Here is a 57,475-nt window from a genome sequence, read left to right as displayed (position 1 = left end):
GTTAATCGACAGCTGTTGGAACCAGAAAAGCGGCTTCCAGCAGCTGCTGTGTATATGGATGTTGCGGATTGGCGAAGACAGTTTGCGCCGCACCTTGTTCGACAACCCTGCCTTGCTTGACCACCATCAACTGGTGGCTCAGCGCCTTGACCACAGCCAGGTCATGGCTGATGAACAAGTAGGTCAGGTTGTACTTTTTCTGCAGTGAACGCAGTAGCTCCACCACTTGGCGCTGCACTGTGCGGTCGAGCGCCGATGTGGGCTCGTCCAACAGTATCAGCGCCGGTTTCAGCACCAATGCCCGGGCAATGGCGATCCTCTGCCGTTGCCCTCCGGAAAACTCATGAGGGTAGCGATGCCGGGTTTCCGGATCCAGGCCTACCTCCTTGAGCGCCGCGATAATGGCCTGTTCCTGCTCGGCCTCCGTGCCGATGCGATGGATACGCAAGCCTTCGCCGACAATCTCGCTCACACACATGCGCGGGCTGAGACTGCCGTAGGGATCCTGGAAAACCACCTGCATCTGCCGGCGCAACGGTCGAACCTGTTGTTGCGTCAGGCAGTCTAGCGTTTTTCCTTGAAAGCGGATGGCGCCCTGGCTGCCCAGCAGCCGCAGGATCGCCAACCCCAGGGTGGACTTGCCCGAACCACTCTCGCCGACAATGCCCAGGGTCTGGCCCTGGGGCAGGCTGAAGTTGATGCCGTCCACCGCTTTCACATAATCGACCGTCCGGCGCAGCAACCCCTTTTTGATCGGGAACCACACTCGCAGGTCCTCGACTTCCAGCACTGGCGGGCCAACGACGTTGTCGGCCGGCTTGCCGCTGGGTTCGGCCCCGAGCAGGATCTGGGTGTACGGATGCTGCGGCGCACGGAACAGTTCTTCGCAAGACGCTTGTTCGACGATGCGACCGCGCTGCATGACACATACTCGGTGTGCAATTCTTTTGACCAGGTTCAAATCGTGACTGATCAGTAGCAGTGCCATGCCCAGGCGGGCCTGCAATTGCTTGAGCAGCTCGAGGATTTTCAACTGCACGGTGACATCGAGGGCCGTCGTTGGCTCGTCGGCGATCAACAGCTCCGGCTCGTTGGCCAGCGCCATGGCGATCATCACCCGTTGCCGTTGCCCGCCGGACAGCTCGTGGGGCAGGGCCTTGAGGCGCTTGTGCGGCTCGGGAATACCGACCAGTTCGAGCAATTCCAGGGTGCGCCGGGTCGCCGCCTTGCCACGCAGCCCCTTGTGCAGGGTGAGAATTTCGTTGATCTGCTTTTCGATATTGTGCAGCGGGTTCAGCGACGTCATCGGCTCCTGGAAAATCATGGCGATGCGATTGCCACGGATGTGGCGCATCTGCCTTTCGCCCAGGGTCAGCATGTCGCGGTTGCCGTAGCTGATGGTGCCGGAGGGGTGCCGTGCCAGCGGGTAGGGCAGCAGGCGCAGTATCGAGTGGGCGGTCACCGACTTGCCCGAGCCGCTTTCGCCGACCAGGGCCAGGGTCTCGCCGCGACGGATATCGAAACTGACCCCTTCGACCACACGCTGTATTTGCTCGCCGCTGGTGAATTCGACGGCGAGGTCACGAACTTCGATCAAATTTTCGTGATTCATGTTATTTCCTCGGGTCGAAGGCGTCGCGGGCGGACTCGCCGATAAACACCAGCAGGCTCAGCATCAAGGCCAGCACGGCAAAGGCGCTGATGCCAAGCCAGGGGGCCTGCAGGTTGGATTTGCCCTGTGCCACCAGTTCGCCCAGCGATGGCGCGCCCGGCGGCAGGCCGAAGCCCAGGAAGTCCAGCGCGGTCAGGGTGCCGATCGCGCCGGTGAGGATAAACGGCATGAACGTCATGGTCGAGACCATGGCGTTGGGCAGTATATGCCGGAACATGATCGCACCATTCTGCATGCCCAGCGCACGCGCGGCGCGGACATATTCCAGATTGCGCCCCCGCAGGAACTCGGCGCGCACCACATCGACCAGGCTCATCCAGGAAAACAGCAGCATGATCCCCAGCAGCCACCAGAAGTTCGGCTGCACGAAGCTGGCCAGAATGATCAGCAGGTACAGCACCGGCAGACCCGACCAGACCTCCAGGAAGCGTTGCCCGGCCAGATCCACCCAGCCGCCGTAGTAACCCTGCAGGGCCCCGGCGATCACGCCAATGATGGAGCTGAGCGCGGTCAGGGTCAGGGCGAACAATACCGAGATGCGAAAGCCATAGATGACCCGGGCCAGTACATCCCGGCCCTGGTCATCGGTGCCCAGCCAGTTTTGCGCCGAGGGTGGCCCGGGGGCGGGGACTTTCAGGTCGTAGTTGATGCTCTGGTAACTGAACGGGATCGGCGCCCACAGGGTCCAGCTGTCCTTGGCCGCCAGCAGCTCGCGGATGTACGGGCTCTTGTAATTGGCTTCGAGGGGGAACTCGCCACCGAAGGTGGTTTCCGGATAGCGCTTGAGCGCCGGGAAATACCATTGGCCGTCGTAGCGCACGGCCAGGGGCTTGTCGTTGGCGATCAGTTCGGCGCCCAGGCTCAGACCGAACAGGATCAGGAACAGCCACAGCGACCACCAGCCGCGCTTGTTGGCCTTGAACAGTTCGAAGCGGCGGCGATTGAGAGGGGACAGGTTCATCTCAATGCTCCCGGCTTGCAAAGTCGATACGTGGATCGACCAGGGTGTAGGTCAGGTCGCCGATCAGTTTCACCACCAGGCCCAACAGGGTAAAGATGAACAGTGTACCGAACACCACCGGATAGTCGCGGTTGATGGCGGCTTCAAAGCTCATCAGGCCCAGCCCGTCGAGGGAGAAGATGACTTCCACCAGCAGCGAGCCGGTAAAGAAAATGCCCATGAGCGCCGACGGAAAACCGGCGATGACCAGCAGCATGGCGTTACGGAAAACGTGGCCGTAGAGCACGCCGTTCTTGCCGAGGCCCTTGGCCCGTGCGGTGATCACGTACTGTTTGTTGATTTCGTCGAGGAAGCTGTTTTTGGTCAGCAGGGTCATGGTCGCGAAGTTGCCGATCACCAGCGCCGTGACCGGCAGGGCCAGGTGCCAGAAGTAGTCGAGGATCTTGCCGCCCAGGGTCAGTTCGTCGAAATTGTTGGACGTCAGCCCGCGCAAAGGGAACCAGTCGAAGTAGCTGCCGCCGGCAAACACCACGATCAACAGGATGGCGAACAGGAAGGCCGGGATGGCGTAGCCGACGATGATCGCCGAACTGGTCCAGACGTCGAAATGGCTGCCATGCCGGGTGGCCTTGGCGATTCCCAGGGGGATCGACACCAGGTACATGATCAGGGTGCTCCACAACCCCAGGGAAATCGACACCGGCATTTTCTCGATGATCAGGTCGATGACCTTGGCATCGCGAAAGAAACTGTCGCCGAAATCCAGGCTGGCGTAGTTCTTGATCATGATCCACAAGCGCTCGGGGGCCGACTTGTCGAAACCGTACATGCGTTCGATTTCCTTGACCAGGGCCGGGTCCAGGCCTTGGGCACCGCGATAGGCGGAACCGGCTACCGAGACTTCGGCACCGCCGCCGGCGATCCGGCTGGTGGCGCCTTCGAAGCCCTCAAGCTTGGCGATCGCCTGTTCCACGGGGCCGCCGGGCGCGGCCTGGATGATCAGGAAGTTGATGATCAGGATGCCGAACAGCGTCGGTATGATCAGCAGCAGTCGCCGGAGTATGTATGCCAGCATCTTATTGCTCCATGCTCGCGGACTCGGCTTGTTCTGCAGGTGCAGATTCGGGTATCACGGCAGGCTTGGCATCGGGCTTTATCCACCAGGTATTGATACCTACGTCGTATTTGGGCGCGACCTTTGGATGGCCGATATGGTCCCAGAAGGCCACGCGCCAGGTCTTGATGTGCCAGTTGGGGATCAGGTAATAGCCCGAGAGCAGAACGCGATCCAGGGCACGCGCATGGGCTATCAGGTCCTGCCGCGAATCGGCATTGATCAGGCTCTCGACCAGGCTGTCGATGGCTGGATCGCGCAGGCCGATGTAATTGCGGCTGCCGGGGTTGTCGGCGCTGGACGATTGCCAGAATTCGCGTTGTTCGTTACCTGGGGAGTTGGACTGCGGGAAGCTGCCGACGATCATGTCGAAATCCCGGGAACGCAGGCGGTTGATGTACTGGGAGACGTCCACGCGGCGAATCACCAGGTCGATGCCGAGGTCCGAAAGGTTGCGCTTGAACGGCAGCAGTACCCGCTCGAACTCGGGCTGGGCCAGCAGAAACTCGATCGAAACAGGTTTGCCCTGGGCGTCGACCATCTTGTCGTCGACGATGCGCCAACCGGCTTCCTGCAGCAACTGATAGGCCTTGCGTTGCTGGGCGCGGATCATGCCGCTGCCATCGGTGACCGGGTTCTCGAAGGGCTTTTCGAACACTTGCGCCGGAATCTTGCCGCGCAAGGGCTCGAGAATCTTCAATTCATCCTTGTCCGGCAACCCGCTGGCCGCCATCTCCGAGTTCTCGAAATAGCTGCTGGTACGGGTATAGGCGCCGCTGAACAGCTGCTTGTTGGTCCATTCGAAATCCAGCAGCAGGCTCAAGGCCTCGCGCACCCGCACATCCTGGAACACCGGGCGGCGCAGGTTGAAGACGAAGCCTTGCATGCCGGTCGGGTTGCCATTGGCGATCTGCTCGCGTATCAGCCGGCCTTCGCGTACGGCCGGGGTGTCATAGGCGTTCGCCCAGTTCTTCGCGCTCATTTCCAGCCAGTAATCGAACTGCCCGGCCTTGAGCGCTTCCAGGGCCACGGTATTGTCGCGAAAGTAATCGGTGGTCATGACATCGAAGTTGTAGAAGCCGCGATTGATCGGCAGGTCCTTGCCCCAATAGTCCTTGACCCGCTCATAGCGGACCGAGCGACCGGCCTTGACCGAGGTGACCTTGTAGGGGCCGCTGCCCAGCGGAATTTCCAGGTTGCCCTTGCTGAAATCACGGCTTTCCCACCAGTGCTTGGGCAGGACCGGCAGCTGCCCCAGGATCAACGGCAGCTCACGGTTGTTGCTGTGCTTGAACTTGAACAGCACCCGCAACGGGTCCTCGGCCACCACTTCGTCGACGTCAGCGTAGTAGCCGCGGTACAGCGGTGCGCCGTTTTTCATCAGGGTCTGGAAGCTGAATACCACATCATCGGCGCGTATGGGGTGGCCGTCGTGAAAGCTCGCCTCGGGACGCAGGTAGAAACGCACCCAGCTGTTGTCCGGGGCTTTTTCGATCCCGGCGGCCACCAGGCCGTATTCGGTGAAGGGCTCATCCAGGCTCTGGCGGGTCAGGGTGTCGTAGATCAGGCCGATGTCGTCGGCCGGCACGCCCTTGTTGATGAACGGGTTGAGGCTGTCGAAGCCGCCGAATCCGGCCTGGCGGAAGGTGCCGCCCTTCGGTGCGTCGGGATTGACGTAGTCGAAGTGCGTGAAGTCGGCGGGATACTTCGGGGCTTCGTTGTACAGGGTGACGGCGTGTTGCGGTGCGGCATGGGCCAGACCGGCCAGGCAGGCCAGCAGCAAACCACAGGCTGACAGGCGCAGGTCGCGCAAGAGCATCATTGAGCTTTCTCCGAAGGCTTCATCCACCATGCGCTCAAACCCAGGGTATAGGGAGGCGTGGTCACGAAGGCGAACCGGTTGCGGTACGCCAGGCGGTGAGAATTGAGGTACCAGTTGGGAATCATGTAGTGCTGTGACAGCAGCACGCGGTCCAGCGCGCGCGTGGCCGCGACTTGCTCGTCGCGGCTCTGGGCGCCGAGCAATTGTTCGAGCAGATGATCGACCACAGGGTTGGCGACGCCCGCATAGTTTTTGCTGCCCTTGGTCGTTGCCTGGCTGGAATGGAAATATTGCCATTGTTCCAGGCCGGGGCTGAGCGTCTGATTGAGCGTCATCAGAATCATGTCAAAATCGAATTGATCGAGTCGTTGTTTGTACTGGGCCCGGTCGACAGTGCGCAAGCGTGCATCAATGCCAATAGTGGCGAGATTTTCGACATAAGGTTGCAGAATCCGCTCCAGATTCGGATTGACCAGCAGGATTTCCATGCGCAGGGGTTGGCCCTTGCTGTTGAGCAGGCGTTGCCCGGACAGTTTCCAGCCAGCCTCGGCGAGCAGCCCGAGGGCGCGGCGCAGGGTTTCGCGCGGTATGCCACGGCCTTCGGTCTGGCTGACACTGAACGGCTGGGTGAGCAGGCTGGCCGGCAACTGATTGCGCTCGCTCGACAGGAGCAACCATTCGCGTCCTGTCGGCAGCCCGGTAGCGGCGAACTCGCTATTGGGGTAATAGCTCATGGCGCGCTGGTAAGCGCCGCTGAACAGGGTGCGATTGGTCCACTCGAAGTCGAACATGAGCCCCAGCGCCTGGCGCACCCGCGGGTCGCTGAAGGTCGCCCTGCGGCTGTTCATGAACAGGCCCTGGGTCTGGGTCGGGATCTTGTGCGGGATCTGCGCCTTGATCACCTCGCCGCGCCGTACCCCAGGGAAGTCATAGCCATTGGCCCAGTTCTTGGCCTGATGCTCGATGTAGATATCGAATTCGCCGGCCTTGAAGGCTTCGAAGGCCACATCACTGTCGCGATAGAACTCCACTTCGACCCGGTCGAAGTTGTATTTGCCGCGGTTCACCGCCAGGTCCTTGCCCCACCAGTCCTTGACGCGCTCGAACACCAGGCGCCGGCCCGGCTGGACTTCGCTGATGCGGTAGGGGCCACTGCCCAGAGGGGGCACGAAGGTGGTGGCCTTGAAGTCGCGGTCTTTCCAGTAATGGCGGGGCAGAACCGGCAGTTCACCCAGGCGCAGGATAAGCAATGGATTACCGGTGCGCTTGAAGACGAAGCGGATCCGGTGGGCATTGAGGACGTCGACCCGCTGCACCTCCTGCAGGTTGGTGCGGTAAAGCGGGTGGCCTTCCTTGAGCAGTGTGCGATAGGAAAACGCCACATCGGCAGCGGTAATGGGCACGCCATCGTGAAAACGCGCCTGGGGCCGCAGATTGAAGACGACCCAGCTGCGATCTTCGCTGTATTCCACGGATTGGGCGATCAACCCATAACTGGAAGCCGGTTCATCGCCGGAAGGATCGTATTGGCCGGTGCCGACCATCAGGGTTTCGTTGAGCTCAGTGGCGCCGTATTGCAGGAAGTTCGGCGTCTGTACCGGGCTGGTGCCCTTGAAGGTGTAAGGGTTGAGCGTGTCGAAGGTGCCGAATGCCATCGCCCTCAAGGTGCCGCCCTTGGGCGCCTCGGGATTGACCCAGTCGAAATGGGTGAACCTGGCCGGATACTTGAGCGTGCCGAACTGCGCGTAACCATGGCTTTCGATGATTGTTGCGTTCGCATCAAAGCTCAAGGCCAGGCTGAGTGACAGCAGGAGGAGGGGACGCATCAAGTCAGAGATCCGATCCAGGCGGCTTGGGCTTTATTGCGGCTACAGTAACAGCTTGTATCCGCAGGAAAAAGAGCGCTCTGAAGCGTGGGGTGCAGGGTAATCAACGCCCTGGCCGGGGGTGATGCGCAATGGCCAGGGTATCCGATCAATGCGGCAGGTAGACGGTCAGTGTCTGGCCGGGCTTGAGTGCGTGTCCGCTGCGAGGGTTCCAGCGCTTGAGATGCTGCATTTCGACGTTGAAGCGTTTGGCGACCAGGAACAGCGTATCGCCTTTTTGTACCTTGTACTGGGTGGTCTTCTTGTCGCTGTCGCTGTCGCTGTTGCTGGCGCTGGTGTCCTGCATGACCAGGGTCTGGCCGGTCTTGAGGCTTTTGCCGGACAGGTTGTTCCAGTGTTGCAGGTCCTTGACGTCGACCTTGTTGGCCCGGGCAATCGAGGTCAGGTTGTCACCCGGTCTGACCCGGTAGCTGCGCTTGACGGTGATGGCCGCTGGAGCCTGGCTGGCCACTTCCTCGAACACCCGTTGCTTGGGCTTGAGGCTCAACAGTTCCTCAGGTTTCATGTTCGAGAGGCTATTGGTCAGCAATTGCGCCTTGGCGGTGGGTACCAGCAGTTGCTGGGGACCATCGACCGTCACGCGCTTCTTGTAGGCCGGGTTGAGCTGGACCAGCTCGTCCTCGTCGATCTGGGCCAGTTCCGCTACCCGCGAAAGGTCCAGGCGGTCGTTGATCTCGACCACTTCGAAGTAGGGTTCGTTGGCAATCGGGTTGAGGTTGACACCGTAGGCTTCCGGCGTCAGGACCACCTGGGACAGGGCCAGCAACTTGGGCACGTAGTCGCGGGTTTCCTGTGGCAGGGGCAGGTTCCAGTAGTCGGTCGGCAGGCCGAGCCTTTCATTGCGTTCGATGGCCCGGCTGACAGTGCCTTCGCCGGCATTGTAGGCCGCCAGGGCCAGCAGCCAGTCGCCGTTGAACATGTCGTGCAGGCGCGTCAGGTAATCGAGTGCAGCGTTGGTCGAGGCGGTGATGTCGCGACGGCCGTCATACATATTGGTCTGACGCAGGTTGTAATAACGTCCGGTGGCGGGGACGAACTGCCACAGGCCCACGGCGTGGCTGCGCGAATACGCCATCGGGTTGTAGGCGCTTTCGATGGCTGGCAGCAGGGCCAGTTCCAGCGGCATGTCGCGCTCTTCGAGACGCTCGACGATGTAGTGGATGTACAGGCTGCCGCGATCGCCGGCGCCTTCGAGAAAGGACGGGTTGCTGGCGAACCACAGGCGCTGCTGCTCGATGCGCGGATTGACGCCCAGCCCTTCCTGCAACTTGTAGCCCTGGCGTATGCGCTCCCAGACATCCTGCGGAGGCTGGGCAGGCTTTTGCGTTAGAATGATGGGCTTCTGCTTGTTTCGCGCCGCAAGGTTATGCGCCCGAATACTCTCCGAATCCGGGACATGACTGGTGCTCTGACAGCCGACCAGAGTGGCCGTCAGGGCGAGCGCGGTGACTTGTGCCAAGCGCGCCAGTGCGACTGGATTGAAGGTTTTGCGTATAGGGGACGACATTGGCTGGAAAAAAGTTCCGGGCGAAAATGTCGGCCGATTCTAGAAAGCGGCCCTCTTACGGTCAACCATTCAGAACTTTCAGGAACCAGCAGAAGCTGTTTAGAACGTATCTTTCCAAGCCCGCAACCCAGCAAAAACAGAGGTCGGATCGGGGTTTGACCGGTCAGTCCGTTCGTCTACTTTTTCTTTAACAGATGTTTCACCGGTGCGCAGAAACGGATTCGTCGCCTTTTCCAGGGCTAAATTGGAAGGTAACGTGATGCGATTATCATTCCGCAAACGTGTAACGTCGGCGAAGCGTTGGGTAACTTGCGGATTGTGGGGTTCCACTGCCTGGGCAAAGCGCAGATTGCTCAGGGTGTACTCATGGGTGCAGTAGATCAGCGTGGTGTCCGGCAGTGCGGCCAGGCGACTCAGGGAGGCGTGCATCTGCGCCGGCGTCCCTTCGAACAGGCGGCCACAACCGGCGGCGAACAGGGTGTCGCCGCAGAACAGCAAAGGCGCTGGTGTCCGCTCATGGTAGTAGGCGATGTGGCCCAGGGTGTGACCGGGCACGGCAATGATCCGGAATTCCAGATCCAGCACGCTGACGCGGTCGTTGTCGTTCAAGGCGACATCGCGCGCCGGGATGTTTTCCGCCGCAGGGCCATAGACCCGGGCGCCTGTGGCGCTTTTCAGTTGCTTGACCCCACCGACGTGATCGTTGTGGTGATGGGTGATCAGAATGTCACTGAGCTGCCAGTCGCCGTGTTCCGCCAGCCAGTCCAGCACCGGTTGCGCATCGCCTGGATCGACCACCGCACAGCGTTTGCGTGCAGTGTCTTGTAACAACCAGATGTAGTTGTCGTTGAAAGCGGGCAGGGCATCGATCTGTATCATGGTGCAGTTCGCCAAGCGAGAGACAATGGTGCATCTTAGAGCCTATGAGGTTTCAGGTGAACCTCGGCTAGGAGGCTGCAATGACCGATAAAGCGTTCGCACAGGCGGATCCTGACTGGCTGGAACTGATCAGCCTGGCACGAGACTGGTTTGCCGGACCCTTGGGGCAGCTGTTGCTGCACGAAGAACAACGACTGCTTGAAGAAGAGCTGGGCCGTTTCTTTGGCGGTTATCTGGTGCATTACGGCCCCGGCGCCGAGCCGCCGCCCAAGGCCCGGCAGGTGCAGCGCAATGTGCGTCTGGGTGCGCCGTTGCCGGGCGTGGAAATCGTCTGTGAAGAGCAGGCCTGGCCCTTGAGCGAGCATGCCGCCGATGTGGTGGTGCTGCAGCATGGCCTGGATTTCAGCCTGTCACCCCACGGCCTGTTGCGTGAGGCTGCCAGCAGCGTGCGTCCCGGCGGGCATCTGCTGATCGTTGGCATCAACCCCTGGAGCGCCTGGGGCCTGCGCCATGTGTTTGCCCACGATGCCTTGCGCAAGGCCCGCTGTATTTCCGCTTCCAGGGTCGGCGACTGGCTCAACTTGCTTGGCTTTGCGCTGGAGAAACGGCGCTTCGGGTGCTATCGTCCGCCGCTTGCTTCGCCGGCCTGGCAGACACGCCTGGAGGGTTGGGAGCGCATGGCCACAAGCTGGCAAAGTGCCGGCGGTGGTTTCTATATTTTAGTGGCGCGCAAGCTGGTGGTCGGTTTGCGGCCGTTGCGCCAACCCCGCCGCGAACCCATGGGCAAACTCCTGCCGTTGCCGATGGCCAAGGTCAATCGGCGTCACTCCGAGCAGTGATCGCCCGGCAATTATTGATGGAAAAGTGTTGAATGAGCGATAGCGTCGAGATCTACACCGATGGCGCCTGCAAGGGTAATCCCGGCGTAGGCGGCTGGGGGGCCCTGCTGGTGTGCAAGGGGGTCGAGAAAGAACTCTGGGGTGGCGAGCGGGAAACCACCAACAACCGCATGGAGCTGACCGCCGCCATCCGCGGTCTGGCAGAGCTCAAGCGCGCCTGCGACGTGCTGCTGGTGACCGACTCCGAATATGTCATGAAAGGCATCAACGAGTGGATGGTCAACTGGAAGAAGCGCGGCTGGAAAACCGCGGCCAAGCAACCGGTGAAGAACGCCGACCTGTGGCAGCAGCTGGACGAACAGGTCGGGCGGCATCAGGTGACCTGGAAGTGGGTGCGTGGCCATACCGGGCACCATGGCAACGAGCGTGCCGATCAGTTGGCCAATCGGGGCGTGGATGAAGTGAGGGGAATCAAGCATGCGTAGTGTAGTACTCGATACCGAAACCACCGGTATGCCGGTCACCGATGGTCACCGGATCATCGAGATTGGCTGTGTCGAGCTGATGGGCCGGCGCCTGACCGGCCGGCATTTTCACGTTTACCTGCAACCGGATCGCGAAAGTGACGAGGGCGCCATCGGCGTTCACGGTATCACCAACGAGTTTCTGGTGGGCAAGCCGCGCTTTGCCGAAGTCGCCGAGGAATTCTTCGAGTTCATCCAGGGCGCGCAGCTGATCATCCATAACGCGGCGTTCGACGTTGGTTTCATCAACAACGAATTCGCCCTGATGGGTCAGCATGACCGGGCCGACATCACCCGCCACTGCAGCATCCTCGACACCCTGTTGATGGCCCGTGAACGCCATCCAGGGCAGCGCAACAGCCTTGATGCGCTGTGCAAGCGCTATGGCGTGGACAACTCCGGGCGTGAGCTGCACGGCGCCTTGCTCGACTCCGAGATTCTCGCCGACGTTTACCTGACCATGACCGGCGGGCAGACCAGCCTGTCGTTGGCGGGTAACAGCAGCGATGGCGCGGGCGAGGGCTCCAGCAGCCAAGGCAGCGAAATCCGCCGCCTGCCGGCCGATCGTGCGCTGACGCGGATCATCCGTGCCAGCGAAAGCGAGCTGGCCGAGCATGCCGCGCGCATGGAAGCCATTGCCAAGTCGGCCGGTGGGCCGCCGCTTTGGGTGCAGTTGCAGGAAGCGCAGGCGCAGGCCTGAAGCATACCGCTCTCGTTCCCACGCTCTGCGTGGGAATGCCCCCCGTGACGCTCCGCGTCGCGCTTCGGCAGGTCGACGCAGGAGCGTCTTTCCCTGCATTCCCACGCGGAGCGTGGGAACGAGAAGCAAAAGAACCTGCGCGTGAGCGGCATCGAGCTTCTACCCTGAAACCATAGGCCGACCATGTCTGCCGTTTCAGGGCGTTGTTGCTCATGTACAAGGATCTGAAATTCCCCATCCTCATCGTCCACCGCGACATCAAGGCCGACAGTGTCGCCGGCGAGCGGGTGCGGGGTATCGCGCGGGAGCTGGAGCAGGAAGGTTTCACCATTCTGCCGGCGGTCGACTATGCCGAAGGGCGCCTGGTCGCCTCGACCCATCATGGCCTGGCCTGCATGCTGATCGCCGCCGAAGGTGCCGGGGAAAATGTCCATCTGTTGCAAAACATGGTCGAGCTGATCCGCCTGGCACGGGTCCGGGCGCCACATCTGCCGATCTTTGCCCTGGGTGAGCAGGTCACCCTGGAGAACGCTCCGGCCGATGCCATGAGCGAGCTTAACCAGTTGCGCGGGATTCTCTACCTGTTCGAAGACACCGTACCCTTTCTCGCCCGGCAGGTCGCCAGGGCGGCGCGCAATTACCTGGACGGCCTGTTGCCTCCCTTTTTCAAGGCGCTGGTCCAGCACACGGCGCAGTCCAATTATTCCTGGCACACGCCTGGCCACGGCGGTGGCGTGGCTTATCGCAAGAGCCCGGTAGGGCAGGCGTTCCATCAGTTTTTCGGCGAGAACACTCTGCGTTCGGACCTCTCGGTCTCGGTGCCGGAACTCGGCTCGCTGCTCGACCATACCGGCCCCCTCAAAGAAGCCGAAGCGCGCGCTGCGCGCAATTTCGGCGCCGATCATACCTTTTTCGTGATCAATGGCACCTCGACTGCCAACAAGATCGTCTGGCACGCCATGGTTGGCCGTGACGACCTGGTGCTGGTCGACCGCAACTGCCACAAATCGGTCCTGCATGCGATCATCATGACCGGCGCCATTCCGTTGTTCATGTGCCCGGAGCGCAATGAGCTGGGGATCATCGGGCCGATCCCGCTCAGCGAATTCAGCCCGGAATCGATCCGCGCCAAGATCGAGGCCAACCCGCTGACCAAGGGGCGTGCGCCCAAGGTCAAGATGGCCGTGGTGACCAACTCCACCTATGACGGCCTGTGCTACAACGCCGAATTGATCAAGCAGATGCTGGGCAACAGCGTCGAGGTGCTGCATTTCGATGAGGCCTGGTACGCCTACGCGGCCTTTCACGAATTTTTTGCCGGGCGCTATGGCATGTGCACCTCGCGCAGCCCCGACAGCCCGCTGGTGTTCACCACCCATTCCACCCACAAGTTGCTGGCGGCCTTCAGCCAGGCTTCGATGATCCATGTCCAGGATGGCGGCGCTCGTCAGCTGGACCGGGATCGTTTCAACGAAGCCTTCATGATGCACATCTCGACCTCGCCGCAGTACAGCATCATTGCCTCGCTGGATGTCGCCTCGGCCATGATGGAAGGGCCGCCCGGGCGATCGCTGTTGCAGGAAATGTTCGATGAGGCCCTGAGCTTTCGCCGCGCCCTGGCCAACTTGCGCGAACATCTGGCGCCTGGCGACTGGTGGTTCAGTATCTGGCAGCCACCGCTGGTGGAAGGCATCAACCGGGTGGCGACCGAAGACTGGCTGCTGCAGCCCCAGGCCCAATGGCACGGCTTTGGCGACGTCACCGAAGACTACGTCTTGCTCGACCCGATCAAGGTGACACTGGTCATGCCCGGCGTGAGTGCCGACGGCTCCTTGAGTGAACATGGCATTCCGGCAGCGGTGGTCAGCAAGTTCCTCTGGGAACGCGGCCTGGTTGTCGAAAAGACCGGCCTGTATTCGTTTCTGGTGTTGTTTTCGATGGGCATCACCAAGGGCAAATGGAGCACGCTGTTGACTGAGCTGCTGGAGTTCAAGCGCAGCTACGATGGCAATGTGGATCTACTCGAAAGCCTGCCCTGTGTGGCACGCCTGGACCCGGCGCGTTATCAGGGCCTGGGCCTGCGCGATCTCTGCGACCAGTTGCACGCCTGCTACCGCTGCAATGCCACGGCCAGGCACCTCAAGCACATGTACACGACCTTGCCGGAAGTGGTCATGAAGCCGGCCGATGCCTACGACAAACTGGTGCGCGGCGAAGTCGAGGCCGTGCCGATCGACCGCTTGCTCGGGCGCGTGGCCGCCGTGATGCTGGTACCCTACCCACCCGGTATACCGCTGATCATGCCGGGGGAGCGGTTTACCGAAGCCACGCGCTCGATCATCGACTACCTGGCCTTCGCCCGGACGTTCGACACCTGTTTTCCAGGTTTCTTTGCCGACGTGCATGGTCTGCAGCATGAAGAGCTGGAGCAAGGGCGGATCTATACCGTCGATTGCATCAAGGCCTGACGACCGGGCCAGCCACGTCAAGGAAGGGATTTCGTATGCGCTCAACCAACCCAGCCCTGAGTATCCGGGTCGCCGATGACAGTTTCACCGAGTACATCCTGGGCAGTGAATTCGGCTTCAGTGTCGGCGGTTATGCCACAGCGGAGCTGGGCAAGCGCGTCGAAGACTGGCAGGTGGAGCAGATCGAACCCTACCGCAAGTGCTACGGGATCGACCCGGAGGAATTTCGCAGTTACCGCGACGCGGCCGATAGCGCCGTGTTCATGGCCTTTCTCGAGGACCGGGCGGTAGGGCATGTAGTGGTCAGCACCAACTGGAATGGCCTGGCGCATATCGATGAGTTGGCGGTCGACGTGTCGGCCCGGCGTTGCGGGGTCGCCCACGCTTTGCTGGATGTGGCCTGCTTCTGGAGTCGCAAGAAGCAACTGCCCGGCGTCATGCTCGAGACGCAAAACAATAATCTGGGCGCCTGTCGGCTCTATCAGGATTACGGTTTCGAGCTGGGCGGTATCGACCGCCTGCGCTATCGGGGCATTGAACCCGAGACGGAAGAAGTGGCCCTGTTCTGGTATTTGCTGTTCTAGCCTAGGATTTGTCCGAAAGTGCCTGCGCGTCGATCATGCTGCGTTAAAAACAGGCTCGGAATGCTCATTTACAACCAGTAAAGTCGGGCGCGACCCCGGCCGTTCCTCGCCTGTTTTTGCCTTGCCTGATCGCCGCTCGGCGACTTTCGTACAAACCCTAGTGCGCCAGCATGGCCTGGGCTTTTTCCGTGATGATCTCCAACAAAACCTTCAAGGCCGGAGAGGGCGTGCTTTCGCTGAGGGTCAATGCATACAGGGTCACGGGAATGGCCGGCGAGATCGGGCATACGTCCAGCCCGGCCGCCTTGGCGCCGACAGCGGTGAAGGGGTCGACCACCGCCAGGCCTTCGCCGGCTTCGACCATGCTGCGCATCATCTGGTAGGTCTGGACCCGGGTCTGGACTGTGGGAGCGGGTCGCAGCGTCTGCATTTTGGTGTTCAGCAGCAAGCTGAGCGGGTCCTGACTGTCGAGGCCAACCAGGGTCTGGCCGGCCAGCTCTTGCAGGGCAATGTATTTCTGCCGTGGCTGCAGCCAGCCGTGGGGTGCCAACAGTTGCAGTTTGCCCGCCGTCAGTTCCACGCACTGGATCGCGGGATAGTCCGGGTTGTGCAAGGTCAGGCCCAGATCGCTTTCGCGCAGCAACAGGCTGCGGACGATCTCCCGGGTGTGCTGGCTGGAGAGATTGCAGGGCGTCTCGCGAAAGCGTCGGCGCAAGGCGGCGATGCTTTGCGGCAGCAGCTCCTGGGCCAGGGTCGGCGTACAGACCACGCGCAAGGGCGCGTCCTGATGCTGGCGCAAGTTGCTGGCCACCCGCCGGACCCGCTCGAGATCTTCATACAACAGGTTGATTTCGCCCTGCAGTTCACGGGCTTCGGGGGTTGGCTGAAGCTTGCCGCGCACACGGGCAAACAGCAGAAAGCCAAGTTCCTGTTCGGCGTGCTGGAGGGTTTGTTCGATAGCGGGCTGGGGCATGCCCAGCAATTGCGCGGCATCAGCGAGGTTGCCGGTCTGCAGAATCGACTGTATCACTTCGATGTGGCGTAAACGCATGGGTGAACTCCCTGTTCAGCCGATTCGTGCAGCCGTTCGGGTGATACGGGCTTTCAGGGGATGCGGACTATTTCCACACCTTTCTGCACCAGCAGGAATCGATCATCGCCCAGGTGATTGACGCGATCGCCAATGGCCAGGCGGTACGTTGTTTTTTTAAGTTCGGTAATGCCATCTGCTTCTTGCGTGTCTTCCTGGAACTCATGCACCGGATAGATCCGGCCTTCGGCATCCCTTGCATGAAATTGTCCGACGAGTACTGCTGCCATTTAATTTACAACCTCTGGGATATCCACATATTCGAGTCAGCGGTAGACCACTGTTTTTACTGGGAGTTTTGCCGTCGAGTAAAAATAATCCACTGCACCAGAATGGGGCGTGAATGGGCTCGACGGAAGAATCCTCCTGCATCATCTATAACTTGGCCTCTTTTAGCCAGTTAAGTCGGAAACTCTCAAGAGTAAAGTCTGTTCGGCTCAGGGCTGCAGACCCTGAAATACAAACGCCGCAGTTCCTGGAAAGGAAACTGCGGCGTGTTCAATTGCGCCTCGGTCAGGCCGATTGAGGCATCTCACCCGCCGCCAGGCGACGGTTGATATCGGCGATCACCTCCGGCAATTCGTTGATGGTGTCGATCAGGTAGTGCGGGCGCGAACTTTCGAACAGGGCGTGGATGCGCTTGCGTTCGCTGTCGAGCGTTGCCGGATCCAGGGCCTTGTAGCCTTCGTAGGTCAGGCCCAGGGCATTGCCGGAGCACACCAGGGCGACGGTCCACATGCCGGCGCGGCGACCTTCGAGGATACCTGGCACGGTGTCATCGACCTTGACGCAGGCCGCGACATCGTCGATGCCCAGGGCAATGACGTTGGCCAGGGCCTGGGCCGGCCATGGGCGACCGTTGGGCACTTCGTCGGTGGCCACCACGTGATCGGCGACGTAGCCATTGCTGGCCGCCAGTTCAACGACCTTTTGCATGACCACGGCCGGGTAGCCGGAGCAGGAACCGATCTTGATGCCGTCCTTGCGCAGCTGGGTGATGGTATCCAGTGCACCCGGGATCAGCGCCGAGTGGGTGGCGATCTTTTCGATCTGCAGCGGCATGAAGCGGTTGTAGATGGCGGTGACGTCGTCATCGGTCGGCGCGCGACCAAAGACCTTGGCATAGCGTTCGCTGATCTGAGGCTGATCGCACAGGGTGCGGATGTGGTCCCACTTGCCCATACCCATCGGGCCGCGAGCTTCTTCGATCGACACCTGGACGTCGAACTCGCCGAAGGCTTCGACAAAAATCTGCGTTGGCGCGAAGGAGCCGAAGTCGACGACGGTGCCGGCCCAGTCGAGGATCGCAGCCTGAAGTTTGGTTGGGTTGTTGTAGTTCATTTCGCTGTTCCTTTTTCGGTTCATGGCGCAACAAGGGGAGTAGAAGACCGCTCAGGCTTCAAAAAAAGGGGCTCAGATTTCCAGCACTTCCATCTCGCGCAGCACTTCGGCCACCGCGTTCACCGCCGCTTTCATGCCATCGTCGTTGACGCAACCGATGCAGCCGACGCGGAAGGTCTCGACCTGGGTCAGTTTGCCGGGGTAGAGGATGAAACCCTTGGCCTTGACCCGCTCGTAGAACTCCTTGAACTGGTACCGCGGATCCTTCGGTGCGTGGAAGGTAACGATGATCGGCGCCTGAATTTCCGCCGGCAGGAAACTGCGCAAGCCAAGCTTGGCCATTTCATCGAGCAGTACCTGGCAGTTGTTGGCATAGCGCTGGTGCCGGGCCGGCAGACCGCCTTCTTCGTTGTATTGCAGCAGTGCTTCGTGCAGCGCGGCGACCACGTGGGTTGGCGGGGTAAAGCGCCATTGACCGGTCTTGACCATGTAGGCGTGCTGATCCTGCAGGTCCATGGCCAGGGAGTGGGAGTTGCCTTCGGCCTTGGCCAGGGATTGCTTGTTGGCGAACACGAAGCCCATGCCGGGCACACCTTCCAGGCATTTGCCGGAGGCGGCGATCAAGGCATCGAAAGGCACCTGGCTGGCATCGATCGGCAGCGCGCCGAAGGAGCTCATGGCGTCGATGATCAGGCGTTTGCCGTGCTGGGCGATGACGTGGGCGATCTCGGGCAGCGGGTTGAGGATGCCGGTGCTGGTTTCGCAATGGATCAGTGCCACGTGGGTGATGCTGTGGTCTTCGCGCAGCAGGCGGTCGACATCGGCGGCGGTGGTCGGCTGGTCTTCGGCGGTTTCGAAGGTGCTGAAGTCGCGACCCAGCACTTTGCAGATTTTCGCCAGGCGTTGGCCGTAGGCGCCGTTGATCAGCACCAGGACCTTGCCGTCGCGTGGCACCAGGGTGCCGATGGCGGCTTCCACGGCGAAGGTGCCGCTGCCTTGCAGTGGCACGCAGTAATGGCTGTCGGCGCCGTTGATGATGGCCAGCAGTTGCTCGCACAGGCTTGCGGTCAACTGGTTGAAGGAACTGTCCCACGAACCCCAATCCACCATCATCGCCTGCCGCGTGCGGGTCGAAGTGGTCAGTGGGCCAGGGGTAAGCAGGATCGGGGCAGCAGTACTCATTCCGGTTTCCTCACAAGCGGTGGGCTGAACTTACGGGGCCTAAGTTGCAATTCTGTGGTCTATCAATCAAATTGTTTGTTGTTATGCCAACCATAAGTCAGGCCGATAGATATGAACCTGTTCCAGCTCCGCGCCTTCGATGCCGTGGCCCGCGAGGGCAGTTTCACCCGCGCCGCCAGCCGTTTGTTCATCAGCCAGCCGGCGGTGACCGGGCACATCAAGGCGCTGGAGGAGCACTACCAGATCACCCTGTTGCGCCGCACGGCGCGGCGGGTCGAATTGACCGAAGAGGGCATCCGCCTGGCAGCGATCACCCGCGCCATGTTCGGCTTGGCCGAAGAGGCCCAGGCCATGCTCGAAGCCAACCGGCAATTGCTCACTGGTCGCCTGGAAGTCGCGGCCGACGGCCCGCACCGGGTCATGCCGATGCTTGCGAGCCTGCGTTCGCGCTATCCGGGGATCACCGTCAACCTGCGTCTGGGCAACGCCCAGGAAACCCTGGCGGCGCTGGTTTCCGAGCATGCCGACGTGGCGGTATTGACCGAGGTGGAGCCGCGCAAGGGCCTGCACATGCAGGACCTGACGCCATCACACATCTGTGCATTGCTGCCGGCGGGGCATTCGTGGGCCGAGGATGGGCGGGGGATCACCATCGACCAGTTGCATCAGCAGATCATGGTGCTGCGCGAGCCGAGTTCGATTACCCGGCGTACGTTCGATGAGGCGTGCACCCTGGCCAGCGTGCAGCCGCGCGTGCTGCTGGAGCTCGACAGCCGTGAGGCGGTGACCGAGGCGGTGGCGGCCCAGTTGGGGATCGGGATCGTTTCGTCGGTGGAGGTCAGCCATGATCCACGGGTACGGGCGGTGCCGATTGCCGGCGACGGGCTGGTCAATCGACACATGATCGGGTGTCTGGAGCGGCGGCGGGAGTTGCGGTTGATCAAGGCGTTTCTGGAGTTGGCGCCGGTCAGTTAGACCGCGGTGCCTGTATCGCTGGCAAGCCAGCTCCCGCAGAAGTCGGCATCGGGTCCAAATCTTGTGACTGAAATGGGTCCCTGTGGGAGCGGGCTTGCCCGCGATAAGGCCGGTACAGGCAACAGCGAATCAAAGACTCTCGCGCACCATCTCCAAAAACGTCGCCACCACCCGCCGCGAGCTCTGCTCGCGCAAGCACACCAGCGTCTCGGTCAGGCGCCGTTCGCAGTCGACGATCGGCAGGGCACACACCCGCGCATCGGCGCCGAACTCCGCCGCCGACACCACGCCTACGCCAATCCCCACCACCACCGCCTCACGGGCGGCTTCACGGCCCTCGACCTGGATCGCCGGGCGGATGCGCAGGCCGGCCCGTTGCATTTCTTCTTCCAGCGTCTGCCGGGTCACCGAGCCGATTTCGCGCAACACCAGCGGCGCGTCGTCCAGGTCGGCAAGGCTGATCGAGTCGCGGTCTGCCCACGGATGTTGCCGGGACACGAAAGCCACCATCGGATCATTGCGCAACGGCACGCAAAGCAGGCGTTCGTCGCTCACATCGCGCCCGAGCAGGGCCAGGTCAGCCTGGTAGTTGAACAGGCGCAGCAACGATTCGTCGGTGTTGCCGGTTTCGATTTTCACGCTGATGCCCGGGTAACGTTCACAGAACCGGGCGATCTGCGGCAAGACATGCACCGGCGCATCCACCGCCAGCACCAGCGAACCGGTCTGCAGGGCCTGGGAGTCCTGGAGCAGTTCGTGGGCCTCGGCTTCGCAGACGAACATGCGCTGGGTGATGGCCAGCAGGCGTTCGCCCAGGTCGGTCAGGCGTACCGAGCGTTTGTTGCGGTGAAACAGCAGCACACCGAAGCGTTCTTCCAGCTTGCGTACCTGGTCGGAAATCGCCGGCTGGGTGAGGAACAAGCGTTCGGCGGCACGGGTGAAGCTGCCGTGCTGGGCAACGGCATGGAAGGCTTTCAACTGCGCATGGGAGACCGACATCGCACCACCTCGAACAAGCTGAGCTTATATTTGAAATACGATAAATCGATTTCACTTATTAGTCAGTAATTGTTTCCATCACTCCCAGCCCAGGGCGCAAGTCGGTCGATTGCGTTCGCGGGCCATGGGTCTTGGCGCGCAACAACTCCAACAACAGTGGCGTGCCTGCCAAGTCTCATCTGACCAAGTGCGATCCCACCCCGATCGTCACGCAAGTGCTCAACACAATAAAAAAACAGGCGTTTTTTCCCAATTCTGCCGGCACACTCAAACCCTGAGGTCAGACTCACCATGAATAAGCAGATAGCAACCATCAAGCGCTGGCGCATGCAGATTTTCGCCATCACTTGGCTGGCCTACGCGGCCTTCTATTTCACCCGTAAAGCGTTTTCAGTCGCCAAGCTCGGTATCGGCGAGGACCCGACCTTCCATCTGGACAAGATGGCAATGGCCAACCTCGATGGTATCTATCTGGCGGCTTACGCTGTCGGGCAGTTCACCTGGGGCATGCTCGCCGACCGCTATGGCCCGCGCGTGGTGGTCCTGGGCGGCCTGGTGATTTCTTCCCTGGCCGCAGTGGCCATGGGCAGCTTCGCGACCTTCCCGATCTTCGCGACCTGCATGCTGATTCAAGGCCTGGCGCAATCGACCGGCTGGTCGGGGCTGTGCAAGAACATCGGCAGCTTCTTTCCGGCCCAGGAACGCGGTCGCGTGCTGGGCTTGTGGAGCTCATGCTATGCCTTCGGTGGTCTGGTCGCGTCGCCGTTCGCCGGCTGGTGGGCCTACACCGCCATCGGCAACTGGCACGCGGCGTTCATGTCCAGTGCCGCGGTGGTGGGCCTGGTCGCGCTGCTGTTCTTTATCTTCCAGCGCAACAAGCCCGAGGACGTCGGCCTGCCCGCCGTGGAGCCGGAGCCCGAGATGCCGGGCGGGGCGCCCACACTGTGCAGCGTCTGGGCACCCCTGCGGGAAATCCTGCGCAATCGCACGGTACTGACCCTGGGCCTGGCCTATTTCATGCTCAAGCCTGCGCGCTACGCCATCCTGCTCTGGGGCCCGGTCATCGTGTTCGAACAGATGCCTTCGGTGGGCAAGGTCGGTGCGGCGATCGTGCCGACAGCCTTCGAACTGGCCGGCCTGCTCGGACCGATCATGATCGGCCTGGCCTCGGACAAGCTGTTCGGTGCCCGGCGCATGCCGGCCTGCGTGCTCAGCCTGCTGGCATTGACCGTGACCCTGGCGTTGTTCATGGGCGCCATGCACACCGGCAGCGTGGCCCTGGTGGTGGTCCTGCTGTTCGTCATGGGCCTGACCCTGTACGGACCGGACTCGATGATCAGCGGCGCGGCCGCCATTGATTTCGGCACCGCCAAGGCCGGTGCCACGGCTGCGGGCTTCGTCAATGGCTGCGGTTCGGTCGGGGCAATTCTGGGCGGCTTGCTGCCGGGTTACTTCGACTCGGTCACCGTGTTCATCGTCTTCGCCGGTTGCGCCTTGTTCTCGGCCCTGGTGCTGGTGCCGTACTGGAACAGCCGCCCGGTGGGCGTCACCGAAGCGCCGGCAACACCGAACAAGCCGATCGCTGTCACGCCATTGCGCACCTGATTCATCTCGAACTGCGACGTCATCACGCTGGCGTCGCAGTGTCCTCCTTACCCTCATTTCTGAATGGAGACCTGCCATGAGGCCTTTCTGGCTGGAGCAGGCGTTGCAAGGCGACGCCTCACCCACATGCGAACCCTTGCAAGGTGATACCCGCTGCGATGTCTGCATCGTCGGCGGCGGTTACACCGGCCTGTGGACCGCGATCATGCTCAAGGAGCAAAACCCCGAACTCGACGTGCTGCTGATCGAGGCCGACATTTGCGGTGCCGGTGCCAGTGGTCGCAACGGCGGCTGTGCGCTGTCCTGGTCGGCCAAGTATTTCACCCTTGAGCGCCTGTTCGGGGTGCAGGAAGCGGTGCGCCTGGTCAAGGCGTCCGAGCAGAGCATCCACGCCATCGGTGCGTTTTGCCAACGCTACGGAGTAGAGGCCGACTACCGTCTCGACGGGACCTTGTACACCTCCACCAACCTGGCCCAATGCGGCTCCACCGACAGCGTGATCGCCGCGCTGGAACGCCATGGCATCAACTCCTTCGATAAATTGCCGGTGGCTGAGGTGCAGCGCCTGGCGGGTTCGAGCAAGCACCTTGAAGGCTGGTTTTCACCGGCGGCGGCCAGCGTTCAGCCGGGCAAGCTGGTGCGCGGCCTGCGCCGGGTGGCTTTGCAATTGGGCGTGCGCATCCATGAAAAGACGGCAATGAGCGGCCTGGGCGAAGGCAGTCCGGCGGTGGTCGAGACGGCGGGTGGCAAGGTCCGGGCCGATCGCGTGGTGTTGGCGATGAATGCCTGGATGGCCCGCGCCTTCCCGCAATTCGAACGCAGTGTGGCGATTGTCTCCAGTGACATGATCATCACCGAACCGCGCCCCGACCTGTTGAAAAAGATCGGCTTGACCACTGGGGTCACGGTGCTCGATTCGAGGATTTTCGTGCACTACTACCACAACACACCGGATGGCCGCCTGATGCTGGGCAAGGGCGGTAACACTTTCGCCTATGGCGGGAAGATGTTGCCCGTGTTCGACCAGCCTTCACCCTATGCGCCATTGCTGCGCAGCAGCTTGAATGAATTCTTCCCGGACTTTGCCGAGGCCGGTATCGCCGCCACCTGGAATGGCCCCTCGGATCGCTCGGTGACCGGCTTGCCGTTTTTCGGCCGGCTGGGCGAGGGGAGCAATGTGTTCTATGGCTTTGGTTATTCGGGCAGCGGCGTCGGACCCTGTCACATGGGCGGGCAGATTCTCGCCTCCCTGGTGCAGGGACTGGACAATGAGTGGACCCGCTCGCCGTTGGTCAACGGTCCGCTGGGTTACTTTCCACCCGAGCCGATTCGCTACCTGGGCTCGCTCATGGTGCGCAATGCCATTCGCCGCAAGGAACACGCCGAAGACCGTGGCCATCGCCCTCGGCGTCTGGACGTGCGCCTGGCGAAGTTTGCGGCAGCGGCGGGGAAGGCCGACAAGGGCTGAGCGCGTTTTTTTGGTCGATTGCGCAATTGAGGCCGTATAAACTGGCGCAAAGCGCCGGCTGTCTCGGCGCCATCGAACGAGAGAGTGAGTGAGCAATGGGCGCACAGTGGAAGGTTAAACACAAAGAAGCGGCAGCCAACGCCAAGGGCAAGATCTTCGGCAAACTGGTGAAGGAAATCACCATTGCCGCGCGCAATGGCGCCGATGTCGCCACCAACGCGCACTTGCGCCTGGTCGTGGAACAGGCCAAGAAAGCCTCGATGCCGCGCGAAACCCTGGAACGTGCCATCAAGAAAGGCTCGGGCCAGCTGGGCGAAACCGTGCAGTACCATCGCGTGACCTACGAAGGCTTTGCGCCGCATCAGGTGCCGCTGATCGTCGAGTGCGTCACCGACAACATCAACCGCACCGTGGCTGAAATCCGCGTGGCCTTCCGCAAGGGCCAGCTGGGTGCCTCGGGCTCGGTAGCCTGGGACTTCAACCATGTCGGCATGATCGAAGCCTCGCCTGACACCCCGGATGCCGATCCGGAAATGGCCGCCATCGAGGCCGGTGCCCAGGATTTCGAACCGGGCGAAGACGGCGCGACGCTGTTCCTGACCGATCCTACCGACCTCGATGCCGTACAGAAAGCCTTGCCGGAGCAGGGGTTTACCGTGCTGTCGGCCAAGCTGGGCTATCAGCCGAAGAATCCGGTTACCGGGTTGAGCGACGAGCAGATGGCTGAAGTCGAAGCCTTCCTGGAAGGCCTGGATAACCATGACGACGTGCAGGACATGTTCGTCGGGTTGGCGGGTTAAGCACGATCCTCGTGCCTGCCGACAATACCGCGGCAGGCACGATTTTGTAGCCGCTGCCGCAGGCTGCGCTCGAGCGCGAAGCGATCGCAGGATCTCTAAATCGTCAGGGAGCCCCTGCGGGACTCCAGCGCAGCCTGCGGCAGCGGCTACAGTGACCGCGTAGCTTGCAGTAATTCTTTACATACTTGCGTAAAGTCCGGACGAGCCAGCACATTCGGTTGGCAGCAACGCGCTTGTAAGTCTTCCAGTTTTTCGCGTCCTGCCATTGCATCGCTACGCTCGAGCAACTCCCCCAGCAACAACCCGAACGCCCGCACCTCAATCCGCTGCAAGGCCACAGCCTGCCTGTCATCCAGCGGATAAAACGACGCTGCGCCAAAATCCCCCAGCAGACATTCCCCCTCCGGATTCCACAGAATGTTGTGCGCATACAGGTCACCATGGGCAATGCCCAGGCCATGCAGATGCGCGGCCACCGAGGCGATGCCGCTGGCAATGCGCAGTGCCACTGCGGCGTCCAGGCGCGTATCCGCGGCATAGATGTCGCGGGTACAGGAATCAAGGCTGGGCGGCCCGGCCAGGTTGGCAAAGCCGGGGTCGATCAAGTCCATCACCAGCCCCGAGCACGCCTGCGGGTGGCCGCTGATTCGGCCTTCCACGCGAATCAGGTTTCGATGAATCCCGGCAGCGATGCAGGCGTTCATCTCGTTGAGCGGTGAGCCGTCGCTGGTGATATCGCCCTTGTACAGTTTCACCGCAACCGGCATGTCGGCGCATTCCGGGCGACGCCAGAGCGCCTGGTGGATCAGCCCTGAGGCGCCTTCGCCGAGCAGGTGTTGCACGTCCAGTTGCGACCAGTCGATGTCGGCGGTATGGCCCGGGTCGTGGGGGGTACTGAAGTCCCCGGGCATCGGGTTGCCAGCATAGGCCAGCCACGCCAGGCGCGGCAGGGTCAGCAGCCAGTCGGGGAGGTGGGGCAGGCGATTGGCGGCGATGCGCACCAGTTCCAGTTGCCGGCAGCGGGCCAGGGACGCGGGCAGTGCGGTCAGACGGTTGCCGGCGAGCATCAGCTTCTGCAAGTCAGGGCAATCGCCGAGGGTCTCGGGCAGTTCAGTGATGCGGTTATCGGTGAGGATCAACCAGCGCAGCCGGGGCGGCAACGCACTGGCCGGTACATGTTCGATGCGGTTGGCCTTGAAGCCGACGATGCGTAGCTGCGGGCACTGGCCGATGCTGGCTGGAAATTCGCTGAACTGGTTTTCCGAGCAGAACAACACGCGCAACTGCTGCAGGCGACCGAGGTCGTCCGGCAGGCTGCTCAGGGCATTGCCGGTCAGGTTGAGGACTTCCAGGGAGTCGGCCAGTGTGAAGATTTCCCGGGGGAATTCAGTCAGGCCACAGGCCAGGTCCAGGCGTTTACTGCCGGCCAGGCGCCCGGCTTGCAAGTCTTCAAGGATGTTCATGGGCAAAGTCGTACTCAGGCAATCGCGGCGGGCATCATAGCGGGCCGGCTCGCGAGTTACGACCTTGGTACGATGGCAAGCCCGCCATGGGCAGCCATACTCATCATTCGCCCTTTAATAACAACAAGCCCAGGGTTGTCCTTGATGAATTATCAGCATTGCTATGACCGTTCCATTACCGACCCCGCCACCTTCTGGGCTGACCAGGCCAATGAACTGGCCTGGTACCGAAAACCTTCGACAAGCCTCACAGCCAACAGCGACGGCACCCACCAGTGGTTTGCCGACGGTCGTCTCAACAGCAGCTACCTGGCGCTCGACTATCAGATCGAGCAAGGTCGCGGCGAACAAGTGGCGTTGATCTACGACTCGCCCGTCACCTCGACCCAGCAGCGTTTCACCTTCCTTGAGTTGCGCGATGAAGTGGCGCGCCTGGCCGGATTGTTTCGCCAGCTCGGGGTCGAGAAGGGCGATGGCGTGATCATCTATATGCCGATGGTGCCCCAGGCCGCCATGGCCATGCTTGCCTGCGCGCGCATCGGCGCAATTCATTCGGTGGTGTTCGGCGGCTTTGCGGCCAATGAACTGGCCCTGCGCATCGATGACGCCCGGCCCAAATTGTTGTTGACCGCCTCCTGCGGGCTGGAATTCGACCGGGTCATCGCCTACAAGCCGCTGGTGGATCGGGCCCTGGAACTGTCACGCCACCAGCCCGGGCATGTGCTGGTGCTGCAACGGCCACAGGTCCGGGCCAACCTGGTCGCCGAAAGAGACCTGGACTGGGACGCCGCCCTGGTCGGTGCGAGGCCGGTGGCGCCGGTTGAACTGGCCGCCAGCGACCCGCTGTACATCATGTACACCTCTGGCACCACCGGCAAACCCAAGGGCATTGTCCGCGAGAACGGCGGCAACGCCGTGGCCCTGCGCTTTGCCATGCAGCACATCTACGGCATGCAGCCGGGGGATGTCTGGTGGGGCATTTCCGATGTCGGCTGGGTGGTCGGGCATTCGCTGATTGTCTATGGACCGTTGATGAGCGGCTGCACCAGCGTGTTCTACGAGGGCAAGCCGATCCGCACCCCGGACGCCGGCGCCTACTGGCGTGTGGTCGAGCAATACCGGGTCAACGCACTGTTCTGCGCGCCCACGGCCATGCGTGCGATCCGCAAGGAGGACCCGGAGGGGCAACTGCTCGCACGGTACGATTTGAGCTCCTTGCGCCATCTGTTCCTGGCCGGTGAAAAGCTCGACACCAGCACGCACGACTGGCTCGAAGCCGTTACGGGCAAGCCGGTACACGATCACTGGTGGCAGACCGAGACCGGCTGGCCGGTGACCGCGCCCTGTGTCGGCCTGGAAGGTTCGGGTATCCGCGTGGGCTCCAGCAACCGAGCGGTGCCGGGGTATCACGTGCAGGTGATGGACGAGGAGGGCAAACTGCTCGGCCCCAACGAGCAGGGCTCCATTGTCATTGCGCTGCCGTTGCCACCGGGTTGCAGCCAGACCCTGTGGGGTGATCACGAGCGGTACTTGCAGGCGTATCTGCACACCTTTCCCGGGTATTACCACACCGGCGATGGCGGCTACCTGGATGACGATGGCTTCGTCTACATCATGGGGCGCACCGATGATGTCATCAACGTCGCCGGGCATCGCCTGTCGACCGGCGAAATGGAAGACCTGGTGGCACAGCATCCGGCGGTGGCCGAGTGCGCGGTCATCGGCGTGCACGACGAGATCAAGGGCCAGGTGCCGTTGGCTCTGGTGGTGCTCAAGGATGGCTACGAAATCGCCCAGGCGCAGCTGCAGACGGAGCTGGTGAACAAGGTGCGCGAGCACATCGGTGCATTGGCTTGCTTTGGCAAGGTCCTGGTGGTCAAGCGGCTGCCCAAGACCCGTTCGGGGAAGATCCTGCGGGCGGTGCTGCGCAAGATTGCCGACCGGCAGAGTTTCGTTGCGCCTTCGACCATCGACGATCCGGCCATTCTGGATGAAATCGCAGCGGGCCTGGCCAGTTCGCCGAACGCCGGTTGATGCCCTTGCGGGGCCTGGTTCAGGCCGGGCCAGGCGGGCGAGGACTGACTACCAGCCCTTCACTCCACTCATGTCCGGCAGCTTGTGCGCGATGCCCTTGTGGCAATCGATGCAGGTCGCCTCGCCGCTGGCCAGGGACGTCGAATGCATGGCTGCGGCGCGTTTGCCCTGGCGGGTGAAGTCCATGAACTGGAAGTTGTGGCAATTGCGGCATTCGCGCGAGTCGTTGGCCTTGAGTCGCGCCCACTCGTGCTCGGCCAGTTCGCGACGGTGATCGAGGAACTTCTCGCGGGTGTTGATGGTGCCGAAGATCTTGCCCCAGACCTCCTTGGATGCCTGCATCTTGCGCGCGATCTTGTGCGTCCATTCGTGGGGCACATGGCAGTCCGGGCAACTGGCGCGCACACCGGAACGGTTGGTGTAGTGGATGGTGTCCTGCAATTCGACGAACACGTTGTCACGCATTTCGTGGCACGACGTGCAGAACTTTTCCGTGTTGGTCAGCTCGAGCGCGGTGTTGAAGCCCCCCCAGAAAATGATCCCGGCGATAAATCCGCCAAGCGTCAGAAAGCCCAGGCTGTAATACACACTGGGACGACGCAGAATGCCCCAGTAATCCTTGAGCAGGGCGAACAGTGCTTTCATGGCGCCTCCTCAGGGTTTCTGCGCGGCGTTGGCATCGTCTTGCAGGATCTTGTCGATGGTCTCGAAGCTGTTGCCCACCAGCGGCTGCACTTCTTTTTGCACGACATGGCACTGGTTACAGAAATAACGACGTGGTGATACCGCGGCCAGGGCCTGACCGTCGCGGTCCATGTAGTGAGTGATGCTGATCGCCGTCGCCTGGCTCTTGGCGCTGTTGGCCCGGCTGTGACAGGACAGGCACTTGTTGCCATTCATGTCGAGCTGATAGCCGCGAATGCTATGGGGGATGGTCGGCGGCTGGTCGGGGTAGTTGCGTTCGCGCTTGAGGTCCCGGTTCTCGTCGTTGGCAATCGGCGGGGCCGGCATGCTCTGGGTCAGGGTACCGCCGGGGCGACGTCCATCGGGCCCCGGTGCATCGAGTGGATAATCGATGTCGGCGGCCAGCACCACGCCAATCGCGGCCAGCAAGAACAGAGGCAACATTCGAAATTGCATGACGGGTCTCCTCAGGCCACGCTGATCAACTCGATCCGGATCGCACACTTCTTGTAGTCGGTCTGCTTGGAAATCGGGTCGGTGGCATCGAGCGTGACCTTGTTGATCAGCTTGTTGGCATCGAAAAACGGCACGAACACCAGGCCGCGTGGCGGTTTGTTACGGCCGCGGGTTTCGATGCGTGCACGAATTTCGCCACGCCGGCTGATCAACTTCACCTCACTGCCACGGCGTGCATTCATGGCCCTGGCATCTTCCGGGTGCATGTACACCAGGGCATCGGGAACGGCCTTGTACAGCTCCTCGACGCGTTGGGTCATGCTGCCGGTGTGCCAATGTTCGAGCACCCGGCCAGTGCTCAGCCAGAACGGGTAATCGGCATCCGGGGCTTCGGCAGGCGGCTCGTAGGGGAGGGCGAAAATGATCGCCTTCTTGTCCGGCTGGCCGTAAAACTGCACTTCAGAGCCTTTCTCCACATAAGGATCGAGCCCCTCGCGGTAACGCCAGAGGGTTTCCTTGCCATCCACCACCGGCCAGCGCAGCCCACGCTCGCTGTGGTAGCGATCGAAATCGGCAAGGTCATGGCCGTGGCCCCGACCGAACTGGGCGTACTCTTCGAAAAGGCCTTTTTGCACGTAGAAGCCAAACGCCTTGGCTTCGTCATTCTTGTAACCAACCTCCATTTGCTCGACCGGAAACTGGTCGACCTGGCCATTTTTGAACAGCACCTCGAAGAGGGTCTTGCCCTTGTACTCGGGTGCCTTGGCCAGCAACTCGGCGGGCCAGACTTCATCGGTGGTGAAGCGTTTGGAGAACTCCAGCAACTGCCACAAATCCGACCTGGCATCTCCCGGCGCGCTGACCAACTGATGCCAGAACTGGGTACGGCGTTCGGCATTGCCGAAGGCACCTTCCTTCTCTACCCACATGGCGCTGGGCAGGATGAGGTCGGCGGCCTGGGCGGAAACGGTGGGGTACACATCGGAGACGATCACGAAGTTCTCGGGGCGGCGCCAGCCCGGCAGCACCTCCTGCATGATGTTGGGTCCGGCCTGCATGTTGTTGCTGGCCTGGGTCCAGTACACATTGAGCACACCGTCCTTGAGCATGCGGCTCTGCTGCACCGCGTGAAACCCGACCTTTTCCTGGACGGTGCCGGCCGGCAGCTTCCAGATTTTTTCAGCGGTGGCCCGGTGCTTGGGATTGGTCACGACCAGATCGGCGGGCAAGCGGTGAGAGAAGGTCCCGACCTCGCGCGCGGTACCGCAGGCCGAGGGTTGTCCGGTCAGGGAAAAGGGGCTGTTGCCCGGCTCACTGATCTTGCCGGTGAGCAGGTGGATGTTGTAGATCAGGTTGTTGGCCCACACCCCCCGGGTGTGCTGGTTGAAGCCCATGGTCCAGAACGACACGACCTTGCGCTTGGGGTCGGCATACAGCTCGGCCAGGGCCTTGAGCCGTTCGGCCGACACTCCGGTTTCTTTCGCGGTGCGTTCCAGGGTGTAGGGTTTGACGAAGGCGGCGAACTGCTCGTACGAGATATCGGTCCAGGTGTTGGCCTTGTCGGCGTTCTTGGCCCGGGTTTCCAGCGGGTTGTCGGGGCGCAGCCCGTAGCCGATGTCGTCGGCACCCTTGGCGAATCGCGTGTGCTTGCTGATGAAATCCTGGTTGACCGCACCGCTTTCGATGATGTGGTTGGCGATGTAATTGAGGATATACAGATCGGTTTGCGGCTTGAACACCATGGGGATGTCGGCCAGTTCGAAGCTGCGATGTTCGAAGGTGGACAACACCGCCACCTTGACGTGGGGCTGGCTCAGGCGCCGGTCAGTGACCCGGGTCCAGAGGATCGGGTGCATCTCGGCCATGTTCGAGCCCCAGAGCACGAAGGCGTCGGTGGCTTCGATGTCGTCGTAGCAACCCATCGGCTCATCCGCGCCAAAGGTGCGCATGAAGCCCATTACCGCCGACGCCATGCAGTGGCGCGCATTGGGGTCGATGTTGTTGCTGCGAAAGCCGCCCTTCATCAGCTTGTTGGCGGCATAGCCTTCCCACACCGTCCATTGCCCCGAGCCGAACATGCCGATGGATTCGGGGCCCTTGTTTTTCAATGCCTCCTTGTACTTCTGTTCCATGATATCGAAGGCCTGCTCCCAGCTGATCGCCTGGAATTCCCCCTGCTTGTCGTATTGACCGTTCTTCATGCGCAGCAGCGGCTGGGTCAGGCGGTCGACGCCGTACATGATCTTGGACAGGAAGTAACCCTTGACGCAGTTCAGGCCACGGTTGACCTCGGCCTTGATGTCGCCATGGGTGGCAACGACGCGATTGTCCCGGGTGGCGACCATCACACTACAGCCGGTGCCGCAGAAGCGGCAGGGCGCCTTGTTCCAGTCCAGGGTGACCATGTCCGCTTCGGTGACCAGGTTGCTGGCGCTGGTGAAAATCGGCAGGCCGCCAGCGGCTGCGGCAATGGCGGCGGCCTGAGCCTTGGCGAATTCGCGGCGTGTCATGCTCATTCGACATCTCCTGCGGGGTCGAGGAGTTCGTGATAGATCAGCGCTGCGTTGAGCACGCCCGGCACGTTGCTGATCTGTTCGATGCGCTCGAGGATCTGGTTTTCGTGCACGGCCTCGAGTACCACCACCATCTTGCCGAGAGGACTTTCCTGATGCAGCTCCAGGCCTGGCAACAGGCGCAGATTGGCTTTCACCGCCGCTAGCAACTCGGGACGGGCGTGGACCAGAAGGCTGGCGATATGCAGCGGCTCGTCCATTTGCGGGCTCCAATGGAGGTCAGAGAGGTTCCATCAGTTGGGTGGCCCGGGAGGGCCCAGCAGCATTTGCATGAACCAGACAAGAAAGCCGTAGCCGCCGACGATGGCGACTGACAGCAACGGAAAGAGGCAGGCGATCAGGAACAGGAAAAGGCGGGTTTCCTTGCCGCGTTGGTTTTTTTGCGCTTGGGCAGGTGGCACGGATGAACCTCCGGGCGGGCTTACTTGCAGACTAGCTCACAGCGACTGTCCGAGTGTCCGCCGCGACCGACGGCAACGCCTGCGCTGCGGATATCACTACTAGGTATGACAAAAAAAAATCACTACATCATCCCGTTACCCCCAGCACCGGGATTGATTAGTTTTGGCCCCCCGAGCAGCAGTCCACTCCGGAAAGGCCAAATGAAAACAATAAGAACCAACACCAACCTGCGTCCCCATGCCCTGGCATTCGCGATTGCGTGCTGCATCGCAGCCCCGGCCCATGCGGTCAATTTCAATGTAGGGGAGATCGAGGGGCAGTTCGATTCCTCGCTGTCGATCGGCGCCAGCTGGTCGGTGCGCAATGCCGATCAGGACCTGATCGGTGGCAACAACGGCGGCAACGGGCTTGCGCAGACTTCCGACGACGGTCACCTGAACTTCAAGAAGGGCGAAACCTTCTCCAAGATTTTCAAGGGTATTCATGACCTGGAGCTGAAGTACGGCGACACCGGCGTGTTCGTGCGTGGCAAGTACTGGTACGACTTCGAACTCAAGGATGAAAGCCGTCCGTTCAAGGACATCTCCGATAGCGGGCGGGTGGAAGGCGCCAAGTCCGCCGGCAGCCAGATCCTCGATGCCTTCGTCTACCAGAATTACCAGATTGCCGAACAGCCGGGTTCCGTGCGCCTGGGCAAGCAGGTGGTCAGCTGGGGCGAGAGTACCTTCATCCAGAACAGCATCAACTCGATCAACCCGGTCGATGCTGCCGCGTTTCGCCGGCCCGGTGCCGAGGTCAAGGAAGGCTTGATCCCGGTCAACATGTTCTTCGTGTCCCAGAGCCTGACCGACAACCTGTCGACCGAAGCCTTCTACCAGCTGGAATGGGACCAGACAGTGGTCGACAACTGCGGCACCTTCTTCGCCCAGCCGGACGTGGTGGCCGACGGTTGCACCAACAACATGCGGGTACTGTCCAAGCGCTCCGCGCTACCGGCGAACGGGGTCGCAGCATTGCAGCAGTTCTTCGGCGCCAACATCGACGAAGAAGGCGTGCTGGTACCCCGTGGTCCGGACCGCAAGGCCGACAATGACGGTCAGTACGGCCTGGCCTTGCGCTACATGTCCGATGCCCTGGGTACCGAGTTCGGCGGCTATTACATGAACTACCACAGTCGCCTGCCGTTCTTCAGCGCCACGGCGGCCAACCAGCAGGTGTTCAATTCCGCCCGCGCGGTCCTCACAGGTCCCGCCGCGGCCTTGCAGCCGATAGCGGTGGCGGCCAACTCCAGCTACTTCATGGAGTACCCGGAAGATATCCATCTGTATGGCTTGAGCTTCTCCACCACGCTGGGGGATGGAACCGCCTGGCAGGGCGAGGTCAGCTACCGGCCCAATGCACCGGTGCAGTTGAATACCCAGGATGTCTTGTTTGCCGGTGTCGGGCCGCTGGGCGGCCCGGTATTCCCCAATGCCTCGCTGCTCCAGGCTACCCCTGGGCAGGACCTGCATGGCTATCGCCGCAAGGAAATCACCCAGTTCCAGACCACGATGACGCATTTCTTCGACCAGGTCATGGGCGCCGAACGCCTGACCCTGGTGGGGGAAGTGGGCGTGGTGCACATCGGCGGCCTGGAAGACAGCTCCGAGGCCCGCTATGGTCGCGATTCAGTGTTCGGCCAGGGCCCATTGCCGGCCAGTGCGGGTGGCGCGATCAATACCTGCCGGCAACTCAACCTGGGCACGGTCGGCGCCAATGGCAAGAACCTGACCCGCTTCTGCGAAGACGACGGCTACGCCACCAGCACGGCCTGGGGTTACCGCGCCCGCGCCATCTGGGACTACAACAACGTCTTTGCCGGCATCAACCTCAAGCCAAGCATTGCCTGGTCCCATGACGTCAACGGTTATGGCCCCAACGGCCTGTTCACCGAGGGCGCCAAGGCGGCCAGCCTGGCCCTGGATGCCGACTACCGCAACACCTACACCGCAAGCCTTGCCTACACCGACTTCTTCGGTGGCACCTACAACACCTCGACCGACCGCGATTTTGTCGCGCTCAGTTTCGGCGTGAACTTCTAAGCAGTCTGTAATCACACGAGCGATCATGCCAATGAAAACAACAAAGACGCTGCTGCAAACCGGCGCCCTGGCACTGTCCCTGCTGGCTACCGCCGTCATGGCAAAAGTGCCGGCCGATCAGGCTGCACAGCTGGGCACCACCCTGACCCCCATGGGCGCAATCAAGGCCGGCAACGCTGACGGCAGCATCCCGGCCTGGACCGGCGGCCTGCCCACCACCGCCGGTACCGTGGACAGTAAAGGCTTTCTCAGCGATCCCTTCGCTGGCGAAAAGCCCTTGTTCGTCATCACTGCGGCCACTGCCGAGAAATACAAGGACAAGCTGACTGAAGGCCAGCTGGCGCTGTTCAAACGCTACCCGGACACTTACAAGATTCCGGTGTACACCACGCACCGCACCGCAGCCTTGCCCGACAAGATCTATTCGGTCATCAAGGCCAGCGCCATTAATACCGACATGGTCGATGGCGGTAACGGGCTCACCGGCTTTGCCGACAGCCACTATTACGCGTTCCCCATGCCCAGGAGCGGCGTCGAAGTGGTCTGGAACCACATCACCCGCTACCGCGGCGGCAACGTCAAGCGCCTGGGGACCCGCGTGCAGCCACTGGCCGACGGCAGCTTCAACATGATTCAGCTGGATGAGGAAATCTCTTATCCGCAAGAGCTGCCAGACCTGGACAAGAGCAAGGCTGACAACATCCTGTTCTACTTCATGCAGAAAGTGACGGCACCGGCACGCCTGGCCGGCAATGTGCTGCTGCTCCACGAAACCATCGACCAGGTCAAGGAACCACGCCTGGCCTGGCTGTACAACGCAGGGCAGCGCCGCGTGCGCCGTGCGCCGCAAGTGGCCTATGACGGCCCGGCCACGGCTGCCGATGGCCTGGCCACGGCCGACAACTATGACATGTTTGCCGGCGCGACCGACCGCTACAACTGGGAGCTGGTCGGCAAGAAGGAACTGTACATCCCCTACAACAGCTACAAGCTCGATTCGCCGAACCTGAAGTACGCCGACATCCTCAAGGCCGGGCATATCAACCAGGACCTGACCCGCTATGAGTTGCACCGGGTCTGGGAGGTCGTGGCCACGGTCAAGCCCAACGAGCGTCACATCTATGCGAAGCGGCACATGTATTTCGACGAGGATACCTGGCAGGTGGCCGAAGTGGACCACTATGACGGCCGCGGTCAGCTCTGGCGCGTCGGGGAAGGGCATGCCCAGCAGTATTACAACAAGCAAGTCCCGGCCTATACCGCCGAGACACTCTATGACCTGCAGGCCGGTCGTTATTCGGTACTGGGCTTGAAGAACGAGGAAGCGCGCAGCATCGAGTTCGGTGCCACGGCATCGGCCACCAGTTATACTCCGGCGGCATTGCGTCAGGCTGGGGTTCGCTAAACGCGGTAGATACACGTCTCTCCGTGTTTTGGGCGGCTCACCAGCCGCCCTTTTTTTTGTGGAAAGTTGCAGGAGCGGGCCTGTCTCTGTAACGATGATCTACCTGACCTGCTGATCGAATGAGTGCATTGATGCCAAACGTTTTGAACGACTACGGCATGCCCTCCGAGTCTCTGCGCCTGCCCCGGGGTCATTTGCCCCGGCCGCGCCTTTGCGACGCATTGCTGCAAGCCGATTGCCGTCTGCGCATGCTCTGCGCCCCCGCGGGCAGTGGCAAAAGCGTGATTCTCGGCGAGTGTGCGCAGCGCTGTCCCGCCGGTACGCGGCTGATCTATCTGGACCTGCAAGACCGGCACAAACAGCCTGATGCGTGGTTGCAGCGCCTGGCGTACGCACTGGCTGCCGCCAGTGCCGACAAACACGCCATCGTCACTGCGCTGGAAAGCCTTGAACAACCCTTGTGGATCTTTCTGGACAACTATCCGCGCTTGCCGGACAGCCCGCTCGACAGCCTGCTCAATGATCTGATCCTGTCTTCCAGGCATCGAACCCAATGGTGGATCGCCAGCCGCCGCCGTCCGCAGATGCAACTGGCGCGGCTGTTGCTGGAAGGGGAGTTGTTCGAACTCGACGCTGCCGAACTTGCGTTCAGCGAAAACGAAGTCGAGCAATTGCTGAAGTCCGGCGGGCAGCAGTGGCCGAGGACCGCTATCGGTGAGCTGTACGCCACCTCGCAGGGATGGTGTGCCGGGGTTCGCTTGCGCCTGTTGGGGGTTGCGTCGGGGCAGCCAGCGTCTGTCGAGCGCAATGACGCCATGCTGGCGGACTACATGAAGAGTGAAGTGCTCTTTGATTTGCCGGACGATTGGCAGTACGCACTTTTTTCCCTGGCGCATCTGCACGATTTCGATGCGGCGCTCTGCGAGCAACTGCTTGGGGTGGGCGAAGGCGGTCAGTTGCTTGAGCAATTGATCGCGTGCGGATTGTTCATCGAACCGACCGGCACCGAGAGCAAGCGCTTCAGGGTGTTTCCAATGCTTGCACCGCTGCTGGCCGCACAACTGCCGGCGCCGATGTCCAAGGCTGTCTATCGCAATGCCTGCCAATGGCATGTCAGCCAGGGCGAGGTGCGCAGTGCCCTGGAATATGCACTCAAGGCCGATCAACCCGAAGTCGCCGCCAGCCTCATGCAGCACTATACCCGCGACCATATCCTGCAAGGCCGCAGCCTGGCACTGCTGACCCAGTGGTGCAACGAGCTGCCCGATTCATTGCTCAGCAGTACGCCACGTCTGGTCCTGCTCAATGCCTGGGCACAGTTGCTCGGTGGCCGGCTCGACCAGGCCCGGGAGTATGTCGAGCAACTGGTGCGTTTCACGCCGCAACCCAATGCGATGTACCAGCAGGATGTGATCGCCCAATGGAAGGCGGTTGTCGCCAACGTGGCGTTTCATCGGGGCACCGCCGAACAGGCTCGCAGCCTGTTGCAAGAGGCCGTCGAAGAGCTGCCCGAGTACGCCTGGGGGCAACGTTTGTTCTGTTGTGCCCTGCAGGCCGAACAGGCATTGATCGAAGGCCGTTTCGACGAGGTTCAGGCAGTCAACCGTCGCGGCATCAAACAGGCACGCGAGCTGGCGAGCCTGGCGATGGAAAGCATTTTCGCCTTGAGCCATGTGAAACTGCTGGAACTGCGCGGAGAACTCCTGCGTGGCGAAACCCTTCTCAAGCAGCTCTATCACGAGCTGTCGATTGCCTGGAACGAAGAGCCCAGCCCCATCCGTGCACGTGTCCAGTTACGCCGTGGCGCACTGCATCTGCAACGGGGGCACTTTGACGAGGCCCAGGCGTGCTTTCAGGCCGGATTGCAGGAATGCCGCGATTGCGCCGACCCAGTGGAATTCTGGGGCCACCTGGGGCTGGCCGAACTGGACGGCCTGTTCGGCGATTTCGCCAGCGGCTTTTCCCGCATTGCCCATGCCGAGCGCCTGCTGCAGGTCGCTCACGTGAGTGTGCCCATGTATCAAGGGCCGCTGATCAAGGTCAAGGCTCGACTCTTGTTGCGCCAGGGGCGCTGGGCCCAGGCAGAAACGGCCTTGCTCGAACTTCCCAGGCAAGCGATGCGGTTCTCACCCTACGGGATGCCCGACCTGCACCTGCGACTGCGCCTGTTGCTGTTGCAGGCACAACTGGCCGGTGGTGCAGAAAATCAAACCGTGGAAGCGCTCTGCGTCATGCATCGCCAGACCCTGGAGGAGGGGCGGCGACCTCTGGCCTGTGAAGTGGGCCTGATCCTGGCCGAAGGCCTTTATGAGACCAACAGAACGGATCAGGCCAAGCAGGTGATGCGCGATGCACTGGCCATGGCCCGGCAAATGGGCCTGGTGACCGTCGAGCGCGACTTCGCCCTGCGCAATCCGACTCTGATGCGCTGGGGCGGCGAAACCGGCGGTCCGCAAGGCGCGCCGCAAACGCTGCTGACCCGTCGCGAGCGCGATGTGCTGAAACTGATCGCCAAGGGTTATTCCAATCAGCAAATCGCTGACACGCTGTTCATCTCGCTGCATACCGTCAAGACCCATGCCCAGCGCGTCAACACCAAACTGGGCGTCGCCCGGCGCACCCAGGCGGTGGTGCGGGCCAAGGAGTTGGGATTGGCCGATTGAGCCGGTATGGCGCAGGGTGACTTCGGTTCATCGACCCAGGTAAAGAAGGCCAATCACCAGTACTGCGAGGAACAGTGTCTCGCCCACCAGCAAGGCGATCGGGCGCCAGCCAACTGAAGCGAGTTTTTGCAGTGAAGTTTTCAACCCCAGCGCGGCGATGGCGATCACCAGGCAACCACGCGACGTTTCGCTCATTGCGCCGGCCACTGAGGCGGGCAGGAAACCACTGCTGTTGACCGCGACCAGGCAGATGAAAGCCACCAGGAATCCCGGGACGAGAGGTATCCGCCGCCCGCTATCGGCCTGGGTGCTCTGCTGACGGCGGAACAACCAGGCAACCACCACGACCGCAGGCACAAGCAGTGCCACGCGCAGCAGCTTCACAACAGTGGCGATATCACCGGTGGCTGGAGAAATCATGTAGCCGGCACCGACCACCTGCGCCACGTCATGAATGGTGCCACCCAGAAAGATCCCGGTGTGTTCAGGCGACAGACCCAGCAGTTTGCCGATGATTGGATAAGTGATCATCGCCACCGTCGAGAGTCCCGTGACACCCACCACTGTCAGCAACGTATCGCGCTCGCTGTTCTCATGCTTGGGCAGCACGGCGGAAATCGCCAGGGCCGCCGAAGCGCCACAAATGGCGACGGCGCCACCGGTCAGCACGCCGAAGTCGGCACGCAGGTTCAGCAGGCGAGCACTTGTCCAGCCGACAAGAATGGTCGCGGTGACCGCAAACACGGCGGCCAGAACCGTTTCCAGACCCAGCGAACCGATCTGCTCCAGCGTTATACGCGCGCCCAGCAAGGCGACACCTATGCGCAGAATCGTCCGTGAGGTGAACTCTATGCCCGGCAGGCAGCGGCTGTCCTCGCTCAGGAAGTGGCAAGCCATTCCAAAAAGCAAGGCGTAGAGCAGCGTGGGACCGCCGTAGTGATCGGCGATGAAAGCCGAGGCCATGGCGATCGCCAGGCTGACCATCAACCCGGGGGCGAGGGTCTGCAGGCGGGTCAGCAGTTGTCGGGGTACGCTGACGGGGGCGGCGCAGTGTGCGTCTTTGATCATGGGGATGGTCTCGTGCACGACCGGCTGCAGCTTGCCGTCAGCCGGTCCGTGAGGTTGTCACTCGGTGGGGGTCTGCTCGAAGCATGGCAGCGTGCGGTCGATGACGACCCAGGGCTGCGCTGAAGCGCACCACAGGTGCAGGTTCGGCGTGGCGCTGGCCGGATAGGCCAGGGTGCCGGCCTTGACCGCCAATACGCCGGGCATCGTGGCGATATCGGAATACAGGGCCGAGCCGCAGCCGGTGCAGAAGTAGCGCTTGACCGGCAGGCCGCTACCGCCGGCCTTGGTATAGCAACCGAGACTCGCGCCCTCGACTTTGAAGCCATCGGCTGGCATCAGCAGGTTGACCGAGAAGGCACTGCCGGACTGTTTCTGGCAGTCGCTGCAATGGCAGACCGCGGTGGACAGTGGCTGCAGATGGCTGGAGTAATGGATGCCGCCGCACAGGCAGCTGCCTTTGATAGTGTTCATGAGCGTTCTCTTTCTTGTGGAGGTGTCAGGTCGCGGTAGCGGGCTGCCAGTCGCGGGCCAGCAGGGCGGTTTGCTTGAAGCTGTGGCGGGCGAGCAGGAACAGCGGGCACGCCAGGACGCAGGCAATCAGGGTGACGATCAGGAGCGAGTAGCCAATGGCGGCGCGGTCGACCAGCACGTAGTCGGTGATTGCACCCACCGCAACCGGACCAATGCCGACACCCAGCAGATTGAGCACGCCGGTATACAGGGCGATGAACTGTCCGCGCATGGGGGCAGGCGCTACTTCGACGATCAACGCCGGGCCGATGCCGAACAGGCTGACCCAGAGGGCCGCGGTCAGGGCCAGGAACGGCAGCGCCAATGGGGCACTGGGGGCCAGCAGAAGCGGCGTGGCGCACAACGGCAGGACGATACTGGCGATGATAGCGACGCGCAGGTTGCCATTGGCCACGCCACGACGGCGCCAGTAATCACCCAGCCAGCTGAAGCCGATAACACTCAGGGGCGAGCTGACGCACATGATCAGCCCCATCACTGTGCCGGCCTCGGCGTAACTCCAGCCGAACGCGCGGACCAGGTAGCTGGGTACCCAGGCGCCGCCGCCGTACACCGCGGCGTTGTAGCAGCCCATGCCGATGATGATGGTGAAGAAGGTGCGCCGGTTTGTGCGCACAAAGGCCAGCACTTCCCTCATCGGCACCGCCGGCGGGGCTGAAGCCTTGGTGATCCGTCCAGCACGATTCTGTCGCGGCTCCGGCACGCCGAACATCAGCATCAGAATAAACAGGCCCGGCAGGCCGATCGACATCAGCGTGGTCTGCCAGGGTGCCAGGGTGCCGAGCAAGGGCAGCGTCAGTGGATGGGCGCTGAAGTAGCCAAGTACCAGGCCGGTGGCAAGCAGACCGCCGCCAACGCCGACCGGGCCACCGGCGCCAAACACGCCGAGTGCGCGGCCGCGTTTCTGCGGCACGAACAGGTCGCTGATCAGCGACACGGCGCCCGGCAGCAGCACGGCTTCGCCAACCGCCACGCCGACCCGTGCCAGCAGCAAATGCCAGAACTCTGTGGCCAGGCCGCTGGCGGCTGTGGCCAGGCACCACAGGCCAATGCCGGTAGCGATGATGGTTCGGCGGTTGCCGCGGTCGATCAGGCGGGCGATCGGCAGGCCAGCCAGGGAGTAGAAGGCAGCGAACGTGAAGCCATGGAGCATGCCCATCCAGGTGTCGTTGACGTGCAACGATTGCTGGATGGGCCCGACCAGCAGGCTGAGGACCTGCCGGTCCATGATCGAGAAGACGTAGGCCAGCAGCAGCACGCCGAGGGCATAGTTGGCTTGGCCACGGCTGGGCAGCATTCGTGCGGCGCAGGGCGTGGCCGTGGCTTTGATGGTGGTTGTGCTCGTCATCGACGATGACCTCCTGGACTTGTTCTAGACATCGAGTCCGCGCGGCGTACAGGTCGCCGCGCGGTGCTGCGTTAGCGCGCCGAAACGATGGTGTCGGGTTGCTGCCAGAGGTTGTTGTCCTGCCAGATGTTTTCCTTGCGCCAGTGCGCCGGCAGTTCAGCGCCGGTGTGCTGGATGACGCGGCCGATCAGCAGTTTGAGTTGCTGCGCCTCGTCGAAAGACAGCGCTTCCAGCGCTGTCATCTCGGCGGCCTTGGCGAAGGCCAGCCACTGGATGGCCAGTTGCCGGCCCTTGGCGGTGAACAGCACGCGATTGTCTTCCAGTGTCAGCAGCTCCTTGTGCAGCCAGAGCGCCAGCTGTTGTTCGCCCAGCACCTTGCCGGTGAACTCGAACAGTTGGGTCAGCTCGCCCAGAGTCCGGCCTTCGCTGAAACTGAGGATGCCCAGCAGCTCGAAGTCCTGGTCCTGCATGCCCATGGCGTTCAACTGCTGGCGAATCGGCAATTGCAGTTGGTAATAGGCGCGACCGAGGAGGAAGCCGAGCCAGTTTTCGCCATAGATGACATTTTCCCGGCTCTGCGCGGCGGCAGGCACCAGGCGTCGGTAGCCGCCGCTGTGGAACACCAGCGGCGCCTTGTCGAAGCGGTCGAATGCCAGCACTTCACCGACCAGGATGATGTGGTCACCACCCTCGTACTGATAGGTGGTCCTGCACTGGAAGCGCGCCGAGCAGCCATCCAGCAGCGGAATTTCGCTGGGGCCGCGTTGCAGGTCGAGACCGGTGAACTTGTCAGCGCCGCTTTTGGCGAAGCGGTTGGACAGCGGCTCCTGATCGGTTGCCAGGATGTGCACGGCGAAGTGCGAGCCTTCGGTGAAGGCGTGGGCCGACGAGGAGTCCTTGTTGATGCTCCACAGCACCATCGGCGGGTCGATCGATACCGAATTGAAGCTGTTGGCGGTCAATCCGTAATCCTGACCATCCGGGCCGCGGGTGGTGACGATGGTCACCCCGGTGGTGAAGGCGCCGAGCGCCTGGCGGAACTGCTTGGGATCGAAGTGGCTGGTGTTCATCAATGGGGACTCCAGATACCGCCGGGCGTGCCGGCGGCTGATTGTTATTGGACAGGAGTGCAGTGGCTCAGCGCTTAAGCAGCGGCATGACCAGGCGGCCGAAGCGTTCTGCTTCTTCGTGATGCGGGTAGCCGGAAAGGCAGAAACCGCTGCAGCCGGCATCGACGAATGCCAGCAACTGGTCGGCGACCTGCTGCGGATTGCCGACCACGGCAATACCGGCACCGGGGCGCACTTCGGTGATGCCGGTCCACAGGTGCGGGGTCATCTTGCGGCCGGCGGTCCTGGAGAGCTCTTTCATGCGCTGGTTGGCAACCGACTCGGCCATCATGGTCTTGACCTGTTCGGTCCAGGCCTGATCGGCACCGTTGACCAGGGTATCTGCCGCAGCCCAGGCTTCCTCTTCGGTTTCCCTGCAGATGATCTGCAGGCGCATGGCGAACTCGATTTCTTCGCCCCGGCCATATTTGGCAGCCCGCTCGCGCATTTCCTTGATCTGTTCGGCGATGCGCTCCGGGTAGTCGCCCCAGAACAGGTGTACGGCGGAGTGCTTGGCGGAAATTTCTGCGGCATGCTCCGAACCACCGCCGAGGAAGAACGGCGGGTGGGGTTGCTGGTAGGGGCCGGGTATGACTTTCGGGCCGTGTGCCTGGTGGTACTTGCCTTCGTATTCCACGCCTTCCTCGGTCCACAGGCGCTTCATCAGCTCGACTTCTTCCTCCAGCTGCTCGTAGCGCGCTTCCTTGGAAACGATCTGCCCCTCGGCATAGGCGTCTTTCTCGCTGAGACCGGCGATCAGGTTGATGTAGATGCGACCTTTGGACAGTTGGTCGAAGGTGGAAAACATCTTGGCCTGGGCGACCGGGTGGATGAAGCCGGGCTTGACCGCGATCAAGGCTTTGAGCTTCTGGGTACGGGCGATCAGGAACGAGGCGGTTACCCAGGCATCCCAGCAGAAGGGCGTGACTGGGACCAGTGCGTAATCGAACCCGGCCTGTTCGGCGGCGATGGCAACCCGCTCGAAATGTTCGAGGGAATTCGGGATGCTTTTGCTCGGATCGCTGAAGGCCGTGGTATCGCCAATGGTTGGAATGAACCAACCCATCTGCAGGGGTTTGTTGTTATTCATGCTTGGGCTCTTGCACACAGGGAACGGTTGAGCCACTACATCAAAATCTCTACAGTGAGGGAAATGAATAGGTAGAATTTCAGGCATGCACAATCTGAATACGCGTACCCTCGATCTGAACCTGCTGGTGGTCTTCGCCACCCTGTGGGAGACGCAGAACGTCACGCGCGCCGGTGAGCGCCTGGCGCTCAGTCAGCCGGCGGTGAGCCATGCCTTGCGGCGACTGCGCGAGCGTCTGGGCGATGAACTCTTTGTCACTGGACGCAATGGCCTGGTGCCGACCACGCGCGCGGCCGAACTGATCGGCCCGGTGCGTGAGGCCCTGAGCCGCCTGGACGAAGTGCTGCAAGGCTCCGCACCCTTCGTGCCGGCTGCCGCGCAACGCAAGTTCCGAATTGCCTCCGGCGATTTCGTTGAGTTCCTGATCCTGCCGAAGCTGATCCAGCACATCGCCCGTGAGGCGCCGGGGGTGATGATCGAGGTGGTGCCGCTGCCGCCCAGCGATGCCTTGCCACTGCTGCTGGAGAACGGTGAAATCGATCTGGTCATCAACACACCCTTGGCGCTGGGTGCTGTGCTGCGCGAGGAGCCGATCACCACGGTTTCGCTGCTCACGCTGATCTGGCAGCGCGAAGGCTTGCCGCCCGGACGCTTTCCGCTCGACCTCTACCTGGAGCGACCGCAGGTGATGATCGAAATGCACCAGAGGGAGGGCAACATCATCGACGCGACCTTACAGGCCCAGGGGCTGGCTCGTCGTATCGGTGTACTGGTGCAGAACTTCATGGCGATGCCGGTGATCGCTTCGCAGACGGGTTATATCTGCAATCTGCCGGGGCCGATTGCACGGGTTTTCGCCCAAGCGTTCGGCCTCAGTTGCCACCAGCCGCCGGTGGACTTCCCCGAACCCGAATTGATTGCCTACTGGCATGCTCGGTTCGATGCCGATCCAGGTTTGAAATGGTTGCGTGAGCAGATAAAGGATTGTGCGGTCTCCGAGCCGGCGTGAAGGTGGCTTTTGGTATGCACGCCACGAATACGTGAAATTTCAACACTTCATTTTACTCATGCCACTTGCAACGCTCCAATGGAGGTCAATGCCCGAACAATAAAACGTACAAGGGGAAATGCATGACTGCTGTTGATCCGCGCACACGCCTATTGCTGGAGGCGCCTATTGTGCCAACCGTCCTGCGACTGGCGGCGCCTAACGTGATGGTAATGATCGTGCAGGCCTCCGTCGGCCTCATCGAAACCTGGTTTGTAGGCAAGCTTGGCGGCGATGCGCTGGCCGCCATGGCCCTGGTATTTCCGATTGTCATGCTGATGCAGATGAGTTCCGCGGGCGCAATTGGCGGCGGCATCGCGTCCTCGATTGCGCGAGCCCTCGGCTCGCAACGCCGCGATGACGCGGATGCGCTGGTACTCCACGCAATGGTCATCGCGCTTGGCTTCGGCCTTGCATTCACGGTGACGCTCCTGCTGGGAGGTCGCTGGCTGTATGCGCAGATGGGGGGCACCGGGGCGTCGCTTGAGGCGGCGTTGGTCTACTCGCACTGGGTATTTGCAGGTGCCGTGCTGGTATGGCTTTTCAACGCACTGTCAGCGGTGATCCGGGGTACCGGCAACATGGCAGTGCCCGCCAATGTAACGGTCGCAGGTGCTGTCGTGCTTATCCCGCTGTCACCCTTGCTCATCTTCGGCTGGGGGCCGATTCCCGGCATGGGCATTGCCGGCGGTGCTGCGGCGCTGCTCCTTTACTATCTCGGCGGTACGCTGGCGCTGTGGATGTACCTGCGCTCACCGCGCAGCCTGCTCAAGCCGAAGCTGACGAGCGTACGGCTTCGCTGGCCACTGTTTCGCGACATCCTGCGCATTGGCATGGTCGGCATGATTGCAACGGTGTCCACTAACCTGTCGATTGGCATCGCGACGGCGCTGTCGGGGCAATTCGGCCCGGACGCGATTGCGGGGTACGGCACTGCCGCACGCCTTGAGTACTTGCTGGTGCCGCTGGCATTCGGCTTTGGCGCGCCGCTGTTGGCCATGGTCGGTACCTGCATCGGTGCCGGCGACCGGGCTCGCGCCCTCAAAGCCGCGTGGGTTGGCGCCGCGATAACGTTTGCGATCACCGAAACGATCGGTCTGTCAGCGGCGATCTTCCCACGGTCCTGGCTGATGTTGTTCGGCAACGAGCCCGCCATGCTGGAAGCCGGAACCCAATACCTGCAGATAGTCGGACCGTTGTACGGTTTCTTCGGCCTGGGGCAGGTTCTGCATTTCGCATCGCAAGGGGCTGGGCGCCTGTTCTGGCCTGTGACGGGAAACCTCGCACGCCTGGGGGTGGCCGGCCTCGGCGGATGGCTTGCCTTGCGTTGGGGTGCAGACCTGGTGCACGTCTTCATTGCGCAAGGCGTAGCGTTCGTGGTGTATGGCCTGGTTATAACGACTGCGATCGCTGGCGGTGCGTGGTTTGGCCGCGTGGGTTGGCCACGCAGCACTGCCGCTTTGATGCGGCGTATCCAGGCGACCTGATCATTTCTGTTCGAGAGCCGTGAGGCAAAGCGCGGCTGGGCGTAGCAGCCGCGCCTGAGCTTATTCTTCCGAGAAGGAATAAACAGCCAACTTGTTGCCATCCAGATCACGCGCGTAAGCCGCGAATGCATTGGGTGCCCAAGCGCGTTCGCCTACAGCCCCTTCGTCTTTCGCTCCCAGAGCAAGCGCTGCTTCGTGGAAGGCTTTTACCGCAGTACGATTTGGCGCGTTAAAGCTGATTGTCACGCCGTTGCCTACGGAAGCCGGCTGTCCATTCGCAGGTTTAAGAACGAAAAACGAAGGCTTGTCTTGACCCCAGATAGAGCCGTTTTCACCAAGGTCAGCGAGGCGCTTCAAACCAATTTTGGCCAGAACCTGATCATAGAATTTCCGTGCTTCTTCAAGGTTCTGGGTACCAACTGTTACGTGAGTAAATACAGACATTTTGCTCTCCTGGTTTGGGTTGTTTTCAACGGTACATCGCGGAAAAATAGTTGCTATTAGAAGTGAATAACAGTTCTGATGCTTTCACCTGAGCGCATCAATTCAAATGCCTTGTTGATATCATCCAGTGGCATCGTATGCGTGATGAATGTGTCCAGAGGTATTTCACCGGACTCGGCTTTTGCAACATAGCTTGGTAACTCGGTGCGCCCCTTTACCCCGCCAAAAGCGCTACCGCGCCATACTCGGCCAGTGACGAGCTGGAAAGGCCGGGTGCTGATCTCTTTGCCAGCAGCTGCAACTCCAATGATAATGGATTCACCCCAGCCTTTATGACAGCACTCCAATGCAGCACGCATGAGTTCAACATTGCCGATGCATTCAAAGGAGTAGTCCACGCCACCGTGAGTCATGTCTACGATGACATCTTGTATGGGGCGATCGTAGTCTTTGGGGTTGATAAAATCGGTTGCACCAAGGTCTTTTGCAATCTGAAATTTATCAGGGTTAATGTCGATAGCGATGATCCGCTGTGCCTGCGCCATCTTCGCACCGATAACCGCAGATAAGCCAATGCCACCCAGACCAAAGATCGCCACCGTGGCGCCCGCTTCAACGTTTGCAGAATTCAATACAGCGCCTATGCCGGTTGTGATGCCACAACCCAGCAGACAGACTTTTTCCAATGGAGCTGACTTTGGAATTTTTGCCAGAGAGATTTCTGGTAAAACGGTGTACTCGGAAAAAGTTGACGTCCCCATATAGTGGTAAATAGGGTTTCCCTTGTACGAGAAGCGAGATGAACCATCTGGCATGAGCCCTTTACCTTGGGTGGTTCGGATAGCCTGGCAGAGGTTTGTTTTTCCGGAAGTGCAGAATTTACAAACTCTACACTCTGCCGTGTACAGGGGGATTACATGATCACCAATTTCGACAGAGGTCACGCCTGCACCAATAGCCTCTACGATGCCGGCGCCCTCGTGCCCCAGGATCGAGGGGAAAATACCCTCTGGATCCGCCCCCGACAGTGTATAAGCATCCGTGTGGCAAACCCCACTGGCAACGATTCTGACCAGCACTTCACCCGCTCTCGGCAAGGCCACGTCTACTTCAACGATTTCCAGTGGCTGGTTTGGAGCAAATGCAACGGCAGCACGAGATTTGATCATGTTTGAATCCTGACTCAACGGATTGAACTTTTAGGAGGCAAATTGTTTACACCTGCCACCTGAACTCGAACTCAATTGTCGTAATAGCGGCAGAGGTGACAAGGTCGCTTATCGTTATGCCAGCGTCTATCCGAATCTGCTCGACAGTCTATCCATGACTTAGAAATCAGGGCGAAGCCTTGTGCGAGTTCAGGTGGGGTGTGGGATAAACATTTGCTTGTTCTTCCATCGATAGTTTATTCCCCTCTTATGTAGCATTCGAGTTGGTGGATCAGCGCGGCCTGCTCGGCAATGGTTTCCTTGATCAGGTCGCCGATAGATAAAAGGCCTACGAGTTGTCCGTTGTGCATCACCGGCAGATGCCGTAGGCGGTGTTCGGTCATCAGCGCCATACAATCCCTGATGGTCTGCACAGGCAATATAATGACCACTGCCTCCGTCATGATGGCGCAGACTGACGTAGCGAAGGAAGAGCGACCCTTTAATACAATCTTTCGCGCGTAATCGCGTTCGCTGACGATGCCCACCAATTCGTTATTGCGCAAAACCGGCAACGCGCCGACATTTTTTTCACTCATTAAACTCACTGCCTCCAGTACGGTCGTCTCTGGAGATACGGTGTGTACATGCTTATCTGGCTTTTGCGCCAACAGCTGGGCGACTGTTTTCATCACAGCGGTCCTCCGTTGGCTTGAGTTCGACCAGGCTGGCCCATGGCACCATCCTTGTGTAAGGCGGTCGGCAGGTACAAGGTATTGTGGAATTTGTCAGGCCGTGGGGAGAAGGGGCTGTGGCTCATGAGGAAATCCTCTTTATGGTTTTTGTCCCTTTCAGATTGAAGGGATTGTGCAGAGGCACCTCAATCCACATCTGGCGCTTTAGCTATCCATTTCCATCCTTTGTTGGCTGCCCCACGACACGATTTTCCCGGGAGAAAAATTGGATAGTTCAGGCCAGGCTTTTGGATAGCCTGGATCGGACCCGCTCGCGAGAATAGTCACGGAACACCGCGGAAGACCTCCCTTTGGCTCAGGTCGACTTGGCTTTTTTAATCCGTGCCCGCGGCTTTCACTCAACTTGTTTTTTGTCCGACCTGACTCACGACTACGAAACACCTTTTGTTTTTGGAGAATAGGAGATTGTAAAGAAAAGATAGTTTAAAAATTAATATGGTGGTTTTTGGCTCTCCCTGCCGTTGTTAAATCTTGTCACGTGGCGATTGCGTCGCGCTTATAATTACTCGAATAGGATAAGTAAATGGGAACATTATTAGCCAAGGGCGCGGTGCTAGCCGCGGCATTGTGGGTAGGTTCCGCTGCCGCTGACGGCCCGTTGCTCTGGCATGGGGAGAGCTTGACTTATGCCTATGGCAAGAACTTCAAGGTTGATCCGTCAATTCAGCAAACCGTAACGTTTGAGCATGCCAGCAACTGGACGTGGGGTGATATCTACACCTTTATTGATACCTATTGGTATAACGGTGCAAGTGAACCAGGTGACGGGCATAGCGCTAACTATGGGGAGTTCAGTACGAGGTTTTCTTTTGGTAAAATTTCAAATCAGAAAATTTCATTTGGGCCTGTCTCGGATGTATTGTTGGCTACCACGGTTGAGTGGGATAAAAATGATGTCAAAGGCTACGATGATCAGGTCAATTATCTGATAGGCCCTGGTTTTGATCTAAAGCTGCCGGGTTTCGATTATTTCCTGCTCAATACTTACTACCGTAAACCTGATGGTGGTAATGAGCCTTCTGGGCGGTACCAAATCACTCCGGTTTGGTCGTATACCATACCGATTGGCAAATCAGATGTTGTTATCGATGGTTACGCGGATTGGGTGGTCAATAATAAAGGCAACTATCATTCCTACGTGCACTTCAATCCTCAAGTCAAGTATGACTTGGGAAGGTTGCTGGGGTATGAGCGGCGACATTTATTTGTGGGTATTGAGTATGAATACTGGAGTGATAAATACGGTATCAAGAGTACTTCGGCTTTTGATACGAACCAAAGCGCTACCAGTGCAATTGTTCGATATGATTTTTGAGTGAGTGCTGTAATTTTTACAATTTTAGCGTCATTTGTCACTGGTCTGATTTGTCACGACGCACCGGAAGGGCGTTGAAATGGATTGTAACGGGATTGAGTCGGCTCAATCTGAATAACAACAATAAGAACTTACGGGTGTTCCCATGTCCACTCATCAATACAGCCTCGCCACTCGCTCGGTGCCTGGCCTGCATGCTTCAATTTTCTCCCACCTCCCGTGTACTGCGGGGCGATCAAATCACACCCTTGATTGCGTCTGTTCGGCGAAAAACACAGCCTTGCCTTCCTGGCAGCTTGATTACTCTATTTTCGATGGCCTGTAATTCTTCGTCAGCCCGCTGCTGATAGTTAAGAAAGGAGGAATAGTTCTATGTCACTCATAGCAAAAACCGAGGCAGCCAACGTTGAGCTGCCCCGAAATTGTACTTTCAGTGAGTCGGACTGGCAGATTTTGTCTTCGTATTGGCACCCCGTTGCTGAATCTGCAGAGATTACCGATTCGCCCGTGAGAGTTTATTTGCTGGATATGCCTATGGTTCTGTTTCGGACAGAAGAGGGCGTCAGTGCGGCCAGGGACGTTTGCATGCATCGAGGTGGACAACTCAGCCTCGGTGAGGTTCGCGATGGCAAACTGGTCTGTGGCTTTCACGGTTTTGAATACAACGGGGAGGGCACTTGTGTGGGGATTCCTGCCTTGGCAAAAGGCTCCCCGATTCCTAAAAAACTTCGTCTTCGCACCTACAAATGCGAGGAGCGCTACGGGTTAATCTGGGTGTGCATGGCAGATGAAGCAAAGACTGATCTACCTAATTGGCCATCACTCGAAGATGGTTCGGGTAACGTCATTAGTAGTCCTTCTTACGTTATCAATGCCTCAGCCGGTCGACGTGTGGAGAATTTTAATGATATTGCGCACGTGCCGTTTCTTCACAAGAACTCCTTTGGCGGGCCTGCAACCGATATCGCTCCCTATGATGTTGTTGTCACGGAACAAACACTCTCGTTCAAGACTGATATTGTAGAGCAAACTCGGTACGTCGGCGGTGGCTCTGAAGGGCCTGCGTACCAAGATGCGGTCTATGAGTACGAACTTACACTTCCTTTTGCCTCGAGTGTAAAAGTATTCAACCCTGGAACGGGTCATATTTATCGGGTGTACGATATCGTCAGTCCGATTTCTTCCGGCAAGTCCAAGGTGTTTCAGGTAGTTCTCGATGAAAGTAGGCAGATGTCTGCGGAGGCTGTCCGCGCCTTCAATAAACAGGTCAATAGCGAGGATTCACCTCAGGTTGAAGCCCAGTGCCCACATGACCTCCCACTTGATTTGAGAGACGAAGTCCATATTCCGGCAGATCGTATGTCTGTTGAATACCGTCGGGCTTTGGCGAGGCTCGGGTTGGGGGCCGCAGCGTATCGATGACGGCTTCAGAAAACCTACGCGCAGCGAGGCGGTGATTCGAATCGCCTATTTGCATGGTCTCTGCGAGGCGCCCTTGCTTCGTCCCCGAGCCTGGAGGAAGTAAGCCTGGCGAGGCCTACCCACTGTCAGGCCATTTGGTCGCCAAGGCAGATCGCAAAAGGGGAATTCATTATGAATGATGTTAGAGAGCTCATAGTCAGCAAAGTTAGGGACGAAGCAGAAGCGATTCGCTCGTTCGAGTTGGTTAGCCCGGACGGCGACTTGCTTCCATGCTTCTCTGCCGGGGCTCACATCGATGTTCACACCCCGGAAGGAGCGACGCGACAGTACTCGTTACTCAATGATGATCGTGAGCGCCATCGCTATGTAATCGCCGTGTTGCGAGAGGAGGAAGGACGAGGTGGTTCACGATGGATGCATGATGTCGTCGAAGCTGGCATGCGTCTGAGGATCGGTGCGCCAAGAAACGCCTTCCCGCTGGAGGCATGCTCGGCCCCGATCATTCTGATCGCAGGGGGTATTGGAATTACACCGCTACTGGCGATGGCCAGGAGTCTTGAAGCGAAGGGCATACCTTATGTCCTCCATTTCGTTACGCGATCAACGGCGAGGACGCCTTTTTTAACTGAACTCTCCCAGGCCCCCTTTGCCGAAAGAGTGGTTCTGTATCGCGGGGATTGCCCTGATGAGCCGCGGTTTGATGCAGAGAAGCTGATGGGTAGTTTGAGCCCTGGAAGCCATATCTATTTGTGTGGATCGGTAGGGTTCATGGATGCGGTTTGCGTTGCTGCACAAGCGCGTCCGGATACTGTCTTGCACAAAGAGTATTTTGCTGCACCTGCGATACAGCCCACCGGTGATGAAGAGGCCTTCACTCTGCAGCTTGCTCGTTCAGGGGGCGAGCTGATTGTGCCTTCGGATAAAAGCATCGTGGAGGTTATCGGCGAGCACGGTGTTGAATGTCCACTCAACTGTGAACAGGGAATCTGCGGTACCTGCCTTACGACCGTCATCAGCGGCGAAATCGATCATCGGGACTTTTACCTGTCTGCCGCAGACAGAGCGCGTGGCGACCAGATGTTAATCTGCGTCTCTCGCGCCAAACATGGCTCGGTGCTAGTACTGGATCTGTGAAAAAAAAGAGCCTACTGTGCCAGTATCCTGCTGGCGCAGCAGTGGCCGATCTGATTGAAACTCGTCAACTCGCCCTTGGCGAGCTGAGGCCGGCCGGCGAGCCTGGCGGCGGAGAGGAGGAGCTGAAAGTGACGTATGTAGACTTCTTCAATAAAAAACAAACCGTCAAAGTCATCGACGATAATCCTGATTCTGTCTTGCAGTTCATGCGTAGCTTTTGTGGCGATCACGATATGGATGTTCGTGAAAAGCGAAATTTGCGTTTTGAATACTCCGGTCATGCCAAGGCCACCAAGGAAATGACCTTGGGCTATTTGGAATATGGCGCACCCGTTTCCGTACATTTGGGCACTGGTATGGAACATTTCAGTGTCAGCCTGCCACTACGCGGTAGCCAAACGGTTCGAACGGCAGGTGCAAGTACATTATCCGAGCCCAGCACAGGGCTGGTACTCTCACCCGGGCGCGAACTGATTATAGATCTCGATCGCGAGTGCTCCTCGGTTTTCGTCACGATCAACCGCGAGTTGATGTACCGCGAACTCCAGCGTCTGGTTTGTCGGCCGATTGAACGACCTTTGGTATTCAGCATGGAGATGCCTATCGGGAGTCCCCAGGCGAGCTCCTGGTGGCGCGCGACCAGATACTATCTTAGCGAAATGTCCAGTGAAGGCAGCATTGTTGGTTTTCCGGGTGTTGGTGCGGACTGGGAATTGAGTTTGATCCGTACTCTTCTGATGACCCAGGAAAATAACTACTCTGATGAAATAGCCAAAAAAGTTTCAATAACGCTTCCAGAGCGCATCGCCAGGCCCAAGCGTTATATTGAAGAACACTTTTTCGATAAAATATGCCTTGATGCTGTGCGGCGAATGTCTGGTGTGACACCGGCAAAATTTTGTGCGGAATTCAAGGACTTTGTAGGCACCACACCGATCGACTATTTGAAAAAAATCAGGTTGGACAAGGCGCGGCAGGAACTGCTCAAAACCTACCCCAGGAGAACGATCGCCTCTATAGCACTAGACGTGGGCTTTAACCACATCGGCAGATTCTCTCTTGAGTATAAGAAGATTTTCGGTGAAAGCCCGAAGGACACAGTGGCCAGAGTGCATCACGGATAGACTGGACTCGTTCACGACTCACAGGGCGGCTTTATGACCGCCGTGTCAATATGCCTGGCGTTTCAGGCGGCCCATTAAATGATACTTCCAAGTCCGTATGCTTAATGCGTTTAGTATTAAGCGTGCGGGCTTTTCGTTGTTGAAATACCCTTCCTTAACTTTCTCTGTGTCGGAGTGGATAAGCTGATGGCCTGGTTTGACAACTTAAAGATGGCGCATAAACTCGCTATCGCTTTTGGTGTGTGTGCATTAATAACGTCGGCTGTTGGTTTTGTCGGCAAGCAAGGGCTGACTAATCTAAACCAGACCGTGGAAAGTCTCCTGGAGCAAAACCTGAAGCCCTTGGTTCTGGTCAATGATGCCAAGAGTGCGTTGATCGCTCATGACCGAGACCTTTATTGGTTGATGACGCTTGCGTACCGTGGCGCAGCGCAAAGTGAGCTGGATCGGGCGCTGGAGATTATGCGACGAGATATTTCCAGCTCGGAAGACTCCTTCTCCAAATACCGGCGTACTCAGTTGCACAATGATGAACGCATTGCCAGTGATGCCTTTGAAGAACATAAACGTATTTATTTGGAAGGGGTTGATGCCGCTAAACGGCACATTGCCGCCAAGAATCTGCTGGCTGCGTATGCAGTGTTGGAAAGCCAGGCTTTCCCGGCCTACTTGAAAGTGATGGCGGATATGAACGTCATGGTTGATTCCAAGCAGCGTCAAGGCATTGAAGCCTATACAGCCGCCAGGGTCACTCATTCTCAAGCTGACTTCACGTTGGGGATTGGTGTGGCGTTAGCGGTGTTCGCTGCGTTGATGCTGGCCATTATCATTACACGACTGATTACGCGGCCGATTGAACAGGCGGTAGCCAGCGCGGAACGTATTGCCGAGGGTGATCTTACTCAGCCCAGCTCAAGCGAGCGCCGGGATGAAGCGGGGCAATTGCTACAAGCCCTGGAGGCGATGCGACAGAACCTGAAAGTTACGGTCGAGGAGATGGCCAGCGCTTCAAGCCAACTCGCGCTGGCTGCGCAAGAGCTGAACAAAGCCACTGAGGAGAGTTCGCAAGGCGTGACCCGTCAGCATGACGAGGTTCAGCAGGCAGCAATTGCTGTCAATCAAATGGCAGCAGCGGCCGAAGAGGTTGCCCGCAATGCCGTCTCGACATCCGAGGCTTCCATGAGTGCCAGCCAGGATGTCGAGAACGGCAGAGTGCAGGTCAAGCAAGCCGTTGATGCCATAAATACAATGACCCATGAGATCACGGAGTCGACTGCAAAGGTACAAACGCTGGAAAATCAAATCCACGATATCGGCGAGGTATTGGATGTGATCCGCGGCGTGGCAGAGCAGACCAACTTGTTGGCTCTCAATGCTGCAATCGAGGCAGCACGGGCCGGTGAACAAGGTCGTGGCTTTGCAGTGGTGGCGGATGAAGTCCGTGCGCTGGCTCACCGTACCCAAGGATCGACTGGCGAGATTGAGCGAATGATGAATTCGGTTCGGACAGGCGCTCAGGAGGCAGTCAGGGCGATGACCATGAGTCAGGCGCTGACAGACGAGACCCACCAATTGGCAAGTCGTGCCGGACAAGCCCTGGATCGAATCGCTGAAGGGGTAGGGCGCATAAACGAGCGAAATATTGTCATTGCGAGCGCCTCGGAGGAGCAGGCTCAAGTTGCGCGAGAGGTGGATCGTAATTTGGTCAACATTCAGGATTTGTCCATTCACACGGCTGCAGGCGCACAGCAGACTGCGGCATCGAGTCAGGAACTTTCACGTCTGGCAAAGTCCCTCGGCAGTTTGGTCGAACAATTCAGATACTGAATGGCAGGAGGTACTTGGCACAGCGATGTAAATGCCAGGAAAGACTCAGGTTGATCAAAACCTGAGTCTTGAAAAACGACGACAATGGATGGGGTGCCGAAAAAAATCCATCAGCTCGCCAAGGCGAACTGATGGATAAAGGAGCTTGGTGTTGTGAGTCAAGGATGTCGTGATGTCGACCCACGATAACGGGTGGGCCAATACGATCACCGCGAAGAATTGCTTTCTACAAACTTCTCGTAATAGAGATTTCCCCCCTGCACGTTCTCTTCGCTCAACCAACCCTTGATCGCTTCCACCATCGGTGGCGGCCCGCAGACGTACATGTCGAAGGCGCCGGCACTGAGGACATCTCGGTCGAAGTGCTCAGGAATCCAGCCACGTTTGCCTGACCAGGTAGCCGACGGCCGGCTCACCACAAGCTGCACGTCAAAATCAGTAATTTGCTCGCGGTAGCGTTGCAAACGCTCGACTTCGCATAGATCAGCCTCCTGGGTTACCCCATAAAACAGCGTGACCGGCTGGCCGCAATTGCCACGAATCGCAAGTTCATCGAGCATTCCCAGAAACGCCGATAACCCGGTTCCACCGGCTACCAGATACAGGGGCCGGTTGATCTGCCTCAGGTAAAAACTTCCTAGCGGAGCCTCGAATTCCAGTACTTGGCCCGGACGGCAGCGATCGCGCATAAAGTCGCTCATGACCCCTTGGGGTAGCAACCGTACGAGAAACTGCAGCTTATTGTCAGGGCTAGGGCGACTGGCAAATGAATAGGAGCGCCATTCATCCGTTCCGGGAACATGCAGCCGCGCATACTGCCCTGGAAGATAATCGAGCTGTTGAGGATGTTGCCCGGCGTCGACATGGAGTACGGCAGTAGTTTCCGAAACCAGTTCCACACCAGTGATCAAGCTCTGTACTCGGCGTGGGCCCTCGGCACTGCAGAGAGTTGAGTCAAAGTCGAAGTAAAACGTAGCATTGGACTGCACCCGGGTTTGACAGCTCAGTACCTTGCCCTGGGCCAGATCCGCAAGCGACAGTGCCTCTTCGTCGACATAGTCCTGGGTATATTGGCCGGATTCACAGCGACCCTGGCAGGTTGCGCAGACGCCCTCACGGCAGTCCAGCGGGATCTTGATGCCCGAACGTAACGCCGCATCGAGCAGGATTTCGTTGTCCTGGACGGAGCAGAACAATGTCTTGCCGTCCGCGAAACTGAAGGCGACCTTGTGCGTCATGATCAGTAATTCCGTTGATTCAAAGATGATAGAAATCGAGCACGGAATTGATCGTGTCGTTCAGCAACAGCACATGTTTACGCGCAATCTTCCAGCCTTCCCCGTCAGGGCGTAAGCGGTAGGTAGCCAGACCGAAAAATTGCTCGGCGACCTGCAAGCGGTAGTACAGGGTGTGCCAGTTGACCTTGACGTCCAGGTCGCCATTTGCAAATTCGGCAATCCGTACGTTGCTGATCTGGTGCAGCGTGCGTGGCATCGGAATGGTCGACGCCGCTTTGCCGGTACGAATCCGAAATACCCGATCCTCCAGCCCGCCACGGTTGGAGTAGTAAATCAGCGACATGCTGTTCTTTGGATCGGTGGTGTAGACGTGCTCTGAATCCCACTGTGGCAAGTGGAACTCGCTGTCTTCGCTGAACATGTCCAGGTAGGCATCCCAGTCTTGTGCGTCACACAGCTCGGCATTGCGGTAGAGGAATTGCTCGATACGGTGTTGCAGTAGGGCGTTCATAATCACACCTCTTTGAGCTGCAGGGATTGTTGTTCTTGCGCCTTGCGCGCCAAACCCTCCAACAGGAAGCGCTGCCAATTACCGTGCTGGTTCACATACAAGCCCTCATGGGTGAATTCGGTGCCGGTCAAGGCCGGGGCGATACCAATCGTGTCGCTGTTGCGTGTTGCACCCTTGACCCATTTGTCACAGCCACGGGAAATGTCGCTCCAGCGTTCCAGGCGTGCCTGGAAACCACGCTGGGCTTCACGAAATTCCACCAGATCGTCCGGGGTGCCGAGACCTGATACGTTGAAGAAGTCTTCGAATTGACGAATGCGGTTCTCGCGATCGGAGTTGGATTCGCCCTTGACTCCCAGGCAGAAGCTATGGATTTCGGTCTTGTTCCAGGCAAGCGGGCGGATGATCCGCAACTGTGAGCTGATCTGGTCGAGAAAGAACATGCTTGGATAGATGTTCAGGTTACGCAGGCGGTGCATCATCCACTCGGCTTTACCTTGGCCATACTCTTCGACCAGGCGCGGCATGATCGCAGCGTATCCGGGACGGACGGCGGGGTTAGGCATGTCGCTGAACAGCACGCTGTGACCGTTGTGAAAGGCGAACCAGCCGTCGTCGGTTTCCTTATCGCCTGCGCCCAGTTTGCTGTAGTCCAGAGTGCCGCTACCAGTCAGGCCTTTCTCTGCGTTGACCTGTTGG

The 57,475-nt window shown here is 59.9% G+C and carries 49 protein-coding genes and 1 pseudogene (1 of these 50 running past the window's edge); 21 read left to right on the top strand and 29 right to left on the bottom strand.

What is annotated here, in order from left to right; genetic code table 11:
- Position 1: 1 nt before the first annotated feature.
- The 7 genes from F2S13_RS05485 to gloB form a co-directional block, all read right to left on the bottom strand.
- Positions 2-1,612, bottom strand: a complete 1,611-nt coding sequence (locus tag F2S13_RS05485; protein ID WP_166359459.1) for an ABC transporter ATP-binding protein — start codon at positions 1,610-1,612, stop codon at positions 2-4.
- 1 nt (position 1,613) lies between these two features.
- Entirely contained in the window at positions 1,614-2,633 is a 1,020-nt protein-coding gene (locus F2S13_RS05480) for an ABC transporter permease (RefSeq protein WP_166359458.1), read from the bottom strand.
- 1 nt (position 2,634) lies between these two features.
- A complete protein-coding gene (locus F2S13_RS05475) occupies positions 2,635-3,708 on the bottom strand; it encodes a microcin C ABC transporter permease YejB (protein WP_166359457.1) in 1,074 nt (357 codons plus the stop codon).
- 1 nt (position 3,709) lies between these two features.
- The gene (locus F2S13_RS05470; protein WP_166359456.1) at positions 3,710-5,569 is read right to left on the bottom strand and encodes an extracellular solute-binding protein; all 1,860 of its coding nucleotides are present in this window, start codon (positions 5,567-5,569) and stop codon (positions 3,710-3,712) included.
- Entirely contained in the window at positions 5,566-7,395 is a 1,830-nt protein-coding gene (locus tag F2S13_RS05465) for an extracellular solute-binding protein (protein ID WP_166359455.1), read from the bottom strand. Before F2S13_RS05465 ends, F2S13_RS05470 begins: the two co-directional genes overlap by 4 nt.
- A 148-nt stretch (positions 7,396-7,543) precedes the next feature.
- Positions 7,544-8,962, bottom strand: a complete 1,419-nt coding sequence (locus tag F2S13_RS05460) for a lytic transglycosylase domain-containing protein (protein ID WP_166359454.1) — start codon at positions 8,960-8,962, stop codon at positions 7,544-7,546.
- A 99-nt stretch (positions 8,963-9,061) separates the two neighbouring features.
- Positions 9,062-9,841: a hydroxyacylglutathione hydrolase gene (gene gloB / locus F2S13_RS05455; protein ID WP_166359453.1), complete on the bottom strand. Its 780-nt coding sequence runs from the start codon at positions 9,839-9,841 to the stop codon at positions 9,062-9,064.
- Between the two features lie 80 nt (positions 9,842-9,921).
- Here gloB and F2S13_RS05450 point away from each other — a divergent pair, with 80 nt between their 5' ends.
- From F2S13_RS05450 to F2S13_RS05430, 5 genes are all read left to right on the top strand, one after another.
- On the top strand, positions 9,922-10,680 hold the full coding sequence (locus F2S13_RS05450) for a class I SAM-dependent methyltransferase (protein WP_166359452.1): 759 nt from the start codon (positions 9,922-9,924) through the stop codon (positions 10,678-10,680).
- Between the two features lie 32 nt (positions 10,681-10,712).
- On the top strand, positions 10,713-11,165 hold the full coding sequence (rnhA, locus tag F2S13_RS05445) for a ribonuclease HI (protein WP_166359451.1): 453 nt from the start codon (positions 10,713-10,715) through the stop codon (positions 11,163-11,165).
- Positions 11,158-11,904 (top strand): DNA polymerase III subunit epsilon, encoded by a 747-nt coding sequence (dnaQ, locus tag F2S13_RS05440; RefSeq protein WP_166359450.1) that lies wholly within the window; start codon positions 11,158-11,160, stop codon positions 11,902-11,904. Before rnhA ends, dnaQ begins: the two co-directional genes overlap by 8 nt.
- Before the next feature lie 212 nt (positions 11,905-12,116).
- The gene (locus tag F2S13_RS05435; protein ID WP_166359449.1) at positions 12,117-14,372 is read left to right on the top strand and encodes an Orn/Lys/Arg family decarboxylase; all 2,256 of its coding nucleotides are present in this window, start codon (positions 12,117-12,119) and stop codon (positions 14,370-14,372) included.
- A gap of 35 nt (positions 14,373-14,407) precedes the next feature.
- A complete protein-coding gene (locus F2S13_RS05430) occupies positions 14,408-14,956 on the top strand; it encodes a GNAT family N-acetyltransferase (protein ID WP_166359448.1) in 549 nt (182 codons plus the stop codon).
- Positions 14,957-15,113: 157 nt separating this feature from the next.
- Here the strand turns inward: F2S13_RS05430 and F2S13_RS05425 are convergent, their stop codons facing one another.
- The 4 genes from F2S13_RS05425 to F2S13_RS05410 all read right to left on the bottom strand — a co-directional run bounded on the left by F2S13_RS05425 (position 15,114) and on the right by F2S13_RS05410 (position 18,569).
- Entirely contained in the window at positions 15,114-16,007 is an 894-nt protein-coding gene (locus F2S13_RS05425; RefSeq protein WP_166359447.1) for a LysR substrate-binding domain-containing protein, read from the bottom strand.
- Positions 16,008-16,060: 53 nt separating this feature from the next.
- Positions 16,061-16,276: a hypothetical protein gene (locus F2S13_RS05420; RefSeq protein WP_166359446.1), complete on the bottom strand. Its 216-nt coding sequence runs from the start codon at positions 16,274-16,276 to the stop codon at positions 16,061-16,063.
- 283 nt (positions 16,277-16,559) lie between these two features.
- Positions 16,560-17,387, bottom strand: a complete 828-nt coding sequence (phnX, locus tag F2S13_RS05415; RefSeq protein WP_166359445.1) for a phosphonoacetaldehyde hydrolase — start codon at positions 17,385-17,387, stop codon at positions 16,560-16,562.
- 72 nt (positions 17,388-17,459) lie between these two features.
- Positions 17,460-18,569 carry a 2-aminoethylphosphonate--pyruvate transaminase gene (locus F2S13_RS05410; RefSeq protein WP_166359444.1) on the bottom strand — a complete coding sequence of 370 codons (1,110 nt, stop codon included), beginning with the start codon at positions 18,567-18,569 and terminating at the stop codon, positions 17,460-17,462.
- A gap of 111 nt (positions 18,570-18,680) precedes the next feature.
- On the opposite strand from F2S13_RS05410, the gene F2S13_RS05405 reads away from it, so the two are divergent.
- The gene (locus F2S13_RS05405; protein WP_166359443.1) at positions 18,681-19,544 is read left to right on the top strand and encodes a LysR substrate-binding domain-containing protein; all 864 of its coding nucleotides are present in this window, start codon (positions 18,681-18,683) and stop codon (positions 19,542-19,544) included.
- Positions 19,545-19,673: 129 nt separating this feature from the next.
- On the opposite strand, the gene F2S13_RS05400 is transcribed toward F2S13_RS05405, so the two are convergent.
- Positions 19,674-20,543 carry a LysR family transcriptional regulator gene (locus F2S13_RS05400; protein WP_166359442.1) on the bottom strand — a complete coding sequence of 290 codons (870 nt, stop codon included), beginning with the start codon at positions 20,541-20,543 and terminating at the stop codon, positions 19,674-19,676.
- Between the two features lie 291 nt (positions 20,544-20,834).
- Between F2S13_RS05400 and F2S13_RS05395 the strand changes: the two genes are divergently transcribed.
- The 3 genes from F2S13_RS05395 to F2S13_RS05385 all read left to right on the top strand — a co-directional run bounded on the left by F2S13_RS05395 (position 20,835) and on the right by F2S13_RS05385 (position 24,416).
- A complete protein-coding gene (locus tag F2S13_RS05395) occupies positions 20,835-22,148 on the top strand; it encodes an MFS transporter (protein WP_166359441.1) in 1,314 nt (437 codons plus the stop codon).
- A gap of 76 nt (positions 22,149-22,224) precedes the next feature.
- A complete protein-coding gene (locus F2S13_RS05390) occupies positions 22,225-23,616 on the top strand; it encodes an FAD-dependent oxidoreductase (RefSeq protein WP_166359440.1) in 1,392 nt (463 codons plus the stop codon).
- Between the two features lie 95 nt (positions 23,617-23,711).
- Positions 23,712-24,416, top strand: coding sequence for a YebC/PmpR family DNA-binding transcriptional regulator (locus F2S13_RS05385; RefSeq protein ID WP_166359439.1), 705 nt, complete (start codon positions 23,712-23,714; stop codon positions 24,414-24,416).
- 146 nt (positions 24,417-24,562) lie between these two features.
- On the opposite strand, the gene F2S13_RS05380 is transcribed toward F2S13_RS05385, so the two are convergent.
- Complete coding sequence (locus F2S13_RS05380) at positions 24,563-25,879, bottom strand: leucine-rich repeat-containing protein kinase family protein (RefSeq protein WP_166359438.1); 1,317 nt, start codon at positions 25,877-25,879, stop codon at positions 24,563-24,565.
- A gap of 144 nt (positions 25,880-26,023) precedes the next feature.
- Between F2S13_RS05380 and F2S13_RS05375 the strand changes: the two genes are divergently transcribed.
- Positions 26,024-27,913: a propionyl-CoA synthetase gene (locus F2S13_RS05375; RefSeq protein WP_166359437.1), complete on the top strand. Its 1,890-nt coding sequence runs from the start codon at positions 26,024-26,026 to the stop codon at positions 27,911-27,913.
- A 48-nt stretch (positions 27,914-27,961) separates the two neighbouring features.
- On the opposite strand, the gene F2S13_RS05370 is transcribed toward F2S13_RS05375, so the two are convergent.
- From F2S13_RS05370 to napE, 5 genes are read right to left on the bottom strand one after another with little or no spacing between them, the layout of a single operon-like run.
- Complete coding sequence (locus F2S13_RS05370) at positions 27,962-28,558, bottom strand: cytochrome c3 family protein (RefSeq protein ID WP_166359436.1); 597 nt, start codon at positions 28,556-28,558, stop codon at positions 27,962-27,964.
- Between the two features lie 9 nt (positions 28,559-28,567).
- Positions 28,568-29,053 carry a nitrate reductase cytochrome c-type subunit gene (locus F2S13_RS05365; protein ID WP_166359435.1) on the bottom strand — a complete coding sequence of 162 codons (486 nt, stop codon included), beginning with the start codon at positions 29,051-29,053 and terminating at the stop codon, positions 28,568-28,570.
- A gap of 11 nt (positions 29,054-29,064) precedes the next feature.
- Complete coding sequence (napA, locus tag F2S13_RS05360; protein WP_166359434.1) at positions 29,065-31,569, bottom strand: nitrate reductase catalytic subunit NapA; 2,505 nt, start codon at positions 31,567-31,569, stop codon at positions 29,065-29,067.
- Positions 31,566-31,826: a chaperone NapD gene (locus F2S13_RS05355; RefSeq protein WP_166359433.1), complete on the bottom strand. Its 261-nt coding sequence runs from the start codon at positions 31,824-31,826 to the stop codon at positions 31,566-31,568. The genes napA and F2S13_RS05355 overlap by 4 nt, the downstream gene beginning before the upstream one ends.
- 33 nt (positions 31,827-31,859) lie before the next feature.
- Positions 31,860-32,027 carry a periplasmic nitrate reductase, NapE protein gene (gene napE, locus F2S13_RS05350; RefSeq protein WP_166359432.1) on the bottom strand — a complete coding sequence of 56 codons (168 nt, stop codon included), beginning with the start codon at positions 32,025-32,027 and terminating at the stop codon, positions 31,860-31,862.
- A 201-nt stretch (positions 32,028-32,228) separates the two neighbouring features.
- Between napE and F2S13_RS05345 the strand changes: the two genes are divergently transcribed.
- The 3 genes from F2S13_RS05345 to F2S13_RS29600 all read left to right on the top strand — a co-directional run bounded on the left by F2S13_RS05345 (position 32,229) and on the right by F2S13_RS29600 (position 38,177).
- The gene (locus F2S13_RS05345; protein WP_166359431.1) at positions 32,229-34,109 is read left to right on the top strand and encodes a DUF1302 domain-containing protein; all 1,881 of its coding nucleotides are present in this window, start codon (positions 32,229-32,231) and stop codon (positions 34,107-34,109) included.
- Between the two features lie 31 nt (positions 34,110-34,140).
- A complete protein-coding gene (locus F2S13_RS05340) occupies positions 34,141-35,514 on the top strand; it encodes a DUF1329 domain-containing protein (RefSeq protein WP_166359430.1) in 1,374 nt (457 codons plus the stop codon).
- A gap of 131 nt (positions 35,515-35,645) precedes the next feature.
- Positions 35,646-38,177, top strand: a complete 2,532-nt coding sequence (locus F2S13_RS29600; RefSeq protein WP_281354535.1) for a LuxR C-terminal-related transcriptional regulator — start codon at positions 35,646-35,648, stop codon at positions 38,175-38,177.
- A 27-nt stretch (positions 38,178-38,204) separates the two neighbouring features.
- Here the strand turns inward: F2S13_RS29600 and F2S13_RS05330 are convergent, their stop codons facing one another.
- From F2S13_RS05330 to F2S13_RS05310, 5 genes are all read right to left on the bottom strand, one after another.
- Positions 38,205-39,245 carry a YeiH family protein gene (locus F2S13_RS05330; protein ID WP_166359429.1) on the bottom strand — a complete coding sequence of 347 codons (1,041 nt, stop codon included), beginning with the start codon at positions 39,243-39,245 and terminating at the stop codon, positions 38,205-38,207.
- Positions 39,246-39,302: 57 nt separating this feature from the next.
- A complete protein-coding gene (locus tag F2S13_RS05325; RefSeq protein WP_166359428.1) occupies positions 39,303-39,716 on the bottom strand; it encodes a GFA family protein in 414 nt (137 codons plus the stop codon).
- A 25-nt stretch (positions 39,717-39,741) separates the two neighbouring features.
- On the bottom strand, positions 39,742-41,124 hold the full coding sequence (locus tag F2S13_RS05320; RefSeq protein WP_166359427.1) for an MFS transporter: 1,383 nt from the start codon (positions 41,122-41,124) through the stop codon (positions 39,742-39,744).
- A gap of 71 nt (positions 41,125-41,195) precedes the next feature.
- Positions 41,196-42,194, bottom strand: coding sequence for a flavin reductase family protein (locus tag F2S13_RS29335; protein WP_246237769.1), 999 nt, complete (start codon positions 42,192-42,194; stop codon positions 41,196-41,198).
- A gap of 67 nt (positions 42,195-42,261) precedes the next feature.
- The gene (locus F2S13_RS05310) at positions 42,262-43,323 is read right to left on the bottom strand and encodes an LLM class flavin-dependent oxidoreductase (RefSeq protein WP_166359426.1); all 1,062 of its coding nucleotides are present in this window, start codon (positions 43,321-43,323) and stop codon (positions 42,262-42,264) included.
- Between the two features lie 85 nt (positions 43,324-43,408).
- Here F2S13_RS05310 and F2S13_RS05305 point away from each other — a divergent pair, with 85 nt between their 5' ends.
- Positions 43,409-44,332, top strand: a complete 924-nt coding sequence (locus F2S13_RS05305; RefSeq protein WP_166359425.1) for a LysR family transcriptional regulator — start codon at positions 43,409-43,411, stop codon at positions 44,330-44,332.
- 122 nt (positions 44,333-44,454) lie between these two features.
- Entirely contained in the window at positions 44,455-45,858 is a 1,404-nt protein-coding gene (locus F2S13_RS05300) for an MATE family efflux transporter (protein WP_166359424.1), read from the top strand.
- Between the two features lie 60 nt (positions 45,859-45,918).
- Here the strand turns inward: F2S13_RS05300 and F2S13_RS05295 are convergent, their stop codons facing one another.
- The 3 genes from F2S13_RS05295 to F2S13_RS05285 all read right to left on the bottom strand — a co-directional run bounded on the left by F2S13_RS05295 (position 45,919) and on the right by F2S13_RS05285 (position 48,142).
- On the bottom strand, positions 45,919-46,302 hold the full coding sequence (locus tag F2S13_RS05295; protein ID WP_166359423.1) for a VOC family protein: 384 nt from the start codon (positions 46,300-46,302) through the stop codon (positions 45,919-45,921).
- Between the two features lie 56 nt (positions 46,303-46,358).
- Positions 46,359-47,471: an S-(hydroxymethyl)glutathione dehydrogenase/class III alcohol dehydrogenase gene (locus tag F2S13_RS05290; RefSeq protein ID WP_166359422.1), complete on the bottom strand. Its 1,113-nt coding sequence runs from the start codon at positions 47,469-47,471 to the stop codon at positions 46,359-46,361.
- Positions 47,472-47,707: 236 nt separating this feature from the next.
- Positions 47,708-48,142 (bottom strand): CBS domain-containing protein, encoded by a 435-nt coding sequence (locus tag F2S13_RS05285; protein ID WP_166359421.1) that lies wholly within the window; start codon positions 48,140-48,142, stop codon positions 47,708-47,710.
- A 586-nt stretch (positions 48,143-48,728) separates the two neighbouring features.
- On the opposite strand from F2S13_RS05285, the gene F2S13_RS05280 reads away from it, so the two are divergent.
- The 6 genes and pseudogenes from F2S13_RS05280 (at position 48,729) to F2S13_RS29780 (ending at position 55,027) form a co-directional block, all read left to right on the top strand.
- On the top strand, positions 48,729-49,520 hold the full coding sequence (locus tag F2S13_RS05280) for an outer membrane protein OmpK (RefSeq protein ID WP_166359420.1): 792 nt from the start codon (positions 48,729-48,731) through the stop codon (positions 49,518-49,520).
- A gap of 372 nt (positions 49,521-49,892) precedes the next feature.
- A complete protein-coding gene (locus F2S13_RS05275; RefSeq protein ID WP_166359419.1) occupies positions 49,893-50,942 on the top strand; it encodes an aromatic ring-hydroxylating oxygenase subunit alpha in 1,050 nt (349 codons plus the stop codon).
- A gap of 171 nt (positions 50,943-51,113) precedes the next feature.
- Positions 51,114-52,076 carry a PDR/VanB family oxidoreductase gene (locus F2S13_RS05270; protein WP_166359418.1) on the top strand — a complete coding sequence of 321 codons (963 nt, stop codon included), beginning with the start codon at positions 51,114-51,116 and terminating at the stop codon, positions 52,074-52,076.
- 41 nt (positions 52,077-52,117) lie between these two features.
- On the top strand, positions 52,118-53,200 hold the full coding sequence (locus F2S13_RS05265; protein WP_166359417.1) for an AraC family transcriptional regulator: 1,083 nt from the start codon (positions 52,118-52,120) through the stop codon (positions 53,198-53,200).
- A gap of 186 nt (positions 53,201-53,386) precedes the next feature.
- A pseudogene (locus F2S13_RS29785) lies at positions 53,387-54,169 on the top strand (MCP four helix bundle domain-containing protein); the annotation flags it as partial.
- Positions 54,164-55,027: a methyl-accepting chemotaxis protein gene (locus tag F2S13_RS29780; protein WP_425500215.1), complete on the top strand. Its 864-nt coding sequence runs from the start codon at positions 54,164-54,166 to the stop codon at positions 55,025-55,027. The pseudogene F2S13_RS29785 and the gene F2S13_RS29780, both read left to right, overlap by 6 nt.
- Before the next feature lie 206 nt (positions 55,028-55,233).
- Here F2S13_RS29780 and antC read toward each other — a convergent pair whose 3' ends face one another.
- The 3 genes in view from antC to antA are tightly spaced (at most 19 nt apart) and all read right to left on the bottom strand, a layout consistent with a single transcriptional unit that may run on beyond the window.
- On the bottom strand, positions 55,234-56,265 hold the full coding sequence (gene antC / locus F2S13_RS05255; RefSeq protein ID WP_166359415.1) for an anthranilate 1,2-dioxygenase electron transfer component AntC: 1,032 nt from the start codon (positions 56,263-56,265) through the stop codon (positions 55,234-55,236).
- A gap of 19 nt (positions 56,266-56,284) precedes the next feature.
- Entirely contained in the window at positions 56,285-56,776 is a 492-nt protein-coding gene (gene antB / locus F2S13_RS05250) for an anthranilate 1,2-dioxygenase small subunit (protein WP_166359414.1), read from the bottom strand.
- 2 nt (positions 56,777-56,778) lie between these two features.
- Positions 56,779-57,475, bottom strand: partial view of an anthranilate 1,2-dioxygenase large subunit gene (antA, locus tag F2S13_RS05245; protein WP_166359470.1) — the end only. Its footprint extends 710 nt past the window's final position; 697 of the gene's 1,407 nt are visible here — the last part of the coding sequence; its start codon lies off the right edge, out of view; its stop codon occupies positions 56,779-56,781.

Source organism: Pseudomonas akapageensis (assembly GCF_011355085.1).
Taxonomy (GTDB): domain Bacteria; phylum Pseudomonadota; class Gammaproteobacteria; order Pseudomonadales; family Pseudomonadaceae; genus Aquipseudomonas; species Aquipseudomonas akapageensis.
Note: the sequence above shows the minus strand (reverse complement) of the source record. Positions and strands in the feature narration are given on the sequence as shown.

Coding starts and splice junctions, on each gene's coding strand:
- F2S13_RS29600 (WP_281354535.1), top strand. CDS start 35,646: ATGCCAAACGTTTTGAACGACTACGGCATGCCCTCCGAGTCTCTGCGC.
- F2S13_RS05400 (WP_166359442.1), bottom strand. CDS start 20,543: ATGTCGGTCTCCCATGCGCAGTTGAAAGCCTTCCATGCCGTTGCCCAG.
- F2S13_RS05325 (WP_166359428.1), bottom strand. CDS start 39,716: ATGAACACTATCAAAGGCAGCTGCCTGTGCGGCGGCATCCATTACTCC.
- F2S13_RS05290 (WP_166359422.1), bottom strand. CDS start 47,471: ATGATCAAATCTCGTGCTGCCGTTGCATTTGCTCCAAACCAGCCACTG.
- F2S13_RS05420 (WP_166359446.1), bottom strand. CDS start 16,276: ATGGCAGCAGTACTCGTCGGACAATTTCATGCAAGGGATGCCGAAGGC.
- F2S13_RS05330 (WP_166359429.1), bottom strand. CDS start 39,245: ATGATCAAAGACGCACACTGCGCCGCCCCCGTCAGCGTACCCCGACAA.
- rnhA (WP_166359451.1), top strand. CDS start 10,713: ATGAGCGATAGCGTCGAGATCTACACCGATGGCGCCTGCAAGGGTAAT.
- F2S13_RS05470 (WP_166359456.1), bottom strand. CDS start 5,569: ATGATGCTCTTGCGCGACCTGCGCCTGTCAGCCTGTGGTTTGCTGCTG.
- F2S13_RS05345 (WP_166359431.1), top strand. CDS start 32,229: ATGAAAACAATAAGAACCAACACCAACCTGCGTCCCCATGCCCTGGCA.
- F2S13_RS29335 (WP_246237769.1), bottom strand. CDS start 42,194: ATGAACACCAGCCACTTCGATCCCAAGCAGTTCCGCCAGGCGCTCGGC.
- F2S13_RS05275 (WP_166359419.1), top strand. CDS start 49,893: ATGTCACTCATAGCAAAAACCGAGGCAGCCAACGTTGAGCTGCCCCGA.
- F2S13_RS29780 (WP_425500215.1), top strand. CDS start 54,164: ATGCGACAGAACCTGAAAGTTACGGTCGAGGAGATGGCCAGCGCTTCA.
- F2S13_RS05405 (WP_166359443.1), top strand. CDS start 18,681: ATGAACCTGTTCCAGCTCCGCGCCTTCGATGCCGTGGCCCGCGAGGGC.
- F2S13_RS05280 (WP_166359420.1), top strand. CDS start 48,729: ATGGGAACATTATTAGCCAAGGGCGCGGTGCTAGCCGCGGCATTGTGG.
- F2S13_RS05340 (WP_166359430.1), top strand. CDS start 34,141: ATGAAAACAACAAAGACGCTGCTGCAAACCGGCGCCCTGGCACTGTCC.
- F2S13_RS05310 (WP_166359426.1), bottom strand. CDS start 43,323: ATGAATAACAACAAACCCCTGCAGATGGGTTGGTTCATTCCAACCATT.
- F2S13_RS05285 (WP_166359421.1), bottom strand. CDS start 48,142: ATGAAAACAGTCGCCCAGCTGTTGGCGCAAAAGCCAGATAAGCATGTA.
- F2S13_RS05295 (WP_166359423.1), bottom strand. CDS start 46,302: ATGTCTGTATTTACTCACGTAACAGTTGGTACCCAGAACCTTGAAGAA.
- F2S13_RS05370 (WP_166359436.1), bottom strand. CDS start 28,558: ATGAAAGCACTGTTCGCCCTGCTCAAGGATTACTGGGGCATTCTGCGT.
- F2S13_RS05365 (WP_166359435.1), bottom strand. CDS start 29,053: ATGCAATTTCGAATGTTGCCTCTGTTCTTGCTGGCCGCGATTGGCGTG.
- F2S13_RS05485 (WP_166359459.1), bottom strand. CDS start 1,612: ATGAATCACGAAAATTTGATCGAAGTTCGTGACCTCGCCGTCGAATTC.
- phnX (WP_166359445.1), bottom strand. CDS start 17,387: ATGAACTACAACAACCCAACCAAACTTCAGGCTGCGATCCTCGACTGG.
- F2S13_RS05425 (WP_166359447.1), bottom strand. CDS start 16,007: ATGCGTTTACGCCACATCGAAGTGATACAGTCGATTCTGCAGACCGGC.
- F2S13_RS05305 (WP_166359425.1), top strand. CDS start 43,409: ATGCACAATCTGAATACGCGTACCCTCGATCTGAACCTGCTGGTGGTC.
- F2S13_RS05320 (WP_166359427.1), bottom strand. CDS start 41,124: ATGACGAGCACAACCACCATCAAAGCCACGGCCACGCCCTGCGCCGCA.
- F2S13_RS05300 (WP_166359424.1), top strand. CDS start 44,455: ATGACTGCTGTTGATCCGCGCACACGCCTATTGCTGGAGGCGCCTATT.
- F2S13_RS05355 (WP_166359433.1), bottom strand. CDS start 31,826: ATGGACGAGCCGCTGCATATCGCCAGCCTTCTGGTCCACGCCCGTCCC.
- F2S13_RS05410 (WP_166359444.1), bottom strand. CDS start 18,569: ATGAGTACTGCTGCCCCGATCCTGCTTACCCCTGGCCCACTGACCACT.
- F2S13_RS05480 (WP_166359458.1), bottom strand. CDS start 2,633: ATGAACCTGTCCCCTCTCAATCGCCGCCGCTTCGAACTGTTCAAGGCC.
- F2S13_RS05475 (WP_166359457.1), bottom strand. CDS start 3,708: ATGCTGGCATACATACTCCGGCGACTGCTGCTGATCATACCGACGCTG.
- F2S13_RS05450 (WP_166359452.1), top strand. CDS start 9,922: ATGACCGATAAAGCGTTCGCACAGGCGGATCCTGACTGGCTGGAACTG.
- gloB (WP_166359453.1), bottom strand. CDS start 9,841: ATGATACAGATCGATGCCCTGCCCGCTTTCAACGACAACTACATCTGG.
- F2S13_RS05390 (WP_166359440.1), top strand. CDS start 22,225: ATGAGGCCTTTCTGGCTGGAGCAGGCGTTGCAAGGCGACGCCTCACCC.
- F2S13_RS05270 (WP_166359418.1), top strand. CDS start 51,114: ATGAATGATGTTAGAGAGCTCATAGTCAGCAAAGTTAGGGACGAAGCA.
- antB (WP_166359414.1), bottom strand. CDS start 56,776: ATGAACGCCCTACTGCAACACCGTATCGAGCAATTCCTCTACCGCAAT.
- F2S13_RS05435 (WP_166359449.1), top strand. CDS start 12,117: ATGTACAAGGATCTGAAATTCCCCATCCTCATCGTCCACCGCGACATC.
- F2S13_RS05395 (WP_166359441.1), top strand. CDS start 20,835: ATGAATAAGCAGATAGCAACCATCAAGCGCTGGCGCATGCAGATTTTC.
- dnaQ (WP_166359450.1), top strand. CDS start 11,158: ATGCGTAGTGTAGTACTCGATACCGAAACCACCGGTATGCCGGTCACC.
- F2S13_RS05430 (WP_166359448.1), top strand. CDS start 14,408: ATGCGCTCAACCAACCCAGCCCTGAGTATCCGGGTCGCCGATGACAGT.
- F2S13_RS05465 (WP_166359455.1), bottom strand. CDS start 7,395: ATGCGTCCCCTCCTCCTGCTGTCACTCAGCCTGGCCTTGAGCTTTGAT.
- F2S13_RS05460 (WP_166359454.1), bottom strand. CDS start 8,962: ATGTCGTCCCCTATACGCAAAACCTTCAATCCAGTCGCACTGGCGCGC.
- F2S13_RS05375 (WP_166359437.1), top strand. CDS start 26,024: ATGAATTATCAGCATTGCTATGACCGTTCCATTACCGACCCCGCCACC.
- F2S13_RS05380 (WP_166359438.1), bottom strand. CDS start 25,879: ATGAACATCCTTGAAGACTTGCAAGCCGGGCGCCTGGCCGGCAGTAAA.
- antC (WP_166359415.1), bottom strand. CDS start 56,265: ATGACGCACAAGGTCGCCTTCAGTTTCGCGGACGGCAAGACATTGTTC.
- napA (WP_166359434.1), bottom strand. CDS start 31,569: ATGAGCATGACACGCCGCGAATTCGCCAAGGCTCAGGCCGCCGCCATT.
- F2S13_RS05385 (WP_166359439.1), top strand. CDS start 23,712: ATGGGCGCACAGTGGAAGGTTAAACACAAAGAAGCGGCAGCCAACGCC.